Here is a 57,193-nt window from a genome sequence, read left to right as displayed (position 1 = left end):
GGCAGGTTGGCCAGCGTCTGCAGCAGGCCGGCCCGCTGCGTGCGCGTTTCGCCCATGCCGACGATGCCGCCGCAGCAGGTTTTCAGGCCGGCTTCGCGGATGTGCTCGAGCGTGTCCAGGCGATCCTGGTATTGCCGGGTATGGATGATTTCGCCATAGAACTCGGGCGCGGTATCCAGGTTGTGGTTGTAGTAATCCAGCCCCGCCTGCTTGAGCGTATGCGCCTGGGTGTCGGTGAGCATGCCGAGCGTGGCGCAGGTTTCCAGGCCCAGCGCTTTTACCGCCGAGACGATTTCGGCAACCTGGGTGACGTCGCGATCCTTCGGACTGCGCCATGCCGCACCCATGCAGAAACGGCTGGCGCCGGCCTGCTTGGCAGCCTGGGCACGAGCGACCACGGCATCCACCGACATCAACTTTTCCGCCTTGACGCCGGTGTGATAGCGCGCGGCCTGCGGGCAATAGCCGCAATCCTCGGGGCAGCCGCCGGTCTTGATCGAAAGCAGGGTGGAAACCTGGACCGCGTTCGGATCGTGATGGGCGCGATGCACGCCATGGGCCTGATGCAGCAACTCGTTGAATGGCAGGGCAAACAGTGCGGCGACTTGATCGCGCGTCCAGTCGTGGCGGATAGCGGCTGCGGACATGGGCTAATGCTCCAGAAAACCGGGGCACAGTGTGGAAGCCGTCTGAAACAGTGTCAACTCGATCTGGGTACAAGTGGTTGACGCGATGAAAGGCGACGGACCCGCTACCATCGCCGCACATCCATCGAAGGAGTCGATCCATGAGTGCAGGTCAGGGCAGTGCCGGCAACGTCATCGCCGCGGTGTGCAGTCTGTTCGTTCCCGGCCTGGGCCAACTGGTGCAGGGACGCCTGCTGAAAGCGGTAGTGATGTTCGTGCTGGCGGTCATTCTCTGGTTCTTCTGGCTGGGCTGGATCATCCATCTGTGGTCGATCCTCGACGCGGCCCTGTTCAAACCCCGCGCCTGAGCGACTTCTTTGCGCATGGATGCGCCCCGGCGATGGCTGTCCGCATGGCATGGCTGGCTGCTGCCATGGCGATGCCTGCTGTGCGGAGACGCCGGTGCAGCAGGGATGGATCTTTGCCGCGACTGCGCCGCCGAGCTTCCTCGCAACACCTCATGTTGCGCCCACTGTGCGTTGCCGCTGGCGATCGCCGCGCCGCAGTGCGGCGGCTGCCTGCGCAAGCCGCCGCCATGGGATGCCGCCTGGGCGCCCTTTCGCTATGCCTGGCCACTGGACCGGTTGGAAACCCGCTTCAAGTTCAACCGCGATCTCGCCGCCGGACGTGTACTGGCAACGCTCTGGCAGCGCGAACGATGTCCAGCTTCGCTGCCGCCATTGATCGTGCCGGTACCCTTGCACCGGCGCCGTTTGCGAGAGCGCGGCTACAACCAGGCACTCGAGCTGGCGCGACCATTGGCACGCGCATTGGGCATTCCGTACCGGCACGATCTCTTGCGGCGTATTCGGCATACCGAGGCCCAGACCGGACTCGATGCGGTACAGCGACGACGCAATCTGCGCACGGCCTTCGCGCTAAACCATGCTGCCTCGCTTCCTGCGCATATCGTGTTACTGGACGACGTATGCACGACCGGCGCCACGCTGGAAGCCTGCACTCACGTACTGAAACGAGCGGGGGTGATGCGTGTCGACGTGTGGACGCTGGCGCGGGCGCCGATGCCAGGTCGTTGAGCACGCGCCCTGGATGTCTCGGCATCAGCGCACGGCGAGCGCCAGGGCGATGCCGATCCACAGCGTCAGGCCAAGCCAGTTGTTGTGCCGGAATGCCGCCAGGCAGGCGTCGCGTTCGCGATTGCGGATCAGCCATTGCTGCCACCCGAACAGCCCGGCGGCGGCAGCCAGCGCCAGCCAGTAAGGCCAGCCGAGGTGAGCGCGGTTGCCGATCATCAGCATGGCGACCAGGAAAGTGCCCATCAACACGCCGATGATGGCGAGGTCCGCATCGCCGAACAGGATGGCGGTGGAACGCGCGCCGGCCTTCAGATCATCGTCGCGATCGACCATCGCGTATTCGGTGTCGTAGATCACCGACCACAGGATGTTGGCGATAAACAGCAGCCAGCCGAGCGGCGGCACGCTGCCCTGGATGGCGGCGAAGGCCATCGGGATCGACCAGCCGAACGCCGCGCCGAGCACCACCTGCGGCAGATCGGTGTAGCGCTTGGTAAAGGGATAAAGAGCGGCCAGCGCGGCGCCAAGGAAGGAAAGCTTGATGGTCAGCGCGTTGGTCAGCAGTACCAGCAGGAAAGCGAATGCCAGCAGCGCGGCAAAGACCATCAATGCTTCGCGCGGTGTCACCCGTCCGGAAGCAATGGGCCGTCCGGCCGTGCGCGCCACTTGCGGATCGAGCTTGCGGTCGGCGTAGTCGTTGATCGCGCAGCCGGCGGCGCGCATCGCGAACACGCCAAGCGTAAAAATCGCCAACGGCTTCCAGGGCGGAAAATCCCCGGCCGCCAGCCACAACGCCCACCAGGTCGGCCACAACAGCAGCAGCGCGCCGATCGGACGATCCATGCGAGTCAGGACGAGCAGGTCGTGGGCTTTCTGCCGTTGGCGGTCGGGCAGCTTCTGCAGCATCCAGTCGAGCACGCGCGCGGCGCGCGTCGAGCTGTCGGCCGGACGGACTGGCCTGGGTGCGGCCGGGCGCGCACGAGGCGCGACCGGCGCCGGAGAATTGCGCCGCGGGCGCTTGCGGGAAGTGGGAGCCATTCGGCAAGTTTAGCGTTGCGCCGGCCGCCAGGCAGCAGTAGTACATTGTCTTCCGGCAGGGGTCGGTCTAGGATTTCGCACCGCGTCGGGGGTCAGGTCCATCATGGTCACGTCCATCAGTCATATTGCGCTGATCGTGCGCGACCCCACACGTACCGCGGAACTGTTCGCCGGCGTACTCGATGCCCATGTCATGGCCGATCGGACCGACCGTGACGGACACCCGCAACGCTTTGCGAAGTTCGGTGGCGTGTGGTTCGTGTTGCGCCAGGGCGACGGGCCTTCCTGCCGCAATGGCGACCACATCGCGCTCGAGGTTACCCCCGACCAGTTGCGTGCCTGCGCGGGCAAGCTGGCAACCTTCGACGTCGAACATTTCATGGCGTGCCAGGACACCACGCTCTATTTCATGGATTACGACAATCACGTGTTCGCACTGGACGCGGGCGGCTCCATCGAGAAGAAGGCGATCCCCGTGCCCTCTGATGTGCTACGTGCGTAGCAGCAGGCGATAGGCCGGATTGTCGCTTTCGTCCACGTAGGGATAAGCGAGCGTGGCGAGGAATTGCCGCAACAGGGCATGCTCGCTCGGCGGCACCTGGATACCGACCAGGATGCGCCCATAATCGGCGCCGTGATTGCGATAATGGAACAGGCTGATGTTCCAGTCCGGACGCATGCGCTCCAGGAAGCGCGCCAGCGCGCCGGGACGCTCCGGGAAATCGAAGCGATAAAGGCATTCATCGCGCGCCAGCGGCGAACGGCCGCCGATCATGTGGCGAAGATGCAGTTTCGCCAGTTCATCGCCGGTCAAGTCGAGCACGTCGAAACCGTTGGCGCGAAAAGCGGCGGCAAGTGCCTCCCGTTCCTCCCGCTGCGCGGTTTGCACGCCCACGAAAATATGCGCGGCCTGCGCATCGCCGATCCGATAATTGAATTCGGTGATCGAATGCTGGCCGAGCGCGGCGCAAAAACGCCGGAAACTGCCGCGCTGTTCGGGAATGGTCACGGCAAATACCGCTTCGCGCTGTTCGCCGATTTCCGCGCGCTCGGCGACGAAGCGCAGGCGATCGAAATTCATGTTCGCGCCGGAAATCACGGCAACCAGCGCGCCATCGACCGCCCCATGTGCGCTGACGTACTGCTTGAGCCCGGCCAGCGCCAGCGCGCCGGAAGGTTCCGGAATGCTGCGCGTATCCTGGTAGATATCGCGGATCGCGGCACAGATGGCGTCGGTATCCACCCGCAATACGTCATCCAGGTATTGCCGGCATAACGGAAACGTCAGCGCGCCGACCTGCTTGACCGCGGTGCCATCGGCAAACAACCCGACCTCATCCAGCGTGACGCGAACGCCGGCCTCGAAGGCGCGCGCCATTGCATCGGCATCATGCGCCTGCACGCCGATCACGCGCACTTGCGGGCGTCGCGCCTTGACCACGGCGGCGACCCCCGCCGCCAGCCCGCCGCCGCCGATCGGCACGAACACGGCATGCAGCGGCCCGGGATGCTGCGCGAGTATTTCCAGCGCGATGGTGGCCTGGCCGGCGATCACGTCCGCATCGTCGAAAGGATGCACGAAACTGGCGCCGCGCTCGTCGCAAAGCCGCTGCGCTTCGGCTTGCGCGTCGCTATAGGACTCGCCGAACAGCACGATCCGCGTGAAGTCGCCGCCGAAGCGGCGCACGGCATCGACCTTCACCTGCGGCGCCGTCACCGGCATCACGACGGTGGCGAGAATGCCCAGGCGCGAGGCGGCCAGCGCCACGCCTTGCGCGTGGTTGCCGGCCGAGGCGGTCACCACGCCGCGCGTTCGTTCGATCGCGCCGAGTTGCGCCATGCGGTTGTAGGCGCCGCGCAACTTGAAGGAAAAAACCGGTTGCTGGTCTTCGCGCTTCAGCAGCACGGTGGAGCCGAGCCGGGCGGACACCAAGGCGGCAGGTTCCAGTGCCGTCTGTTGCGCGACGTCATAGACCTGTGCCGCCTCCGCGCGGCGCAGCATCGAGGCGGCCGTAAGCACCGTATCGCCAGCGGCCAGCCGCGCGTTCATACCGGCGCCGGATGCTCGACCTGCAACACATCGACCAACTTGCGCGTCTGCTGCAGGATCTGCGTCAGGGCGGCATCGTCGCCGCGCACCGTCAGGGTGAGGCGCGACACCGCCGGATCAGCGGTGGCGGCCACAGTCAGCGTGTCGATGTTGTGGCCGCGCGCGGCAAACAGGCCCGCCACGCGCACCAATGCACCGGCTTCGTTCTGCAAAAGAATGGAAAGCGTGTGTTGCATGGACCTGTTTCCTGTAGTGATGGCTGCCAAGACAGTCGTTCGTATCGGATCAGAAGCTGTCGCAAGCGACGGCCTCGCCGGTATGCAAAGCCGCGCGGGCGGGAATGAAGTCGCCGGTGATCATTTGCGAGTAATTGGCGCCGGGGCCGACCATCGGATACACGCCGGCCTCCGGATCGATCATCACCTCCAGGAACGCGGGCCCCTCGAACGCCAGGAAGGCGGCGATGGTGCCAGCCAGCTCTTCGCGCCGTTCCAGCCGGCGCGCCCAGGCAAAGCCGTCGGCTTCGGCGGCGCGCACGAAATCCTTGCGATGCAGGCTTTTGTCGGATGAAGCGAAGCGGCCCTTGAAGAACAGCTTCTGCCACTGGCGCACCATGCCGTCGCCAATGTTGTTGAGCACCACGATCTTCAGCGGCAGGCCGTAAGTGGTGACGGTTTCCAGCTCGCCCAGATTCATGCGGATGCTGGCATCGCCATCCACATCGATGACCAGCGCGTCGCGTCGCGCGAACTGTGCGCCGATCGCGGCGGGCAATCCGAAACCCATCGTGCCCATGGAACCCGAGGTCAGCCAATGCCGCGGTGCGCGAAAGTCCAGGTATTGCGCCGCCCACATCTGGTGCTGGCCGACACCAGTGCTGATGATGGCCCGGCCCTGCGTATGCCGGTTGATTTCCTCCAGCACCGCGTAAGGCTGGATCAGTGCGCTGTCGCGATCGTAATTCATGGCATGCGTGCGCTTGAGCGAAGCGACGTGCGCATGCCAGTCGGCAAGCATCGCTACGTAGCCATGTGTCTTGCCGTACTGCGCCAGCCGTTGCAGCGCGCGATCCAGCGGACCGACGTGGTGCCAGTGCGCATGCTTGACCTTGTCGATCTCCGCCGGATCGATATCGATATGCGCGATGAACCTGGCTTGCGGTGCAAACTGATCGGGAACGCCGGCCACGCGATCGTCGAAGCGCGCGCCCAGCGCCAGCAGGAAATCGCAATCCTCCACCGCGTAATTGGCGTATGCCGTGCCGTGCATGCCCAGCATGTGCAGTGCCAGCGGAGCGGTGGTGTCGTAGCCGCCGATGCCCATCAGGGTAGTGGCAACTGGCAACCCGAATGCGTTTACGAATGCTTTCAACGCCGGTGCTGCGCCGCCGGCGATGATGCCGCCGCCGGCATAGATCAAGGGTCGTTTCGCTTGCGCCAAGGCATCGAAGAACGCGGCGCATTCGGTATCGCTCAAGGTCGCCTGTTCGATCGCGCGCAGCCGTGTGCGATAGCCGGCAAGCGGCAGTTCGCCATGGCCCTGGAAGCGGATAGTGGCGTTCTGGATATCCTTGGGGATATCCACCACCACCGGGCCCGGCCGTCCGCTGCGCGCAATGGTGAAAGCAGTACGCAAGGTGGCTTCCAGTTGCGCGGCTTCGGTCACCAGGAATACATGCTTGGCGCAGCAACCCATGATGTTGCTGATCGGCGCCTCCTGGAAGGCGTCGCTGCCGATCGCCTGCGTGGCGACCTGGCCGCAGAGGACGACAATGGGAATCGAATCGGCGGCCGAATCGCGCACTGGCGTCACCATGTTGGTGGCGCCTGGGCCGGAGGTGACCACCGCTACGCCGACCTTGCCCGAAGCGCGCGCATAGCCCGATGCCATGAAGCCGGCGCCCTGCTCGTTGGCCGGTACGATCAGCGGCATCGGTTCATTGCCGTGCGCATCGGGATGTTCGGCGTTATAGCGGAAAATGGCATCGTAGACCGGCAGGATCGCGCCGCCGGAATAACCGAACAGGACATCGACACCTTGTTCCGCCAACACCTGCACCACGACTTCCGCACCGTCCAGGTCCTTGCCTGCGAGCGGATGGAGCACGCTGCCGCTGTCGGCATCGGCGGCGGTGGGGTCGGGCAATGGCATGTTCACCTGGATCCTTTGCTGATGCGCTTGAACGTGGCTCGCTTTGTCATGGGCATGATCGTCGTGACCTTATTAAGGTCCATGCGGCGCTGCCCTGCCGGAGGATGGGGAAGCCGGGGCAGCGCCGCATGGGTTTTCAACCCACCTTCTTCAGCGGCGGCTGGCCTGCTTTCGCGCTGCTTTGCAGCCATGGCATGCGCGCGCGCAGGCTGGCGCCGACCTGCTCGATCGGATGATCGAGATCGGCTTGCTTGAGCTTCTTGTAGTTGGGCAGGCCGGCGTTGTATTCGGCGATCCAGTTGCGCGCGAAGGTGCCATCCTGGATGTCCTTCAAGATTCCCTTCATGCGTTCCTTGGTGGCACCATCCACCACGCGCGGGCCGCTGACGTAATCGCCGTATTGCGCAGTTTCGGAAACGAATTCCAGCATGCGCGTGATGCCACCCTCGTAGAACAGGTCCACGATCAGTTTCAGCTCGTGCAACACTTCGTAATAGGCGATCTCGGGTTGGTAGCCGGCTTCGACCAGCGTTTCGAAACCCTTGATCACCAGCTCGCTGGCGCCGCCGCACAGCACCGCCTGCTCGCCGAACAGATCGGTCTCGGTTTCTTCCTTGAAGTCAGTCTTGATCAGCATGGCGCGCGCGCCGCCGATGCCGGCCGCATAAGCCTTGGCCTGTTCCTCGGCATGGCCGGTCGTGTCCTGGTGCACGGCATACACGCACGGCACGCCGCGGCCGCGTTCGTATTCGCTGCGCACCAGCGCGCCCGGGCCCTTGGGTGCAACCAGGATCACATCGATGTCCGTGCGCGGCTCGATCTGCTTGAAGTGCACGTTGAAGCCGTGCGCGAACAACAGCGCCGCGCCGGCCTTGAGGTTCGGCTCGATGGCTTGCCGGTACAGCGCAGGCTGCACCATGTCCGGCGTCAGCACCGCCACCAGGTCGGCGCCACGCACCGCCTCGGCCGGTTCGACCACCTGGAAACCATCGGCCACGGCTTTGTGCCAGGTGGGGCCGTTGGGACGCAGGCCGACGACGACATCCAGGCCCGAATCCTTCAGGTTGAGGGCGTGCGCGCGTCCCTGGCTGCCATAGCCCAGGACGGCGATCCGCGCCTTGGCAAGCGCGTCGGTGGTAGCGGTAGTGCTCATGCGGTAACTCCTGCTTTAGCGGTCGTGGGATAGCGTTGGATGGAAGCGGGCGTGGCTACGGCGGTATGCGGATGCGTGGTGGCGCCGTCGGATGCGGAACCGACCAGGCGCGCGTATTTGGCGAGTGCGCCATGCGTGACTTTCGCCGGCGGTGCCTGCCAGCCGGCGCGACGGCTGTCGAGATCGGCGTCGGTGTGCAGTTCGCGCCGATCGCCGTCGATGAAGATGCGATCGCCATCGCGCAGCAGGGCAATCGGGCCGCCGCGCGCCGCCTCGGGCGCGATGTGGCCAACCATGAAACCGTGCGTGGCGCCGGAGAAGCGGCCGTCGGTGATCAGGCCCACATCGTTGCCCAGGCCGCGGCCGACGAGCGCGGCGGTGACGCCTAGCATCTCGCGCATGCCGGGGCCGCCGGCGGGACCTTCATTGCGGATCACGATCACGTCGCCGGGCTTGATCTGGCCGCCTTGCACGGCAGCGAACGCCGCTTCCTCGCTTTCGAACACGCGCGCGACGCCTTCGAAATAGTTGGCGCCCTTGCCGGCCAGCTTGAGGATGCAACCTTCCGGCGCGAGATTGCCGTACAGGATCGAATAACCACCGCGCGGTTTCAGCGGTTTGGCGATCGGATGCACCACGTCCTGGTTTTCCGCGCGCGGCGCGGCAGCGCATTCTTCGTACAGGCTGCGGCCGGTGACGGTGGGGCCATCCTCCAGCATGCCGGCGCCGATCAATTCCTGCGCGACGCGCGCGCTGCCGCCCGCGCCGAACAATTCCACCGCGGTGTAACGGCCGGCGGGCAACAGGTCGGCGATCACCGGGGTGTGCACCGAAGCAGGCTCGAAATCCTCGATCGTCCACGGCACGCCGGCCTCGCGGGCGATCGCCAGCAGATGCAGAACCGCGTTGGTCGAGCCGGCGGTGGCGGCGACCATGCGCGCGGCATTGCGGAACGCGGCAACGCTGAGCATATCCAGCGGCTTGCGCTGCTCGCGCAGGCAGTCCATCACCAGTTCGCCGCAGCGGAACGCTGCATGCGTCTTCGCCGGATGCGTGGCCGGGATATCGTTGAAGCCCATCGGCGAGAGGCCCAGCGCCTGCAGCACCATCGCCATGGTGTTGGCGGTGAACTGCCCGCCGCACGCGCCGGCGCCGGGGCAGGCGTCCTTTTCCACCGATGCGAGTTCGGCATCGCCGATCTTGCCCGCGCCGTGCGCGCCGACCGCTTCGAACACCTGCTGGATGGTGATGGGATGATTGTCGTGCGTACCGTGTGCGATGCTGCCGCCATACAGCGCAACGGCGGGGATATTCAGGCGTGCCATCGCCATGGCCGCGGCGGGAATGGTCTTGTCGCAGCCACACAGCACCACCATCGCGTCGAGGCAATGGCCGTCCACCGCCAGCTCGATCGAATCGGTAATCACCTCGCGGCTGATCAGCGAAGCACGCATGCCGGGTGTGCCCATCGCGATGCCGTCAGTCACGGCGATGGTGTTGAACTCGACTGGCGTGCCGCCCGCGGCGCGAATTCCCGCCGCGGCATGTTCGGCCAGTTCGCGCAGATTGAGGTTGCACGGGCTGACGTTGGACCACGTATGTACCACCGCCACCAGCGGCTTGGCGATATCGCCATCCTGCAGCCCGGTAGCGCGCAACATGGCGCGAGCGGGCGCGCGGTCGGGGCCGGTTTTGATCAAGTCACTACGCATTTTGTTCTCGCTCATGGGATCTGCGCTCAACCGCACGCACGCAGGCCGCACAGAAAGGCTGGCGTGGCAACGTCGTCGAGTGCGGCGATCACCGCATCGCGGATCTCGCTGGTATGAGCCTTGCCGCCGATATCGCGGCTGTGCGGGCCGTTGCTCAATACATGGTTCACGGCGGCTTCGATGGTGGTCGCTTCGATGTCCAGTCCCAGCGAATGACGCAACAGCAATGCCGCCGACAAGATCGCGCCCAGCGGATTGGCGACATTCTGGCCGGCGATATCCGGCGCCGAACCATGGATCGGCTCGTACAGGCCGGCCTTGCCTTCGCCCAGCGATGCGGATGGCAGCAGGCCCAGCGAGCCGGCCAGCGCGGCGGCTTCGTCGGTGAGGATGTCGCCGAACAGGTTTTCCGTGACGATCACGTCGTAGCGTGCCGGCTGGGTCAGCAGCAGCATCGCCATCGAATCGACCAGCTGGTGTTCCAGCTTCACGTCCGGGTAGTCCGCGGCAATGCGCGTCACCGTGCTGCGCCACAGGCGCGAGGTTTCCAGCACGTTGGCCTTGTCCACCGAGGTGACGTGCTGGCGGCGTTCGCGCGCCAGTTCAAAGGCGCGGCGCGCGACGCGCTCGACCTCGGCCACGGTGTATTTGCATTCGTCGGTGGCGGTGTCGACCGTGCGCGTCTTGGCGCCGAAATACGCGCCGCCGGTCAATTCGCGCACGAACAGCACGTCGACGTGCTTGAGCTTCTCGTTCTTCAGCGGCGACAGCGAAGCCAGCGCCGGGTGCACCTGCAACGGGCGCAGGTTGGCGAACACGCCCAAGGCGGCACGCAATGCCAGCAGGCCCTGTTCGGGGCGCACCTTGGCCTGCGGGTCGGACCACTTCGGCCCGCCGACCGCGCCCAGCAGCACCGCGTCGGCGTGCTTGCAGGCCTGCAATGTGGCGGCGGGCAGCGGCTCGCCGGTGGCGTCGATCGCGCAACCGCCAATGGCATGGGTTTCGAATGCGAAGGTGTGGCCGCTGCGTTCGGCAACGGCTTCCAGCACGGCGACCGCCGCGTCGATGACCTCGGGACCTACGCCGTCGCCGGGCAGGGTAACGATGCGCGCTTTCATGCCGCCTTCTCCTGATCGTGTTCGTAATGGGTGATGGCCGCGGCGTGCTGCAGCAGGAAGCCGAGCTGGTCGACGCCGTTGAGCAGGCAATGCCGTGCGAACGGTTCGAGCTGGAAGCGGATGTACCCGCCGTCCGGCAGCCGGATGGTTTGTTCGCGCACGTCGATGGACAGCTCGATGCCGGGGTTTTGCAGCAGCCAGCGATGCTCCGCCTGTTCCAGCACGATCGCGAGCAGGCCGTTTTTCAGTGCGTTGCCGCGGAAGATGTCGGCGATCTCGCTGCACAGTACGGCCTGGATGCCGTAGTCGAGCAACGCCCAGGGCGCATGTTCGCGCGATGAGCCGCAGCCGAAGTTGCGGCCGGCGACGAGGATCGCGCAGCCGCGCGCGGCGGGCTGGTTGAGCGGAAAATCCGGGTTGTCGCCGCCATCGTGGGTGTAGCGCCAATCCTGGAAGCAATGCTTGCCCAGGTCGCTGCGTTCGGTGGTAGTGAGGAAGCGCGCGGGGATGATGCGATCGGTATCGATGTTTTCATCGGACAGCACCGCGGTGCGCGAGTGGATGCGATGGATGGGTTTCATGCGAGGACTCCAGGTGAACGGACTTCCTCTTCCCCATGGAGAGAGGATTGCACGGCGGGGGAGCGCTTCGCTGGCAGCGCCGGGCAAGCTTGGCCGCTCGCCTTGACCCTCGCTTCGAAGGGAAGAGAGAACTGATCGCGCGGTTGGGTGGCGCTCATGCCGCTACCTCCGTCAGGTATTCGCGCGGATCGGCAATCGCGCCGGCGATCGCGGACGCAGCGGCGGTGGCCGGGCTGGCAAGCACGGTGCGTGCGCCCTTGCCCTGGCGGCCCTCGAAATTGCGGTTGGACGTGCTCACCACCAGCTGGCCCGGCTGGGCGATATCGCCGTTCATGCCGATGCACATCGAGCATCCCGGCACCCGCCATTCCGCACCGGCGGCAAGGAATACCTCGTGCAGGCCTTCGTGCTCCGCATCGCGGCGCACCGCTTCGGAGCCGGGTACCACCAGCATGCGCACGCCGTCGGCAACGCGCCTGCCGCGCAACACGTGTGCGGCTTCGCGCAGATCCGACAGGCGCGAGTTGGTGCAGCTGCCGATGAATACAACGTCCACCGCGGTGCCTTGCATCGGCTGGTTCGGCCTGCCTTGCATGTAGTCGAGCGCGCGTTGCTCCTGCGGGTTGCGCGCGGCGGGCACCGGCTGGTCCAGCGCGATCGCCATGCCCGGATGCGTGCCATAGGTGACGGTAGGACGCACCTGGCTGGCGTCGATGCGCACTTCGCGGTCGTAGACGGCGCCTTCGTCGCTGCGCAGGCCGCGCCAACGCTGCACGGCGGCTTCCCACGCGGTGCCTTGCGGTACGCGCGGACGTCCCCGCAGCCAGGCGAACGTGGTTTCGTCCGGTGCGATCAGGCCGGCGCGCGCGCCGGCTTCGATCGACATGTTGCACACCGTCATGCGCTCTTCCATCGACATCGCTTCGATGGCTTGGCCGCGGTACTCGAGGACGTGGCCGGTGCCGCCGTCCACGCCGATCTCGCCGATGATGTGCAGGATCAAGTCTTTTGCACCCACCCCGCGCGGCAGCTTGCCGTCGACATGGATCGCAAACGTCTTCGGCTTGCGTTGCAGCAGGCACTGCGTTGCCATCACGTGGCCGACTTCGGTGGTGCCGATGCCGAACGCCAGCGCGCCGAACGCGCCATGGGTGGAGGTGTGGCTGTCGCCGCAGACGATGGTCATGCCGGGCTGGGTGGCGCCCAGTTCCGGGCCGATCACGTGCACGATGCCGCGGTCGCGGCTGTCCCAACCGTACAGGTCGACGCCGAATTCGCGACAGTTCGCTTCCAGCTGCGCCACCTGGGCCTTGGCTTCGGCGTTCGCGTAAGGACGCTCGCCGCTGGCTCGCGGTGGCAGGGTCGGGGTGGAGTGATCGAGCGTGGCCAGCGTGCGATCGGCACGGCGCAGCCCCAGGCCGCGCGCGCGCAGTTCGCTGAAAGCCTGCGGCGAGGTGACTTCGTGTACCAGGTGCAGATCGATGTACATCACCGAGGGTGTGTCAGCCGTTTCGGGCGCGACCACATGGGCATTCCAGATTTTCTCGAACAATGTCTGCGGGCTCATGCCGTGATCTCCAGCGCGGGCTGTGGGTGAGGGAAAGCGCGGCCTTGCGCGGCCGCAGCGGGGACATGGGTAAGCCAGCCGTAGCGATCCGGCGTGCGGCCGTCGAACAGGCCGAAGAAGGCATCGCGCAGCGCGCGCGTGATCGGACCGGGCGCGCCGTTGCCGACCTGTTTGCGATCGACCGAACGCACCGGCGTGATTTCCGCGGCGGTGCCGGTCATGAATACTTCGTCGGCGGCGTACAGCGCTTCGCGCGGCAGGTCGCGCTCCTCCACCGCGATACCCAGGTCGTGGGCGAGCGTGACAACCGAATCGCGCGTGATGCCGGCCAGGATGCCGGCGCTCGACGGCGGCGTAAGCAATCGGCCGCGCCTGACCAGAAACAGGTTCTCGCCCGCGCCTTCGCTGAGCAGGCCGTTAGGTCCCAGTGCGATGCCTTCGTCGTAGCCGCCGCGGCGTGCTTCCAGCCCGATCAGCTGGCTGCTGAGGTAATTGCCGCCGGCCTTGGCCCAGCTCGGGATCGTGTTCGGCGCGGGACGATGCCAGGAGGACACGCATACGTCCGCTCCCACTTCGGCGGCATCGCCAAGGTAGGCGCCCCATTGCAAGGCCATGATCGCGACGTCGACGGGCGCGCCGTCCCTGGGGAGAACGCCGAGCCCGCCGGCGCCGCGAAACACGATTGGCCGCACATAGGCCGATGCCAGCCGGTTGGCGCGGATCACCTCCAGGCAAGCTTCATCGATTTCCTGTTCGCTGTAGCCGATCTGGATCTCATACACGCGCGCCGACTCGAACAGGCGTCGCGTATGGTCGGCGAGGCGGAAATACGCCGGCCCCTCCGGCGTGGCGTACACGCGCTCTCCCTCGAACACGGACGAGCCGTAGTGCAGCGCATGCGTGCTGACGTGCACGGTGGCCTCGGCCCACGGCTTGATGTGGCCGTTGTGCCAAAGGAAGGGCGTATTCATGCGGACGTCTCCTGTTGCGCGCATCCCTTCGCGCGTCGCTCGGAAAGCGGCACTCCCTGGCCGTAGGCTGCAAGCGGCGGATCCTGGGAAAGCTGGCGCTCGATGCGATTGACGATGGCCAGCGCGGCGTGTGCGGTGGCTTCGATGATGTCGGTGCTCACGCTGGTGCCGTTCCAGTCGCGCTGGGCGTGGCGCGCGGTGAGCTGCGCATGGCCTTGCGCATCGCCGCCTTCGCTCATCGCGCGAACCTGGAAGCGGGTCAGCACCATGTCGGTACCGGTGGCGCGTTCGATCGCCCGCAATACCGCGTCCACCGGGCCGTCGCCGATCGCCGCTTCGCCGATCTGGCGGCCGTCCTCATGGCTCAGCTTCACGGTCGCCGATGCGCTGCTGCCCAGGTGCGAACTGGTGTTGAGCTGGGTCAGGTGCCACGGACCGGTGGCATCCGGATCCTGGCCCAGGGCCAGGGCTTCGAGGTCTTCGTCGCGAATTTCGCGCTTGCGGTCGGCGAGGATCTTGAAGCGCTTGAAGAGGCTATCCATGGCGTTGTCGTCGAAGCGATGGCCGAGTGCCTCCAGGCGCTGGCGCAATGCGTGGCGGCCGGAATGCTTGCCCAGCACCAGCGTGGTCTCGGCGATGCCGACATCCTGTGGCCGCATGATTTCGTAAGTGCCGCGATGCTTGAGCATGCCGTGCTGGTGGATGCCCGATTCATGCGCGAAGGCGTTTTCGCCGACCACGGCCTTGTTACGCGGCAAGGCCTGGCCGGTCACCTGGGTCAGCAGACGCGAGGTCGGATAGAGCTTGCGTGTGTCGATCCGGGTATGCAGGCCGAAGTGCGGCGCACGCACTTTCAGCGCCATCACGATCTCTTCCAGCGCGGCGTTGCCGGCGCGCTCACCGATGCCGTTGATGGTGCATTCCACCTGGCGCGCGCCGGCGCTCACCGCAGCCAGGCTGTTGGCGACGGCCATGCCCAGATCATCGTGGCAGTGCGCGGAAAACACCGCCTTATGGGCATCGCGCACGTGGCTGCGCAGATACGCGAACAGTTCGACCATTTCGGCTGGCGTGGTGTAGCCCACGGTATCGGGCGCGTTGAGGGTGCTGGCGCCAGCGGCGATGGCGGCGCTGAAGATGTCGGCCAGGAATTCCGGTTCGGTACGCAGCGCATCCTCGGCGGAAAACTCCACGTCGTCGCAGTGCTTGCGCGCATGTTCGATGGAAGCGATGGCCGTTTCCAGCACCTGGTTCTTGCTCATGCCGAGCTTGTGCTCGCGATGCAACGGGCTGGTGGAGAGGAACAGGTGGATGCGCGACCGTCGTGCGTGCTGCAACGCGCGCGCGGCGGTATCGATGTCGCCGCTCTGGCATCGCGCCAATGCGCATACCGTGGTACTGCGCAGCGCGCGCGCGATGTCGTCGACGGCGGCGAAATCATCCGGCGAAGCCTGCGGGAAGCCGGCCTCAAGGATGTCTACCCCGAGCGCCTCCAGCGCTTGTGCCATGCACAATTTGGCGCGCCGATCCATGGAAAAACCGGGCGCCTGCTCGCCGTCGCGCAAGGTGGTATCGAAGATGCGAACGCGATCTTCGGCGCTTTCGCCACCTTCGTCGGTGCCGTTCGATGCTGCTGCTTGGGGGGTCATGCCTGGCTCCGTTTTGGGCGGTGCCGAGGGGCAACAAAAAACCCCGCATCCTGGTCGGGTGCGGGGTTCTTCGGGGTATCAGGTCAGTTTTGCTTTACCTTGACACGCGCCCTCAGCCCGCACCTCCGTTGGTAATGAGGAGTACGAGTACAAGGGAAAGAAGAAGGAGGCCGACAACCGGCAGCATGTCCGCGAGCGTCGGTGGACGAATCGCGCGGGTCACGTAGCGGTGGCTGTTGCGTTGCGGCATGTCGTCGACCCTAAGGCACGCACTTACAAACTGTCAATCTTTTTATTATGAGAATTTTTCCGAATCGACGATTTGGCAAGAAATGGACGGATGGACGTCCATTTATATCGATGTTTTCTAGCTATTGTTTCATTCGAAACCAAAAGCCTCGCGGATTGCCCGAGCACTCCTAGCGTGTCGACGATCACAAATCCAGGAAAAAGGTCCACGAATTGAATCGGCTCGCGGCGCATCACGGTGTAAGCCCACACGCATTCGCATCAATCAGAGACTGACGAATCACTTGCCTGGCTACGAAGATGATCGAGAGCCAACCCTTCTGCCTCATTCATGTCATCGAACGTTTTTAGCGTTATCGAGAAGAGCATTGCCAATCTGCGGCGCATGCACCCCGAACTGCCGGTCGAGTGGATGACGGTTGCCCGCATGGTTGCGCAAGTTCACCTGCGCGGAAGGATCATGGCCGGGGGCATGCTGAAGGTATGGGATATCACTTATCCGGAATACAGCATCCTGGTCGCGCTGTATGGTGCCGACGGCTATATGCTGCCAACTACCAGCCTGTGCGAAATCACCGGGGAGTCGTCCAGCAACACGAAACGACTGGTCCATTTCCTGTGCGACAGGAAACTGGTCATCCGTGGTTACGACAAGGCCGATCGGCGCAAGATCATGGTTGGCCTGAGCGACGCAGGCATGCATCTGCTGCGCCGCGCCTTGCCCACGATGGCGGGACTGCTGGACGAGCAGGTGCGGACATTCGAATCGGGCGAACTGCCGGAACTGGTGCGCCTGCTCAAGAAGTCACTCAAGGGCATCATGGGCGAATCGTAGGCGATGGCTGGCCGATGGCTGCGATCCGGCCGCCTGGGCTGACCCGCTACCATGGCGCCATGAATCCCCGCCGGCCACCGTTGTCCCATCGTCTCGTTCGGCGCTTGCTGTCGCGGGGCCGCTCCTCCCTGATGCAGGCAGAGGGCTTGCCGGCGTTCGCGGTTGCTCCCGATGACGTGCAGGTGCTGGGCGACCCCGCCGCCTTTCGGCAGGCCCTGCTGGCATTGATTGCCCAGGCTACGCAGCGAATCATCCTGGTCGCGCTGTACCTGCAGGACGACGACGCCGGCCGCGAGGTGCTCGATGCACTATACGCCGCGCGCCGGCGGCATCCCGCCATGGAAGTGGAGGTCTATGTCGACTGGCATCGCGCCAGGCGGGGCTTGATCGGCAAGCTGGCGAGCGAGGGCAATGCAGCGTTGTATCGCGACTACGCCCAGCGATTCGGCGATGGCGTGGCGATCTACGGCGTGCCGGTGCAGAACCGCGAACTGTTCGGCGTGCTGCACGTGAAAGGCTTCATCATCGATGACAAGGTGCTGTACAGCGGCGCCAGCCTCAACGATGTGTATCTGGCTCGGCATGGCCGCTACCGGCTCGATCGCTATCATCTGATTCGGCATGCGGGGCTTGCGGACAGCATGGCCGGCTTCGCGCATCGTCATCTTCGCGGTAACGAAGCGGTCAGTCGCCTCGACCAGCGGCCCTTGCTCGCGACGCGCGATCTGCAGAATGCGATCCGCCAGCTGCGCCGCCAGTTACAGGATGCGCGGTACGACGCGCCGCATGAAACCGTGCCGACAGGGCAAGTGGCGATAACGCCGCTGATCGGTTTTGGGCGCAACGCCAACCCGTTGAACGAGACGCTGCTGACGCTGCTGCGAGGTGCGCGCCGCCGCGTGGTGCTTTTCACCCCGTACTTCAACCTGCCCAGGCCCGTTCGTGCGGTGCTGGGCCAGTTGCTGCGCCGCGGCTGTGTGATTGACATCATGGTGGGCGACAAGGCTGCCAACGATTTCTACATCCCGCCACATGAGCCTTTTCGCAAGATCGGCCTGCTGCCGTACCTTTACGAAAGCAATCTGCGACGATTCGCGCGCAATCATCGGGCGCACATCGCGCGCGGCCAGCTCAACCTGTGGCTATGGCGCGACGGCGACAACAGCTATCACGTAAAAGGCTTGCTGGTCGATGACGAGGTCGCCGTCATCACCGGCAATAACTTCAACCCACGCGCCTGGGCACTGGATCTGGAGAACGGGTTGCTGCTGCGTGATCCGGCCTGCCAGCTTACGGCGCGGCATGAAGCGGAATGGCAGATGCTGCGCCGTCATGCCAGGCGACTGGACGACTACCGCGCGCTGGACAATCCCCGGCACTACCCCGGCGAGGTGCGGACCCTATTGCGGCGCCTCAGCCGCGTGCGGCTGGATCGGCTGCTCAACCGCTTGCTTTGAGTAGAGCATAGGCCGCGATGGCGAATGACTGAGGTGCGGCACCGCCTGCCGCGGTGCTCCGATCACTTTTTCTTCGCCAGCCGCGCCAGTCGCATCGCCAGCCAACGCTGCACGTCGGGCCACTCGCCGGCGAGAATGGAATAGCAAACCGTATCGCGCAGCGTGCCGTCCGGCCGGCGCTTGTGTGCGCGCAGCACGCCATCGCGATGCGCGCCGAGGCGCTCGATGGCGCGCTGCGAATCCTGGTTGCGGCCGTCGGTGTGGAACTCCACCGCGACGCAGCCCAGCACCTCGAACGCATGCTTTAGCAGCAGGCGCTTGCAGGCGGTGTTCAGATGGCTCTTCTGCCAGCGCTGCGCGTACCAGGTGTAGCCGATAGCGATGCGCGGCAGTTCCGGCACGAAATCATAGAAGCGCGTGGTGCCGACGATCGCACCGCTGCTTTTCTCCCGTACCGCGAACGGCAGCATGCAGCCGGCGGCGTGTCCTTGCAGCGCCTTCTCGACATAGGCCGCCGCCTGGCCCGGTGCCGGCGCGCTGGTGAACCAAAGTTTCCAGAGCTCGCCATCCGCCGCCGCGGCTTCGAGCCCGGTCGTGTGATGCGGTCCGAGGGGTTCGAGCAGAACGTGATCGTCCTGCAGGGCAACCAGAGCGAGTGTAGGCATCGGAAGTTAAGTGGGCAGTCAGGCGTCGAGATCGGGAATCAGCTTGCTTTCAAGCCGCGCGATGGTGTCCTTCAGCAGCAGCTTGCGCTTTTTCATGCGGGTGATTTGCAGCTCGTCACGGCCCAGCGAGGCGGCCATATGTGCGATCGCCGTGTCCAGGTCGCGGTGCTCCTGGCGAAGCTCAGCCAGGAGATGGGCGATCTGGGTCGGATCCTGGGCCTGCATGGTGACAATCGCAAAGACAGCGGTGAGACGCCAAGTGTAGCGCGCCGGAACATCGGCGGTGAGGCAGGTACACTAGGCGCTTGCCCGTCGTTCGAACGTCTTGCCATGTCCGCTCATCCCGAGGCCGCCAAGCCCGAAATTGCCCGCAAGCAGGCCTACGAGGCCGGCAAGCTGGCCAAGCGCCTGCGCCACCAGATGGGCCAGGCGATCGCCGATTTCAACATGATCGAGGACGGCGACAAGGTGATGGTGTGCCTGTCCGGCGGCAAGGATTCGTACACGATGCTGGATATCCTGCTGTCGCTGCAGGCGAAGGCGCCGGTGCGTTTCGAGCTGGTAGCCGTCAACCTGGACCAGAAGCAACCGGGGTTTCCCGCGCACGTGCTGCCGCATTACCTGGGCGGGCGCGGCGTGCCTTTCCATATCATCGAGCAGGATACCTACAGCACGGTGACCCGGGTCATTCCCGAGGGCAAGACCCTGTGCAGCCTGTGCTCGCGGCTGCGCCGCGGCGCGCTCTATCACTGGGCTGCCGCCAACGGCGTTACCAAGATCGCGCTAGGCCACCATCGTGACGACATCCTGGGCACGTTCTTCCTCAACGTGTTCTACCAGGCCAGCCTCAAGGCGATGCCGCCCAAGCTGCGCTCGGACGATGGGCGCCATGTGGTGATCCGTCCGCTGGCCTATTGCAAGGAAAGCGACATCGCCGACTACGCCGCGCGCAGGCAGTTCCCGATCATTCCCTGTAATCTCTGCGGCTCGCAGGAGAACTTGCAGCGCAAGGCCGTCGGTCGCATGTTGGACGAGTGGGAACGCCAGTATCCCGGGCGCAGCGAAAACATCTTTCGCGCACTGGGCAATGTCGCGCCCTCGCAGCTGGCGGACCGCCGGCTGTTCGATTTCGCTGCGCTGGGCGCGCGCGAGGGCGCCCAGCGCGCGGACGTCCATGGCTGGCTTGCGGGCAACGATGGCGAGCAAACTTAGCAAATCCCGGCGGACGTCTGGACGTCCATACTTCCCCTTCCACCACCGAGTAGCGCCGTGTCCCTTTTTGCATCCGTTGAAATGACCCCGGGCGACCCGATCCTGGGCCTCACCGAAGCCTTCGTGGCCGACAGCCGTCCCGGCAAGGTCAACCTGGGCGTAGGCATCTATTACGATGAAACCGGCCGCATCCCCATGCTGCGTGCGGTGCGTCAGGTGGAAGAAGCGCTGGCGCGCGAATCCTGGCCGCGCGGCTACCTGCCGATCGACGGCCTGCCGGCCTATACGCAGGCGACGCAAAAATTGGTGTTCGGGCCCGATTCGCCGTTGTTGGCGGCCGGGCGTGTGGCGACTTCGCAAACGGTCGGCGGCAGCGGCGCGCTGCGGGTCGGCGCGGACCTGCTGAAGAAGGCGCTGCCCAAGGCCAAGGTGGCGATCAGCCGTCCCAGCTGGGAAAACCACCGCGTGGTGTTCACGGCGGCCGGGTTCGAGGTTGTCGAATATGGCTACTACGATCCGGCCACGCACGGCCTGGATTTCCACGGCATGCTGGCGGACCTGGGCACGCTCGAGCCGGGCACCGTGGTGTTGCTGCATGCGTGCTGCCACAACCCTACCGGGGTCGATCTCACGGTCGAGCAATGGAAGCAGGTCGTGGCATTGGTGAAGGAGCGCAACCTGCTGCCCTTCATCGACATGGCCTACCAGGGCTTCGATAAAGGCACCGACGAAGATGCCGCCGCCGTGCGGCTGTTCGCCGAATCGGGCATCGATTCGTTCGTAGTCGCCAACTCCTATTCGAAATCGTTCTCGCTGTACGGCGAGCGGGTGGGCGCGCTCTCCATCGTCGGCGCCACGCGCGAGGAAACATTGCGGGTACAGTCGCTGGTCAAGCGCACCATCCGCTCCATCTATTCGAGCCCGTCCACGCATGGTGGCGCGCTGGTGGCCGGCGTGCTCAACAGCGCGGAATTGCGCACCTTGTGGGAGCATGAACTGGCCGACATGCGCGAACGCATCCACGCCATGCGCGCCGGCATGGTGGAAAAACTGGCCGCACACGGTGCGCCGCAGTTCGATTTCATCCAGCGGCAGGCCGGCATGTTCTCCTACTCGGGCTTGAGTAAAGAGCAGGTCGATCGCCTGCGCGAGGAGCATGCGATCTATGCCATCGGCACGGGCCGTATCTGCGTGGCGGCGCTCAACCGCAACAATCTCGATACCGTCGTTGCCGCGGTGGCTGCCGTCATTCGCTGAGCTGCGTGATTGCACGATAAGCGCGCGCCGCTCCCCGCTGCCGGAGGGCGCGCGCCAAGGTCGCTGCGGTCAGGGCAAGCTCGAAAACCTTCTGCCAACCTCTTCCTGCGCGCGGGGAGAGGCGTCATTTCACCGGATCCTGCATGTTTTTTCGCAACCTTACGCTGTTCCGTTTTTCTCCCGCCGTTGCCGAAGACCTCAACCGCCTCGAGGAGGTGCTGGGCGAGCATCGCCTGCGCTCCTGCGGTCCGCTGGAAACGGGCACGCGCGGTTTCGTGCCGCCGGTTGGCCGTGGTGACGATGCGGCCATGACCCAAGTGGTCAAGGCCTGCACGTTGCTCACCGTCGGCAGCGAAGAAAAGCTGCTGCCCGCAGCGGTCGTGAACGATGAGCTGCAGCGCAAGGTGCAGAAGATCGCGGAGGAAGAAGGCCGCAAGGTCGGCGGGCGCGAACGCAAGCGCATCAAGGAAGACCTGCTTACCGAATTGCTGCCGCGTGCCTTCGTGCGCAGCTCGCGCATGTCCGCCTATGTCGACCGCAAGCATGGCTGGCTGGTGTTGGATACTTCCAGCCGTAAATCGGCCGAGAATGCGTTGACGCAGGTCCGCGAGGCGCTCGGCAGCTTCCCGGCGGTGCCGCTTGCGCCCGAAGAAGGTCCGCGCGTGCTGATGACCGACTGGCTCGCCGGCGGCAATCTGCCCGGTGGCCTCGCGCTTGGCGACGAATGCGAACTGCGCGACCCGGCGACCGCGACTGGCGCGATCGCGCGTTGCCGCCGCCAGGACCTGGACGCCGAGGAAGTGAAGGAGCATCTGCGCAATGGCAAGCAGGTGTTCCAGCTGGGCTTGGTTTTCGACGATCGCATCAGCTTTGTGCTCGGGGAAGACCTGGTACTGCGCAAGCTGAAATTCCTCGATGCCGTGCTGGATGAGCTGGGCGACAGCCAGCAGGATGCCGCCGCCGAAATGGATGCCCGGTTCGCCTTGCTGACCCTGGAATTGGAGCGGTTGCTGGCCAAGTTGGAGGAATGGTTCGGCCTGCCCCGTCCCAAGGATTCCTGAGACGCGCGCTGCGCCGGGCTTCCGGCGTGGCGGGCAAGAAAGCCCTTGCGCAACGCCCTGCCGCCCCACATCCTGCTTGGGCCCAGGGGCCATTCTGGCTCCGGCAGGCAGTAGCGGAAGGCAGGAACATGGCGTATCTCGACGGCGACTGGCTGGAGCTGGCAACGCCCAGCGGCAACACTATCCGCGTGTTGAAGGCTTCGCATCCGCGTGCGCGGCGGTTGCGCCTTACCGTGTCGACGAAGGGCGCGCGCATCACCTATCCGCAAGGCACGCATTTGTCGCAGGTCAACGCTTTCCTGCGCCACAACGCCGATTGGCTGGAGAAGAAGCTCGGCGAGCTCAATCTGGTCAGCGAGCCATTGCCGCCGCTGCGAGTGGGTACCGCCATCGAATTTCCGCTACGCGGCGAAATGACGGTGCTTGACTGGGACGAGGGCGCCTATCCACGGGTCGTCGCCCACGATGGCGGCCTGACGCTGGAAATCCCGCGTCCGCATAGCCGTGCCTTGCCGGTCGCGCGCGGATTGCTTGCGTCCTATTTCGAAACGCAGATTCGCCGCGATGTATCGCGCTGGCTGGCCGGCTACGTGCCACAGCTGGGCTTGGCGCCAACCGCCTTGCGCATCCGCCCGATGAAAAGCCTTTGGGGCAGCCTGGATACGCGCGATCGCATCAATCTCGATCTTGCCCTGGCGTTGGCGCCGGCCCCGGCGCTGCGCTACGTGCTGGCGCACGAGCTGTGCCATTTGAAAGTGCGCAACCATTCGCCGCGCTTCTGGGCGCACGTGGAATCGATCTTTCCGGATTGGCGTGAACAACGCGATTGGCTGCGCCAGCATGGCGCGATGCTGAAGGCCGAACTGGACAGGCTGATCGCCGATGTCGCTGATTGATGCAACGCGAACGGGGACGCTTTTTTGCGATCCTCTCCAGCGTTCGTGCACGCAAGGACCGGACCGGCGCCGCGCCGGCATGGCCTAACCCGGCAACCCGACGGAGCCGACACCGGTGGCATTGGACACGTTGTTTTTTGGCCTATGGCTGCTCTGGCTGCTCTACTGGGGCATCAGTGCCTTGGGCGTGAAACGGGCCGTGCGCGTGGAGTCGCGTTTTTCGCGCTTCGGCAAATACATGCTGCCCATCATTATCGCGGTGTTGTTGCTGTGGAGTGGCCGTCTGTTCCGAAACAGCTTCCTCGACGAGCGCTTCGTGCCGTTTGCCTTGTGGCTGGTGTGGTTGGGCTTTGCGCTGACCGTTGCCGGCCTTGCTCTTACCTGCTGGGCGCGGGTGATCCTCGGACGCAACTGGAGCGGGGTCGTGCAGCTCAAGCACGATCACGAACTGATCGTGCGCGGTCCTTACAGCATCGTGCGGCATCCGATCTATACCGGGCTCCTGCTGGCGTTCGCCGGCACGGCGCTGGCGATAGGCGAATGGCGCGCGGTTATCGCTACCGCGATCATGGCCATATCCTTCTGGCGCAAGCTGCGGCTGGAAGAGCGTTGGTTGTGCGAATTTTTCGGCGAGCAGTACCGCAACTACATGCGCCAGGTGAAAGCGCTCGTGCCCTGGCTGCTCTAGCGTGCGCTGATCAATGCTACGCAGGGCCGCGTTCACCGCCAGTCCACGGCGTGCACCGTAGGTTCTTCGCTGCTGACCGACGCTGACGTCCGTTCCCGGTGCTCGTCGCTTCATGCGGCGCGCCGCTTTTACGCGAGCCACAGTGATGAATGAACCCTCGACGGCGAATCCACGCATCAAACCCGCAGGAGTGGCATCGGCCGATACGCTGACGCCCGCCGATCGTTACCAGGAGCTGTTCGTCGCGGTACAACTGGGCCGCGTATTTCCCGACAGCAAAACCTTCGTCGACTGCGCGCCCATCGGAGAGCCCGAGCGGATTCTCGCGCTGTATCGCCAGCAGCATGCGCAGCACGGCTTCGATCTGGCCGCGTTCGTGCGTGCCCATTTCGAAGTGCCCGAGATTCACCGCAGCCATTACGTTTCCGTGCCGGGCCAATCGCTGCGCGACCATATCGACGGATTGTGGGATGTGTTGACCCGGCGGCCGCACCACCATCCAGCGCAGTCATCGCTGCTGCCGCTACCGGAAGATTACGTCGTGCCGGGCGGACGCTTCAGTGAGATGTACTACTGGGATTCCTACTTCACCATGCTCGGCCTGGCGCAAAGCGGTCGCCATGATTTGCTCAGCGCGATGGCGAACAACTTCGCCTATCTCATCGACACCTACGGCCACGTGCCCAACGGCAACCGCACTTATTATCTGAGCCGCTCGCAACCGCCGGTGTTCGCCATGATGGTGGAGCTGTTCGAGGAGCATGGCCTGTGCGGCGCGCTCGAATACCTGCCGCAACTGCGCAGGGAATACGACTTCTGGATGGAAGGCGCCCAGACGCTGCGTCCGGGCGATGCGCACCGTCATTGCGTGCGGCTCGAGGATGGGACACTGCTGAACCGCTATTGGGACGATCGCGATACGCCGCGCGAAGAATCGTATCTGGAAGACGTCACCACAGCCCGGCGCAGCTCGCGGCCGCAGGCCGAGGTATATCGCGATCTGCGCGCCGGTGCCGAATCCGGCTGGGATTTCAGCTCGCGCTGGTGCGACGGCGGCAAATTGGAAAGCATCCGCACCACCGCCATTTTGCCGATAGACCTCAATGCGTTCCTGTACAAGCTGGAGCAGCAGATCGCCGAACTCAGCCAGGCGGATGGGCAGCGCGAACAGGCCGACGCCTTCAGGGCGCGCGCCGACGCGCGCGGCGCGGCGATCCAGCGCATTTTTTGGCATGCCGAAGCCGGCAGCTTCCTCGACTACGACTGGCAGCGCCGCGCGCCACGCACCGCACTCAACGCAGCGGCCAGCGTTCCGCTTTACGTGGGCCTGGCCAGCGACAAACAGGCCGCGCAGGTTGCCCTGGCGCTGCGCACCCGGCTGATGGAGCAAGGTGGCCTGGGTACCACCGAGGCGCAGAGCGGCGAACAATGGGACAAGCCCAACGGCTGGGCGCCACTGCAGTGGCTGGCGATATGCGGACTGCGGCGCTACGGCCTGGAGTTGGCCGACGACATTGCCCATCGCTGGCTGGACACCGTAAGCAGCCTCTACGAGCGCGAAAGCAAGCTGGTGGAAAAGTACGTGCTGGTGGTGCCTTCCGGTGGCGCGGTCGGCGGTGGCGGCGGCGAGTATCCCTTGCAGGATGGCTTTGGCTGGACCAATGGTGTCATGCGCCGGCTGCTGCATGAAAAGCCCGGACACCAGGCCAACCAGGCCTGCGCCGCGGCCACTGCATGACGAGCGCTCGTGATCTGGCGTCGCCGCGCCGCTCACATTGCGCCAACGGCACTATCGACACGCTTGTCGTCATGCGAAACATGGAGATGCGAGATGACTACGGCTCCCACGACGACGTCCACCGCGCCACCCGTGGCGATTCCCAAGACCCTGGTCGGCCAGAAAGCGCTGGTCACTGGCGCTAACTCCGGTATCGGCCGCGCCGTGGCAATCGCCCTGGGCGAGGCCGGCGCCGACGTCGTGGTCAACTACGTGGTTGGCGACGATGCGGCCAATGAAGTGGTAGCGGCGATTCGCAGCCACGGCGTCAATGCCGTGGCGTGCAAGGCAGACGTTTCTTCCGAGGAACAGGTCGCCGCCATGTTTCGCGAGGTGGTCGAGCGCTTTGGCACCCTCGACATCCTTGTCAATAACGCGGGCCTGCAACGGGATTCGGCGTTCCAGAGCATGACGCTGGCGCAATGGAACACGGTGCTGGGCGTGAACCTCACCGGCCAGTTCCTCTGCGCGCGCGAAGCCGTCCGTGAATTCATGCGGCGCGGGGTGAACCCGGAGGTGTCCTGCGCGGCGGGAAAAATCATCTGCATGAGTTCGGTGCACCAGGAAATCCCCTGGGCGGGGCATGCGAACTACGCAAGTTCCAAGGGCGGCATCAAGCTGTTGATGGAAAGCCTCGCGCAGGAAATGGCGCCACATCGCATCCGCGTCAACGCGATTGCTCCCGGAGCGATCCGCACGCCGATCAACACCGGCGCGTGGAGTACGCCGGAAGCCTACAAGAGCCTGATGACGCTGGTGCCTTACGGTCGCATCGGTGAGCCGGAAGATATCGCCCGCGCGGCGGTGTGGCTGGCGTCCGACCTTTCCGATTACGTCGTCGGAACCACGCTGTTTGTCGACGGTGGCATGACGCTATATCCGGGATTTGCGACCGGCGGATAATTTCCTTGCGCCAGCAAGCTGGAAGAAGCGGCCCTTCGCCTCCTCCCCAATGGGGAGAGGGAAGGAGTGAGGGGACGACCTCGCGACAGGGACCATCATTGAAACGCCATTCGAATGGCGCTCGCGCGCACCACACGCAGGTATGGAAACTGCCTTTCCGCAGGAACGGCTATGCGTTCAATGCGCCAGCGCAAAACTGGTAAGCACTTGCGAGAACTCCTGCGGCTTTTCCATTTGCGGCATATGGTTGCAGCCGTTGAGCACGCTGGTGCTGATCGCCGGCGCGTGGGTGAGCCCGTTGCGCAAGCTATCCAGGGCGGATACGTCGATGATCTTGTCGTCGTGGCACCACAGGCCGAGCACCGGCATGTTGAGCTGGTCGAGGCGATCCTGCAGCGACAGCGCTTGTGAATGCTCGCGCAGTTCGTTGAAGGTGTTCTCGATGAAGGCGCGATTGCGGAGGTTGTCCTTGACGAACACGTCGATGAAGCGTCCCGGAACGTGCGGCACATGCTCGAACGCCAACGCGCTGGCGCGCAGAAAACCGGCGCGGTCGTCAAAGATAAAGGGATCCTGGCCGGCCAAGGCTTCCTTGGCGAAAGCGTTTTCCTTGAATTTCAAGCCGAACGAATCGACCAGCGCCAGCTCCGCGACATCCTGCGGATGTTCGGCGGCATACACGCCGGCAATAGCGCCGCCCATTGAATGCCCCACGATCAATGCATGCTGCAGATGCAAGGTCTGCACGAAGTCGTTCAAGCGGTCGGCCTGGTTGTCGATGTTGTAGCTGGCGCCGGGAATGCGCGAGGACTCACCCCAGCCGGGCAGGTCCGGAATGACTACGTGGAAGTGCGCGGTAAGCATCGGCGCAACCTTCAACCACACTTCCTTGCGCGCGGCGAAGCCGTGCAGCAGGACAATGGTTGGACCCTGGCCGCCTTCGTAATACACCCAGCGCGTGTCGCCGGCTTGCACCGAGCGCTTCTGCAACTGCGCATTCATCGCCTCGCGCATGCTGTTGGCCTGCAGCAGCCATTGTGGTGCGAACAGATAACTGCCGCCCACCAGGACCAGCAGCAGCGCGACGACGATGCCGATGAATTTCAGGCGGCGGATCAGCAGTCGTTGCCAGAGTGGGCGGGATGTCGTGGAAACAGGTGTGTTCATAGGAAATGCCGGGTTGGTCCGTGAATCCTTCTTCCAGGGGATGAAGGTGTCCAAAAGCAAAGGGCACGATCGAAACGGAATGGCCGACGCGCGCGCGGGATCCGGCAACGCGGGCCGATCGTGCCCTCATATCCCGCCCTCTTCCGAAGAAGAAGGGCGGAAAAAATCATTTCTTTGCCGCTTTCGCCAGCAACGCCTCGACCGCTTGCTGCGTCAGCGGGTGATAGCCGTTCTTTGCCTTGGCATACACCTGCCTGGCGAATGCCAGTCCGTCCGGCGTCTTGCTCAACGCGGCATAGATCGGCATGGTCAGGTACAGGCGGCCGATGCGCGTCATATGCTCCGCGGCGGCCGGCCATGCCGCCTTGTCGCCCGCGGCGATCGCATGCACGTACCAGCGCATGCCGATTTCGGCGTTCGGCGTGCCGGTCAGATGCCACGCGCCATCGAGCTGCTGCATCCTGGCCAGCGGCGGGGCATCCGGCAGGCCATCCAGGAAATACATCCATTCCTGCGTATTCCAGCCTTTCGCATCCAGCTTGCCGGCGGGCAGGGTGCCGGCGAGGAAGGCGGTGCGTTCCTTGTCGATCGCATCGAACTGCGGCGAATCCGGCACCGGGGCATCTTTCGGCACGCCGGTGCCGTAGACCCATTCCTGCACTTCGTTCCAGCTCATCTTGCCTGGGTATTTGTCGATCAGGTTCGGTTTCAGGAAGTCGAGCATTTGCTCGGTAGTGATGCTCTGGAAAGCGAAATGATTGAAGTAGCTTTTCAGGTAATCGTCGAAGGTAGCGCGGCCGAAGCGTTGTTCGAGCGTGCGCAGGAACCACGAGCCCTTGTTGTAGGCCACGTCGGACAGCGAATCGTCGGCGTCGACGTGGCCCGGTTTCGGTGCCAGGCGCTGCGCATTCAGCGGCAGGCTGGGCAGTTCCCTCTGCAGCGTATGGATATCCAGCAAGGCTTCTTCATCGGCCTGCCGCTTGCCATAGAGCGCTTCGGTAATGCGGCCCTGCACATACGTAGTCACGCCTTCATTGAGCCAGATATCGCGCCATGACGCGGCAGTCACCAAGTTGCCGGACCAGGAATGCGCCAGTTCATGCGCAACCAGCGAGATCAGGCTCTTGTCGCCCACCAGCACGGTCGGCGTGGCGAACGTCATGTTGGGATTTTCCATGCCGCCATAGGGGAAGCTCGGCGGCAGCACCAGGATGTCGTAGCGGCCCCAGCGGTACGGACCATACAGCTGCTCCGCGGTCCGGATCATCTTCTCGGTGTCTTCGAACTCGTGCGCGGCTTTGCCGACGACCGACGGCTCGGCATACACCGCCGAGCGCGGACCGGTTTCCCTTACCGCCAGGTCGCCCGCGGCGATCGCCAGCAGATAGGAAGGAATCGGATGCGTCTGGGCGAAGCTGAACTCGCCATCCAAAGGATGCCTGGGATCGTTCGGCGCGCTCATCACCACGCGCGCATCCCTGGGTGCGCTGACGTGTGCGTCGTAGGTAAAGCGGATGGCCGGCGAATCCTGCAAGGGCACCCAGGAGCGCGCATGGATGGATTCGGATTGCGAGAACATGAACGGCTGCCGCTTGCCGGCCGTCTGCGCCGGCGGCAGCCACTGCAAGCCGGATGCGGCTGGCGAGGTGGTGTAGACGATGCGCACTTCGTGCGGGCGCTGCGGTGCCTGGATGGTGAGCTTGCTGCCAAGCTGCTTGTCGCGCGGAGCCAGCGTATAAGGCAGCGGCGAGGCCGTGCCGCCGGCATCCACCGACGCGACACTGGCGATAGTCAGGTCGCGCGTATCCAGTACCAGCGTGCCGGCCTTGGGATCTTTCCAGTCCAGGGTCAGCGTAGCCTGCCCGTCCAGTTGCCGGTGCGGAAAATCGAGCTTCAGCTGCAGGTCCAGATGCGTGACGCGCACTTCATCGGGCTGGGCATAGGAATAAGGATCGTTGGCATGGGCAGCCAGCGGCAGCAGCAAGGCGCCAAGGGCCAGGGTGCGGAGCGGGGACATCGTGCGGCTTCCAGGGAACGGAGAGCGGCGAGTATGCCACCGCCGCCCCATGCCTGGCCCGTGGCAAGCGTTGGCTAGGGCAGTTCGGCAGCGCTGTGCGGGTCGTCCGAATAAGGATGCATCGTGGCCAGAAAGCCCGGCTGCGCCTGCACGCGACCGATCCATGCACGAACATGCGGATACGGCAACAGCGAACATCCCGCTTCCTCGGCGCGGCTGCCATAGGCGTACACGGCGATGTCGGCAATGCTGTAGCCGTGCTCGGTAAGGAAAGGCCTTTGCGCCAGTTCGCGATCGAGGGTCTGCAGCGCGCGCAGCGCGGCATGGCGCTTCATCTCCACCAATGCGGAAGGACGACGCTCCAGCTTGCCGGTCAGCGTCCAGTAGCGCAGCGAACCGATCACCGATTCGATTCGTTCCTGTTCGAAGCCCAGCCATTGCTGCACCTTCGCGCGGCCAAAGGCGTCGGCGGGCAGATACGGCGTATCCGTGGCGAGGAAGCACAGGATGGCGTTCGATTCCGCCAGCGTGCGGCCGTCCTCCAATTGGATGGCCGGCACGGTCCCGGCAGGGCTGATGCGGAGATAGGACGCGGTGCGCCCTTCGCGCTCGAAGATACTGACGTGTGCCGTGCGATAAGGCCGCTGCAAATGGTGCAGCAGTTGGCGGATCTTCCAGGCGTTCTGGGAGGCAGGGTAGTCGAACAAGGTGAGCATGGGGCTGTCCACATCGTGAGATGCGCCCACTCTGGCGATTCCGGTGCTGGCCGGCTATCCGGTTCTTGTGCAGCCAATGCCGCAAGTATTGATCAGAGCATCCCTAGACATAACGATCGGCCATCCGGTCCGTGGCCTGTACCAACTTGTCGACGATGGCCGGCTCCGATGCGGCATGACCGGCCAGCACGATGTGCAGTTCCGCTTCCGGCCATGCCGCCGCCAGGTCGCAGGCATTCTTGGCCGGGCAGATGATGTCGTAGCGGCCGTGCACGATGACGGCGGGAATGTGGCGCAGCTTTGCGACGTCACGCAGCAACTGGTCCGCCTCGAGAAAGGCGCCGTGGCGAAAGTAATGTGCTTCGATGCGGGCCAGGCTCAATGCCACTTCAGGCGCGGCGAAACTGGCTTCGGTATCCGGGCTTTCTTCAAGCGTGATGCCGCCGCCCTCCCAGGCGCCCCAGGCGGTGGCCGCCTGCAAGCGGACGGCTTCATCGTCGCTGGCGAGGCGCCGCCAGTAGGCATCGAGCAGGTTGCCATGCTCCTCCGGTGGAATCGGCGCGAGGTAACGCTGCCATTTCTCCGGCAGGATCCACGACGCACCGCCTTCCTCGTAGTACCAGCGGACCTCCTGCACGCGGCACAGGAAGATGCCGCGCAAGATCAGCCCAAGCGCGCGTTCGGGATGGGCCTGCGCGTAAGCCAGCGCAAGCGTGGAACCCCATGAACCGCCGAACACCACCCAGCGTTCGATACCAAAGTGTTCGCGCAGGGCTTCGATATCGGCAACCAGGTGCCAGGTGGTGTTGTCGGTGAGATCGGCGAACGGCGTGGAACGTCCGGCGCCGCGCTGATCGAACAATACGATGCGATAGCGCTGCGGATCGAAGAAGCGGCGATGATAGGGCGACAAGCCGGCGCCCGGGCCACCGTGCAGGAAGACCACCGGCAAACCGTGTGGATTGCCGCACTCCTCCACGTAAAGCACATGCCGGCCGTCTACCGCGATCCGGTGCGTGCGATAGGGTTCGAGTTCCGGATACATCGTGCGCATGGCGGGTATTTCCGTTGGAAAGTGCTGCGGCCTGGCGGGCAGCTGACGCAAAGCTTACTGCTTCACCTGATGGCGACAAAAAACGCAGATTCCATTTATCGCGCATTAGCCCAATTGTTACGGCGGCCTAGGCATACTCGAATCGTGTTCGTGTGGCGTGTCAACGCCATGCACGGCATGAACCCCGGGGAACAGGTTTTTCCCAATGACAGATATCGCGAAGGAGTAGCCCAGTGGGCAAGCAACGTTCTCTCAGTGTGGCGATCGCCGCAAGTGTATGCGCAAGCATGCTGGTGCTGGCCGGCTGCAATCAGCAGCAGGGACAGAATCCCCAGGGCAGCGCGCCGTCGTCGTCCGCACCGGCTCCTGCTTCCAGCGCCGCCGGGCAACAGCAGGCGTATACGCCGCCGACCGCGGACGAGCTATACCAGATGGTCGCGCCGATCGCGCTATTCCCGGACAAGCTCGTCGCGCAAGTGCTGGCCGGTTCGACTTATCCGGACCAGATTACCGCCGCGGAAAACCTGCTTGCGCAGAATCCCAATCTCAAGGGCGATTTGCTGCAGGCCGCGGTGCAGCCGCAGGGCTGGGATCCGAGCGTCAAGGGACTGACCCAGTTTCCGCCGGTGCTGAGCCAGATGGCGCAGAACATCCAGTGGACCACCGCGCTCGGCCAGGCGTATGCCAACGATCCCACCGATGTGCTCAACGCGATCCAGGTAATGCGCCAGCGCGCGCAGGCACAGGGCAACCTGCGCAGCTCGGCGCAGCAGCAAGTGATCGTGGGGTCGGCGCAGCAGGTACAGCAAAGCGAGCAGGAAAGCTACGCCGAAAGCGACAATGCGCCGCCGGTTTATTCTGGGCCGGAGGTGGTGCCGCCGCCCACGCAGATCATCCAGATCGAGCCGGCCCAGTCCGATACCGTCTATGTGCCCAGCTACGATCCGCAGACCGTCTACGGCGGGGACATGGCGGTTTATCCGAGTTACGAATATGAGCAGCCGTCCTACACCACCGGCGAAGTGGCCACCGTCGGTGCCGTGGCCTTCGGCACGGCGATCGTGATCGGCGCGCTGCTCGATCGCGGTGGTGGCTGGCATTCCTGGGGTATGAACTGGGGCGGCGGATATCGCGGCGGCAATAATACTGGCGGTGGCTGGCATCGGCCGGCGGTGGTCTACAACAACCAGACTTATGTGTCGCACTCCAACACGGTCGTGAATCGCTACGTCACCAACAATCGCACTATCAATAACAACGTCGCCAACAACCACAACACTTTCAATCGCAGCGATGTCCACAACGCGGTCAGCAACAATCATGCGCCGGCACAGCCCATGAACATGCCCAATTTCAGTCGCGCGGGATATCCAAGCGCGTCGCATGCCGCACCCGCTGCGCGCCCGGAGGCGGCTGCACATCCGGGGCAAACGCCACGTCCGAATGAACTGCCTCGTTCGGGCGCCGTGCATGAGCAAGCGCCGGCGCATGCCGTTCCCGCGCATCCGGGCGGAACGCCACGGACCCAGGAGTTCTCACGGCAACCGGCTTCGGCGGTGCACAGGACGGCACCGGCAACGCCGCACCCGCAGCCAGCCGTTAACCGGCCGGCCACGCACGAGCAGCGCCCGCAACCGGCGGTCCATGCGGCCACGCCAGTGCATCCGCAGGCTGCTCCGCATCCGGCGCCATCGGAAGAAGTGCGCCGGCCCGTGCAGCGCGCCGCACCCGCTCGTTCGCAGCAGGCACGTCCGGCTTCGCATCAGTCGCCGCCCAGGAAAAAGGACGAATCGCACTGACGGGCCGTCCCTCAAGGTAGCTTGCGACGGAGCGCTGCCGGGTACTGACAGCTACAGCAGTTGATGAGCTACACGTATTCGCCATGCCCGCATGCGGGCATGGCGACCAACAGCCGCTGCGATGGATCACCAGCTTCCGTCGTGGAGCCGGTTGACCGCTCAGTCCTGCGAAAGCACGCGCGCGGCCTCCCACATCGCGCGCGTGACCGGCCGATTCGCGTGGGGCGTCTGCAACACGATCAACGTGGTGGTGCTGATGCTGGCGTGCATCTTAAGCAGGCGATCGAGCACAGCCTCCAAGTGCGTAATCGACATCGCGACCACGTGCAGCAAGGCGGAATCCTCACCGGCCAGGCGGCGGCAATCCAATACCTCCGGCACGTCCGCGACGATCTTGCCGATGCGCGCGCAAATACCGCCATCGCAGCGCAGCCGTATCATCGCATCGATGCTGAAACCTACCCGCCTGGGATCGACCGCGGCGCGATAACCGGTGATCACGCCGGCTTCCTCCAGGCGTTTCACGCGCTCGGCCACGGCCGGCGCGGACAGCTGCACCTTGCGGCCAAGCTCGGCGTAGCCGGTGCGCGCATCCTGTTGCAGCGCTTCGAGCAACTGCCAATCCTTGTGGTCCATCTCGGGTTTCGATTCGAAGGTCATGGCGGCGTGCGGATGTTTTGATCGATGGCGAAACGTAGGGGCTGGCTTGAGGTGCATTATTCATCGGCCGCCCAGGCAAGGCTAGGATTCGCACATTCCTTTCCGCTATGGACTCCCCGATGGACACCCCTGAGCGCCTCGACGGGCGCGCCCTTATCTACATCTTGATTGCCTTGCTTACCTGGTCCTCTGCCTATGCGGCGATCGCCTATGCCCTGGCCTCGTTCACGCCGGGCGAAGTGGCGCTGGCGCGATTGGCGATCGGTTCGGTGTGCTTCGCGTTGTTGCTATGGACCAGGCGCGTGCCGCTGCCGCCGCCAAGCGACTGGGCGACGCTTGCCGTGCTGGGGCTGCTCGGCCTCACCGTTTATCACCTGTGCCTCAATGAGGCCGAAACGCGCATTGCAAGCGGCACGGCGGCGATCCTGATTGCTCTGGTGCCGGCGGCGACCACCACCCTGTCGGCCATCTGGATCGGCGAACGCATCGGCGCACGACGAGTGCTGGGGCTGGGCATAGCGTTGCTCGGCGTAGTGCTGGTGGTGCTCGCCAGCGGCAGGCAGGTGAAGCTCCAGCCGATGGCCGGACTGGTATTGGTCAGTGTCATCGTCTGCGCGATTTTCTTCGTGGGCCAGAAGCCGTTGTTCTCCCGCAGCAGCATGCTCGGCGTCACCGCGTTCGCGTTCTTTGCCGGAACGTTGGGTGCGCTGCCATTTGGCCTGCATTTACCGCAGGCGCTGGTCATTGCGCCCTGGTCGCACATCGCCGCCTTGCTATGGCTCGGCATCGCGCCGACCTTCGTGGGCTATCTCGCCTGGAACGCAGCCTTGCGGCGTGCCTCGGCGTCGCAGGTCTCCAGCTTCATCTACTTCTCGCCGCCGATCGCGGTACTGATCGGCTGGTTGTGGCTGGGTGAACAGCCTGGTTGGCTCACCCTGATCGGCGGTGCGGTCACCGTGGGTGGCGTGGTGCTGGCCAATACGCGGCGCCGAGTACCTGCACTCGCCGTAGCGGTGCCGCCGGAAGCTAAGCCGATCTGCGAATAAGCTTAAGCGCGGCCGTCCGGATCGGGCTCACGCTCCGACCCCTGACGATAGGCTGGGTACTGATGGGGTTTTTCACTCGCAAGGGGAACACATGTACACGCTCTACATTGCCAACCGGAATTATTCTTCCTGGTCGCTGCGGCCGTGGGTGCTGTTGACCGAACGCGGCATACCGTTCGAGGAAAAGCTCATGCCGTTCCAGGGCGGCACGTCATCGAGCTTGAGTGCCTTCCGGGCTTTTTCGCCTACCGGCAAGGTGCCGTGCCTGCACGATGGCGATACCGTCGTGTGGGATTCGCTATCCATCGCCGAATACATAGCAGAACGCCACCCGGGCGCATGGCCGGCGGATGCTCGCGCGCGGGCGCGGGCGTGGGCGCGCAGCGCCGCCGCGGAAATGCATTCGGGTTTCGATGCGTTGCGTTCGCATTGCCCGATGAATTGCGGAATCCGTCTGCAACGGCACAGCGTGCCGCCTGCGTTATCGCGCGATCTTGCCCGCGTACAGGAGCTATGGAATGAAGGCCTGCAACGCTTCGGTGGCCCTTATCTTGCGGGCGAAGACTTTACCGCCGTCGATGCGTTCTATGCGCCGGTGGTGTTTCGCATCCAGAGTTATCGCCTTGCCGTGGACGACATTGCGCAAGCGTATGTGCAACGCATGCTGGCGCTGCCTTCGATGCGTCGCTGGTACGACGAGGCGCTGAAGGAAACGTGGCGCGATACCGACCATGAGCAAGAAACCCTATGCCAGGGTGCCTTGCTGGAAGACCTGCGTTCCGCATGAGCATACGCCCGCCGGATCCATGCGCTTTGGTGCATCGATCCGGCGCGTGCGGGCGTCAAAGCTTGTAGGCGCGATGGACCGCCACGATGCCGTTGCTGAGGTTGCGTACCTCCACGCGGCCGAAGCCTGCGCGTTCCATCATGGACTTGAGCGTTTCCTGGTCAGGATGCTTGCGGATCGATTCGGCAAGGTATTGGTAGCTGTCCGCATCGCCCGCAAACAGCTTGCCCAGCTTGGGCAGCACCTGGAACGAATGGAAATCGTAGAGCTTGCCAAGCAGTTCGTTGCGCACCTTCGAGAATTCCAGCACCAGGGCACGGCCGCCGGGCTTGAGCACGCGGCATATATCCGCCAGCGCCTTGTCCTTGTCGGTAACATTGCGCAGGCCGAAAGCCATGGTCACTGCATCGAAGCTGTTGTCGGGAAAGGGCAACGCTTCCGCGTTCAATTGCGCCCAGCGCAAGCCCGAAACCTGGCCGCGGTCGGCCAGCCGGTCGCGGCCGACGTTGAGCATGGCGGCATTGATATCGCCCACGACAACATCGCCTTCCTCGCCGACCAGCGGCTTGAGCAGCGCCGCGATATCGCCGGTGCCGCCGGCCAGGTCCAGCACGCGATCGCCGCGGCGAATCCCGCTGATCGCCACGAAGTGCCGCTTCCACAACCGGTGGATGCCGAATGACATCAGGTCGTTCATCAGGTCGTAATGGCGGGCGACCGAGGTGAACACCTGGCCGACCAGTTTTTGCTTTTCCCCGACCGGAACGTCGCGGAAACCGAAGTGGGTGGTGGGCTGCTCGCTCATGTCGCCATGGTACAGGATGCCGGCTGCGGATAAGACGGCCTTATCTGTCGTATAGGGAACATGAAGTGGCCTGATGGCTTCCGGCGGCGTAGCCTTCTGGCCGACGCAACCGAGCGTTGCCTGGCGAGATAAAAGCATGAAACGTTCGACTCCATGGTTGTGCTGTGTCGTTGGCCTGCTTGCCTGCGGTGTTGCCGCGGCGCAGAACGCGCCGCAAGTGATCACCGCGGCCGGCGCCTATCATCCGTTGCCCAACGCGGCTTACCAGCCGGATCGCCATGCGATCTACAAAGTGGTGTTCGCGCTGACCAAGGCCAGCGACAAGCCCGGACAGGTCAATCCCGGCATCGAGCGTGTGGCGCGCACGGTAAATCTGTATGCGGCGGCCGGCGTTCCGCTCGATCACCTGAAGTTCGTGGCAGTAGCTTCCGGTCCGGCCACCGGGTTGGTGCTGGACGAGGAGCACTACAAGGCCCAGTTCGGCACCGCCAATCCCAACCTCGCCGTGATCAGCCAGTTGCGCAAGGCAGGTGTGGATGTAGCCGTGTGCGGCCAGGCCATGGCAGAACATCACTATCCGGATGAATGGGCATCCAAGGATGTCACGCTGAGCCTGTCCGCGCTCACCACCATCACCGAGCTGGAGCAGAAGGGCTACGCCCTGCTGCCGCTGTAACAATCCGGGGAACGATCATGTCGCCATGTTCGAAGCGCAACGGGTCATGCGTCTTGCTGGCCGGATGGCTGGCCGTCGCGTGCGGAATCGCCGGTGCCAGCCAAGCCGATTACTTGCCACCGTGGAACCCGCCGCCCGCCGGCGGCGTATCGTTCGCGGTGCCGCCGTTCGATGCGATCGCCGATCTGCACGGCGATATCGTCGATCCGCAGCTGACGGTGTTTTTTGCCGGCAACCAGTTCATGGTGGTGCATGATCTGATCGATGCATTCAAGCGGCGCTATCCGCAATACCAGCGCATCTACGTGGAAACGCTGCCGCCAGGCATCCTGGCGAAGCAGATCGAAACGGGGTCGCTGGTGATGGGCAATCTGCGCATTGCGTTGAAACCGGACATCCTCACCAATGGCAAGGGCTCGATCGCCGAACTGCAGAAGCAGCACGGCTGGTTCGCCGACACGGCCGACTATGCGCGCAACCCGCTGGCGATCCTGGTGGCGAAGGGCAATCCCAAGCACATCGAAGGGCTCAAGGACCTGGGACGCGCCGACGTGCGCGTGAGCATGCCCAACCCGCAATGGGAGGGCATCGCCAAGCAGATCGAAGCGGGTTATCGCAAGGCGGGTGGCGATGCGCTGGATCACGCCATCATGGATAGCAAGGTGAAGGATGGCAGTACCTATCTCACGCGCATCCATCATCGCGAATCGCCGTTGCGTGTGCTGCAAGGCACATCGGATGCGGCGCCGGTATGGTCGACCGAAGCTTACTTCCAGCAGCAAGTGCTGCATCGCCCGGTAGCAACGGTAGCGATCCCGGCACAGCAGAACGTCACCGCAACCTATACCGCCGCGCGCATGAACGATGCGCCGCACGTGCAGGCGGCGAAGGATTTCCTGGGCTTCATGACGTCGGCGCAGGCGCAGGCCATCTATCGCAAATACGGCTTCCAGCCGCCGCAGCCGTGATGGTTTTTCGCATCGTGGCGGCCGCGCTTTGCACACTCGTGGCAAGCGCCGCGCTGGCGGATGCGCCCTATGGCGCCACCATCGCGCAGCAAGGCAATGGCCATGGCGTGGCGCCATGCATGGCTTGTCACGGCGCCGATGGCGGCGGCCAGGCGGCGGCCGGCTTTCCGCGTCTGGCCAGCTTGCCGCAGGCCTATTTGCTCAAGCAACTGCAGGATTTCACGAATGGTTCCCGCGCGAACGCCACCATGCAGCCGGTCGCCAGCGGCTTGAGCGATGCCGAACGCGAGGCGGTCGCGGCTTACTACAGCGCGCTTCCGATACCTCCGGCCCCCCCTTTGCTCACGCCGGCTGGCGCGGATGCGCAGCGCGGCCACACGCTGGCCACGCGCGGGCGATGGGAGGAAGGTCTTCCCGCTTGCGAGCAATGCCATGGTCCGGCCGGCATTGGCGTTGGCGAACATTTTCCGCCACTGGCAGGGCAATCGGCCGTCTATCTGTCCAATGAGTTGCGTGCGTGGCAACAGGGCTCGCGCCATAACGATCCGCTGCGATTGATGCAAAGTGTCGCCGGCAAATTGAGCGATGCCGATATCGCGGCGATCAGCGCCTGGTATGCCGCACAGCCAGCGGTCGTGGCCAGGGAGCCCAAATCATGAAGCCGGCACGCCTGCTTTGGTTGGCGCTCTTGCCGCCGCTGGCGGCATGCAACCGTTCCGCATCACAGGTCGCCGCGCCGATAACCAGGACACCGGCGGCTACGGTATCCGCGACGGACGCAGCCAAGCCATTTAGGCCGCCCCCGGAATCCGCCATTCCCGATGACGACTTCGGTAAACAGGTTGCACTCGGCCGCCAGATCTTCATGGAACCGGGCCGCTATGCCAAAGCGTATGTAGGCAATTCGCTGAGCTGCGAAAACTGCCATCTCGATGCGGGCCGCCTGGCGCATTCCGCGCCGCTGTGGGGCGCCTATCCGATGTATCCGGCCTATCGCAGCAAGAACCATCATGTGAATACCTTCGCCGAAAGATTGCAGGGCTGCTTTCGCTACAGCATGAATGGCAACGCCCCGCCGCTTGGCGATCCGGTACTGGTAGCGCTGGAAAGTTATGCGTACTGGATGTCCAAAGGCGAGCCGGTTGGTGCTGCGCCGCCCGGACATGGTTATCTCAAACTACCCAAGCCCAGGCTGGCGCCGGATTACGCCCGCGGCGAAACCATCTTCAAGCGCGATTGCGCGCTATGCCACGGCGGCAACGGCCAGGGCCAGCAGGTCGCCGGACACACCGTATTTCCGCCGCTGTGGGGGCCGCAGTCATTCAATTGGGGCGCCGGCATGGAGCAGATCAACAACGCAGCCGGTTTCATCAAGGCCAACATGCCATTGGGTCAAGGCAATACGCTGACCGACCAGGATGCATGGGACGTGGCGTATTTCATGGATGCGCATGAGCGGCCGCAGGATCCGCGCTTCAATGGCTCCATTTCCACCACTCGCGCGGCGTATCACGACACGTCCGATTCACTTTACGGCAGCACCGTCAACGGACATGTATTGGGCCAGGGGACTACTTGGCCCTGAACCACAATTCGCTGACCGCGCATCGCAAGATCGTGCGTTGATACGACGTGTACTGCGTGCGACACGATGCCCTGCCGGGTGCCATCAATATGGCGTGCCAATTTCCGTGCAAATCACGTAGCATGCGTGCGACAGGGGCTTTGATCGGCGCATTGCGCTGCATCGCAAAGTGGGAACGCGGCACGTTGGGGAACGTGTCGCCAAGATGCCATCCGCCGCATTTCATGATGGTCACCTGTTAGGCAATAAGTGCCTGTAAACCGGAGCCGCTGATGCCACGTGCGTCGGCTTTCACAAGGTATGCCAGGGGATCGAGGGACCGATGAACGCGCTTCCAGGCTCAAGCCATGTGTTCGGCATGCGCATGCGTGCGTGTGTCCATCAATGCCGTGTCCTTTACATGGGCTTTCCATCGCAGCGGATCGTCCGCTGACCTCGCACTTACAATTTTTTACTTGCGGCACGCTTGAGAGATAAGCAGGCGTGCGACATCACTGCATGGAGCTGTATCGATGGATTTATCTGGCCGTAGAAATGTATTGGCTTTCTCCGTAACGCTTGCGTTGACGCTGTCGCTCACGGCTTGTGGTGGCGGCGGCGGCGGCGGTGGCAATGTGCGACCTACAGCAAGCACACCATCACCCACTTCCTCACCAGGATCAGGGTCATCACCATCGCCAGGACCTGCGCCTTCGCCAATGCCCACGCCGGCACCTACTTCGGGACCGGCACCCACCGTGCTGACCGGCAGCCCCACACCACTGCTTCCGACGCCTGTTATTCCGGGATACAACGCGCTTTACGCACAGTTGACGCCAGTCGACGCGACTACCGCCTGGACCTTTGGCGGCAGTCCTACCAGCAATCAAGGGCAGGGCGTAAAGGTCGGTGTCATGGATACTGGCGCGCAGGCGGACAATCCTGCGCTGGTCGGTCGTATCAGCTGGTATAAGGATTACGTCTCGGTCGGCAACACTACGCCGCAAGATGAGGCCGGCCATGGCACGATGATGGCTGAGATCATCGGGGGCACTGGCAATAGCGACGGCTCCGGTGGAGCTCCCTTCATGGGAGGCGTAGCGCCGCAATCGTCGTTGTACATCGCGCGCGTCGGCGATGCCGACGGTAACTTCGACGGTGCCCTGGCACCGCAGGCGTTATCAGATCTCAACGCGCAGGGCGTCAAGTTGATCAATAATTCCTATGGCTCGTCTAAATCGATCACCGCCATCAATTCCAGCGACCCCTTGGTCGCCGGCGCCTACGCTGACTATTCGAGCGCAGTCGCCAACGGCCAGCTGATGGTCTGGGCGGCGGGTAACGAGGCAGTCTCGCAGCCGACCGTTGAGGCAGGCTTGCCCTATTACAAACCCGATCTGCAAAACAATTGGCTCGCTGTCGTCAATGTGGCGCTGAACGCCAATGGACAGGTGACAGGACTGGACAGTACTTCCAATGCGTGCGGTGTCGCCGCTCCCTGGTGTCTTGCCGCGCCTGGCTACACCTACGTATCCCCAGTGACCAATACGCCATTCGCTACGGGCGCCGGTGACGGTACCTCGGGTTCGGCAGCCGTCGTCACCGGTGTTGCCGCACTGCTGTGGCAGCGCTTTCCGTTCTTCACCGTGACCAATATCCAGCAAACCTTGCTGGGTACCGCCACCAATCTTGGAAGCCCGGATTACTACGGTTACGGGCTCGTCAATGCGGACGCGGCGCTCAAAGGTCCGGGGCAACTCAATTGGGGCGCCTTCGACGTAAATATTCCGGACGGCATTTCGGCAACCTTTTATAACGATATGAGCGGCGACGGGTCCATTCAACTGGAAGGTGCCGGCAATCTCACACTTGTCGGACAAAATGTCATCGGTGGCGTTACCGTCAACGGGGGGTTTCTGTTTCTCGAAGGCAGTAACACTTTCTCGGCGGGTGCGACCGTCAATGGAGGGACGCTGGTAGTGGTAACCACCGCCAATACCAATATCACCATCAATCAGAACGGCACGTTGACCGGTGAGTCAGGCAGCATCATCAATGGCAACGTGGTCAACGGCGGCCTCTTCGATACCGTGAATGGGCCGGTGAAGATCAATGGCAATTTCACGGCTGTGGCGGGCCAGCCCGCGCAGGGGCCGCGCATCAATACACAGATCATGTTGGGTAATCCGCTGACTATCTCCGGCACTGCGACGTTAAATAACTCGATGATGGTGGTGGATGTGCCATCCGGTTATACGCCGCAATCGCAAGAGCTCTTGTTGACCGCTGAGGGCGGACTCATCGGCAGATTCGGTTCCCTCGGCGTCAACGGCGGGATCTATCTCAGCGGCACTTTGTCTTACACCGCCACCGACGTGGACGTCAGCCTCAGCCAGTCCTCCGTTTCCTCGGTCGCGGAAACGTCGATGCCGGCCTTGGCGACGACGCAACAGACGGCGCAACATATTCAAACCGCATTGACGCAAGTCAATCAATGGGCGGCAACCTCGTCAGCTTCGCATCAGTCCTTCCTCGATGCGGCCGGCGAATTCATGCATGTTGACTCGATAGCGCGGGCTGCTGCTTCTATCAACAGCCTGTCCGGCCAATTGCTCGCATCTTCGCAAGACCTGACCCTTGAACAAGCCGGCATCGTCAATCGCACCGTGGCCGATCGCCTGGTCGATATCGGTGATGGCAATGCGCAACAGGGCGCATGGTTCCAGGGCACGGGTGCCAGCGGCGATATCGCGCGCAGCGGATACGCTACGGGCAGTTACAGTGGCGGTGGCTCCGTGGCCGGTTACGACGTAAAACTGGCAGAAGATTTCATGCTGGGCATGGGCCTGGATTGGAATCATCTCGGTTCCAGCTATAGCCTGGAAGGTGGCAACAACACTTCGCGCAGCACGGGTGCGATGCTGTACGCCAAATGGGCGATAGGCAATACCTATGTGTCCGGCCGCATTGGCGAGGACTGGATCCACAGTGACACGAGCCGCTGGGGCATGCTCGGTGTCGTGCCGGCGGCAATTACCAGCTCACGCAACGATACGATGACATCTGCCTATCTGGAAACAGGCTACGACGTAAAGACGGATGCGTGGACGACCACGCCGTATGCATCGCTTGGCGATGAACATCTGGATCGCGGTGGGATCGATGAACAAGGGGCCGGCGGGTTTGGTATTGCCGCGGGTAGTCATACCTTCAATCAAAGCTTTGCGCAGCTAGGTGCGCGGCTGGCTTATCGCTGGAATTGGGGCGAAGGACAAATCTCGCTCAAAGGCTTTGCGTTATATCAGCGGATATTGGGCGGCCAAAAGCTGGATTTTACGGCGGCTTATGCTGGGGCGCCGAATGCGACATTCGAACTCGAGGGCGTGAACTCGCCACGCAACAGCGCCTGGGCAGGAGCAGGTTTGAACGCAGCGATGGGCCATAACTGGTCCTGGTTCGCGAACCTTGACGGCCAATTCGCGAGCGGCGGCACGAAAGCCCGGGTCTTCAGCGCCGGAGCACGCTACACATTCTGATAATGGCAGCGCGCTCATCGCCCGTTCGAAGCCGCCTGGTTCTCGAACGGGCGATGCCGCAGCGAAGGTCATCTGAGTAGAACGTCCGTTGCCATGCCTTGAGGCCAGTTCTTACGAGATCAGGCTTCTTTTGCCACGCGCAACAGCAACTTGCCGCGATGGCTGCCCTCGAACAATTTGTTCAATACCAGCGGCGCGTTTTCCAGTCCGTGTTCGATGGTCTCTTCGGCCTTGATGCGGCCGCTCGTCACCCAGCCGATCAAGTCCTGGATCGCCTTCGCGGTGTCCTGGTAGTCGAACGCCAGGAAGCCGCGCACACTGAGGCGCTTGACGATGACGATGCTGTAGTCGTCGCCGGGCCGGTTGGTGCTGGTGTAATTGGCGATCAAGCCACATAGCGCGACACGACCGCCATTTACCATGCGCGAGAGCACCGCGCGCATGACGGGTCCGCCGACGTTTTCGAAATTCACGTGTACGCCGTCGGGCGTGGCCTCGGCCAGCGACTGCTTCCAGTCGTCGGCCTTGTAGTCGACCGCGGCGTCGAAACCGAGATCGTCGACCAGATGACGGCACTTGTCCGCGCCGCCGGCGATGCCCACCACGCGCGCGCCGCGCAACTTGCCGATCTGGCCGGCGATCGATCCGACCGAGCCGGCGGCGGCGGAAACCACCAGCGTCTCGCCCGGTTGTACGGGCGCGATATCCGTAAGGCCATAGTAGGCCGTGATGCCGCTGAAACCGCAGGCGCCAAGCAGGGTCGGCAGCGGTACGGACAAGTTGCTCGGCAGGGTGACGTAGTCCTGGCGACGGCGATCGTCGATCACCGCGTAGTCCTGCCATCCCAGCAAGCCTTGTACCAGGTCGCCTTCGGCGTAGTGCGCAGACTTTGACGCGACCACGCGGCCGAGGCCCAGCGCACGCATCACTTCACCGATCGCCACCGGCGGCATGTACTGCGGGATATCGCTCATCCAGACGCGGTTGGTCGGGTCCATCGACAGATAAAGCACGCGCACCAGGCATTGGCCGTTCTTAAGCTCCGGCACGGCTTGCTCTTGCAGTTCGAAGTCGTCGCGCCTGACCAGTCCTTCGGGGCGCGTTTTCAGGCGTAGCTGGCGATTGATCATGGTCATGAGTGTGGCCTTTGCGTTCGGTTCGTCATACGGCGCAGGCGCCGCCATCGATGACTAGCTCGGCGGCGGTGACATAGCGGCTTTCGTCGGATGCCAGGTACAACACGGCATAGGCGACATCGTCGGGTTCGCCAAGCCGATGCATGGGAATGCCGCGCGTGAGTTTGCGCGTGGCCTCCTCTTCGCCAAGCGCCGCGAAAAACGGTGCAACGATACCGGTGCGGATGAAGGCCGGATGGATCGAATTGCAGCGCACGTCGATGCCTTGCTTCGCGCAATCGACGGCAACCGATTTGGTCAACATCGCCACGGCTGCCTTGGAGGTGTTGTAAGCGGTGTAGGCGGGGTCGACCTTGAAGGCGGCGAGCGAGGAAATATTCACGATCGACGCGGGCTGTTGCTCGCGCAGCAAGGGCAAGGCGTATTTGCAGCCGAACAGGATGCTGTCGAGGTTGATGCTCATCACGCGGCGCCACTCTTTCAGTTCGATCTGCTCGACGCCGCCCAATGAGCCGATGCCTGCGTTATTGACCAGCACGGACAAGCCGCCCATCGCTTCGGCGGCTTCAGCCAGGCGATGCTGCCACAAGGCTTCATCACTGACATCCTGCTGCGCATGCCAGGCGGCGTGCGTGCCGAGTTCGCGATTGATCTGCGCCGCAAGCGCCGAAACACCGAGTTCGTCGACGTCGGTAAGGAATACCTTGGCGCCATGCCGTGCCAGCATGCGTGCGATGGCGGCGCCAAGGCCGCCCGCCGCGCCGGTAATGAAGGCGTGTTTGCCGGTAACACGTTGTGCTGGACCAGTCATGCCAACTCCCTGCTGGTTAAGGCGTACTTGATCTGGGTTGCTTCAGACGCTGAGATAGCCGCCATCGACGTTCAAGATCGCGCCGGTGGTGTAGGAGGCAGCGTCGGAAGCGAGATAGAGCGCGGCGCCGGCCATCTCCGACGGTTGCGCGACGCGGCGCATCGGCACGTGCGCGAGCGCCTGCTTGAGGATGGCCGGCGTGTTGACCAGCACGGAAGCGAACTTGGTATCGGTCAATCCCGGCAGCAGCGCGTTGCAACGCACGCCGGATGCGGCGCATTCCACCGCGAACGCCTTGGTCATCGAGATCACGGCCGCCTTGGTGATGGAATAGATGCCCTGTTGCGCTCCCGGCACCACGCCGTTGACCGAGGCCACATTGACGATCGCGCCACCGCCGTTTTTCGCCATCAGCCGCGCGCCATGCGTGGACATATAGAAATAGCCGCGGATATTCACGTCGACGGTCTTCTGGAATACCGAGGCCTCGGTGTCCAGGATGTGGCCAAAATAGGGATTGGTCGCCGCATTGTTGATCAGCACATCCAGGCGGCCATGTTTCTGCGCGACGTGCGCGAACAGTGCCTCGATCTGTGCCAGTTCGCCGATATGGCAGGCGATGGCTTCGGCGGAGCCGTCAGCGGCGGTGATCTCATCGACCACGGTCTGGCAATCGGCTTGCTTGCGGCTGGACACGATGGCGTGGGCACCGTGGGCCGCGAGCAATTTGGCGATCTCGGCGCCGATGCCGCGGCTGGCGCCGGTGACGAGCGCGATCTTGCCGGTGAGGTCGAAGCTTGGCGTGGCGGTCATGGTGAGTGTCTCGTAGAAAAAAGTTGATCAGCGAAGCGTGACCAGGTGCTGGTCTTCGCAGCGCTCCAGGTGCGGCCATCCGTTATAGCTGACCAGCGAAGGGCCATGCCTGCCCTGCCGTAGCTTGGTCAGGCTGGTATTGACCAGCGGCCAGCTCAACTTGAAGGCGTCGCTGGCGGGCGCATCGAGCAGGGCGTTGGCGATCACCGCGATAGGTCCGCCGGAGGTAAATGCCCAAAGCGTCGGTGCCTCGTGCGCTGCCAGGGTGCGCAATGTTTGCAGCGCCTGCTCGCGAAAGGCTGCCCACGTTTGCGTATAGTCGGCGTCATGGCTGCCTTCTACCCAGCGCGCGACAGCGGCGGCGAACAGTTGCTGGAACGCGCGAAAGGGTTCGGGTGCGCGCTTGAGTTCGGCGTGCAATGCATCCGCGCCGTCCAGGTCCGGGCGCAAACGTGCGAGCAGTTGCTGATGGTCGACTTCATCCAGGCCCGGTAGCGATAACAGCGGGCGATCGATGCCGGCGGCAGCGAGGCAAAGCTCGGCTGTGCGCCGATGCCGCTGGCGCGGTCCGACCACAACCAGTTCCGGCATCGCGCCGCAAGCGGCCAGCCATGCACCAAGGCGGCGCGATTGTTCTTCGCCGATCGGCGATAACCGATCGTAATCGGCGGCCCGGAAGCTGGCCTGCCCGTGACGGATGAGCAGCAGGCTGCGCACGATTACAAGGCCGAACGGGCAATGACACCGCGGCAGCGCGCGCCGATATAGCGGGCGGCGTCGCCGAAACCGGCGAATTGCGCGCGAGTGGTCTGGCCCAGCACAAAGCGGCGATAGATCTGCTGGATGATCACCATCAGCCGGAACAACCCAAAAACTTCGTAGAAATCGAAATTGTCCACGCTCCAGCCGGTACGTGCGCCGTAATAATCGATCACTTCACAGCGAGTCAGCATGCCGGGCGCATTGGAGGGCTGGCGGCGGAACGACTGGAACACCGCGTCATCGTCGGCCTGCACCCAATAGGCCAGCGCCCCGCCCAGGTCCATCAGCGGATCACCCAGCGTCGCCATCTCCCAGTCCAGTACGCCGATAATGTGCAACGGCTCGTGCGGATCGAGCACGACGTTGTCGAAGCGGTAGTCGTTATGGATCACGCAAGTGGCGTTGTCGTGCGCGGGTCGTGTTTCGGCCAGCCAGGCCAGCACGTCCTCGCAAGGATCGGTGCCTTCGGTGGCCGCCTGGCGCCAGCGCTCGCTCCAGCCGACGACCTGGCGCGCGATGTAGCCTTCGCCTTTGCCAAGGTGCTGCAGTGCCGGGCTCGCGGTATCGACCTGATGCAGTTCGACCAGGCGATCAATGAAGGCAGTGCAGAGCTGGCGCGTGCGCTCGGCATCGAGCCCGAGTTCCGGCGGTACGTCGCGGCGCAGGATGCTGCCGCGCAGGCGTTCCATGACGTAGAAGTGTTGACCGATGACCGCCGCGTCATCGCAGATGGCAAGAATGCCAGGCACATACGGATAGTGCGGTTTGAGCGCCGCCATCACCTGCGCTTCGCGCAACATGTCGTGCGCCGATTTCGCCTTGGCGCCGGCCGGCGGGCGGCGCAGTACCAGTTCCCGTCCGGGATAGTTCAGCAGGTAAGTAAGGTTGGAAGCGCCGCCGGAAAATTGGGCAACTGTCGGCACGCCATGCAAGCCTTCGAGATGTTGTTTCAGGAAGGCATCGACGCCGGCGATATCGAACGCATCTTCCTCGCGCAACGTGCGTGCCTGGTCCAGCGTGTCGCTCATGGCGAGGATTCCATGTGGTGTTGCTGCGCCTTGATTTCATGCCTGGCTACTACATTGCGATGCACTTCGTCCGGGCCGTCGGCCAGCCGCAGCACGCGCGCATAGGCAAACAGTTGCGTCAACGGAAAATCGTCGGAAAGGCCGGCGCCGCCGTGGATCTGGATGGCGGCATCGGCCGCCTGCTGCGCCACCGCGGGCACTACGACCTTGATCTGGGAAATCAAGCTCAACGCCGCTTTCGTGCCATGCGTGTCCAGTGTCCAGGCCGTCTTCAGCGTCAGCAAGCGTGCCTGTTCGATCGCGATGCGCAAGTTCGCCACGATATCGGCATTGCCGCCGAGTTCGGCGAGTGGCTTGCCGAAGGCGACGCGCGACACGGCGCGCTTGCACAACAAGGACAATGCGCGCTCTGCCGCGCCGATCGCACGCATGCAGTGGTGAATGCGGCCCGGACCGAGACGTCCCTGCGCGATCTCGAAGCCGCGTCCCGCGCCGAGGATCACGTGTTCGAGCGGCAGGCGCACTTGCGTAAAGCTGATTTCGGCATGGCCGGACGGTTCGTCGTAGCCATGGAACACCGGCAACATGCGCTCGATCTTTACGCCGGTCGCATCGAGCGGACAGATCACCATGGTATGCCGCCTGTGCGGTGCTGCCTGCGCATCGCTCAGGCCCATGAAGATCACGAAACGGCAATGCGGATGCCCCGCGCCGGTGGTCCACCATTTGCGGCCATCGAGCACGACATGTTGGCCATCGATGCGTGCGGTCGCACGCATGTTGGTGGCATCCGATGAAGCGACCTCCGGTTCGGTCATGCCGAAGCCCGAGCGTATCTCGCCTGCGAGCAGCGGCTTCAGCCAGCGCTCGCGCTGCCCAGGCGTGCCATAGCGATGCAGCACTTCCATGTTGCCGGTATCCGGCGCGCTGCAGTTGAACACTTCCGGAGCCATGAAGGAATGCCCCATGATCTCTGCCAATGGCGCGTAGTCGACATTGGCCAACCCGGCGCCTTGTTCGGTAGCGGGCAGGAACAAGTTCCATAAGCCCGCCGCACGCGCCTTTTGCTTCAGCGTTTCCATGATTGCGGGCTGTTGCCAGGCGCGGTGATCGGCGCTGCCGGTCATCGCGGCGGCATAGCTGGTCTCGGCAGGCGCGATCTCCTCGCGCATGAAGCGGGCAAGGCGCGCGGCTAATGCCTGGGTACGTTCGGACGGGGCGAAATCCACGGCGGTATTCCTCTTTGCCCCAGCCTACGCCCCCTGAGAGCAATTATTGAAATGAATATGTCTTATGAGTGCCCATTAGTTACATGCATGGGTTGGCGTATCCTGCACCGGTAACGTCCAGACCATCCGGCGAGGCTCCATGGAACGCACCGACCAACGCATCGATCTGAATCTCTTCCGCGTATTGGATGCGATCTACACCCAGGGCGGCGTCAGCGCCGCGGCGCGCGTGCTGCACCTGACCCAGCCTGCGGTTACGCATGCCTTGAAGCGCTTGCGCGATCATCTGGGCGATCCGCTGTTCGTGCGCCAGGGGAATCGCCTGCTGCCCACGGAACGGGTGCGCGCGATGATGCCAGCGATACAGGCGCATCTGGAGGGCCTGCATGCCAGCGCGCACGCGCAGCCGCGCTTCGATGCGTTGCGGCTGGAACTCACTTTCAGCGTGGGTTTTCGCGACATTCTCGAATCGATCGCGTTGCCGGCCTTGCTCGCACAGCTTGAGCGCGAGGCACCGCACGTGCGCGTGCTGAGCCGTCGCATCGCAGCCGACGAGGTCGATCGCGAACTGCGCGCGGGGACGCTCGACCTCGTCGTCGATCGACCTTTGCGAGCCGGCCCGCAGATCGTGCGCGAGCATCTTGCAGATGAAACCCTGGTGGTCGTGATGCGCGCGGGGCATGTGCTTTCGAAAGCGCTGAAACGGCATGAATACCTGTCCGCCGCGCATGTCACCGTATCGCCGCTGGGCGAGGCAAGCGCGCTGGATGTATTGCTCGGCCAGAGCGGCACGTTTCGCCAGGTAAGGCTGACCTGCCAGCACTATTTCTCGGCGTGCCAGATGGTCGCCGGTACCGACCTGTTGCTGACCGTGCCGCGCTCCTACGCCATCCATCTGGCGGCACTGCTGCCGATTGCGGTGTTACCGCTGCCGATCAAGCTCAAGACGGTGCCGATCATGGCGTATTGGCATGCCTCGACCCAGGAGGATCCCGCACATACATGGTTTCGACGGCACGTGGCGGAAGCCATCAAGGCCGGCGTGGCGCATTGATGGCGGAGTGATGCTCAGGATGACGCGGTGCCGACCCGGCTATGCCGCGTCATCCGGATCCTGTTTATCATGGCTGGCACGCTCGTGCTCACGGTGTTCGGCAATCACATGCCGCTCATGCAGTTCCTCGCTGGTGTTCAGCGCCGTGCTGGGTGGCTGTGGTGCTTCCACCGGAGCATGGGCAGGCTCCTTTTCTCCGTCGCCGCCGGTGATCTTCAGGATCGAGTGGCGCATTTCGCGCGCCAGGATCACGCGGGCGTCGCGCACCATATCGTCCAGCGCGACGTCATAGTCGAGCTTGCCGTCCGTATCGGTCCATACGACGCGATGTTCGCGCAGCTTCTGGATGAAGCCGCGAAATAACGCCTTGTCGAAAAATTCCGGCGCGGTCGGCTCGCTGAGCAGGCTCAGGCGTTGCGCGGTAAGCGTGCAGATGTTTTCCAGCTCGCTGGCGGTAACCGTATGCGGGCCGTTCTTGGCCAGCGCCGCGATGGCGATGTAGTAGCGTTCGAAGGCCTGGATCAGGCTGCGTGCGATCACCCTGAGCTGGTACGCGGCATCGTCCTGCCCGGGACCGCGTTCCAGCACGCGACCTTCGCCGGTGGCTTCCAGCAGGCCGCGGCGAACGAAGAAATCGATGGTCGCCTGCAACTGCGCGGCAAACCCCTCGCCGTCCCAGGGCAGGAACAGTTCGCCCTGGATGAAGGGATAGATGATGCGGCCGAGCCGCAAAATCGACGCGCGCGACATGCGCCGGTTGTTGAGAAAGCAACACGCGACCCAGGCAGCGGCGGCGGTCAGATGCAGTACGTTGTTGCGGAAGTAGCTCAGCAGTACCGCCGGCTCGCCCTCCACCGTCAGTACGTCGCCCAGCGGGTGGCGCACGCGCGTGATCCAGCCCATTTGCTCGCCGTAGGCGATGATGGCGTCGGGCGCCAGCGGCGTAAGCGTCACGCGGTCGGAATAGGGCAGCTCCTCGAGCAGCGCCTTCACCAGGTCCAGTTGCGCGAGCAGATCGCTTTCGGCCATCGCATGCTTGGGCGTGGCCAGCAGCGCCAACGCCAGCAAGTTGATTGGATTCACGTCGGCGGCACGATTGATGTTGACCTGGATTTTTTCCGCCAACCGATCGACCACCGCATTGAGCCATTCGGGCTTGCTGCCCGGGTCGGCAGTGGTCTCGCGCCACGCGCTGCTGGCGTCGTCGAGCAGCGGCGTCAATTCGATCGGCTCGCCGAAATTCAGCGACACGTGCCCATACCGCTGGCGCAACACGCCAAGGCCACGGAGCAGTCCGAGCAGCGATTCTTTCTCTTTCGGCTTACCGGAGAGTTCGCCGATGTAGCTCTTGCCCTCCATCAGCTTCTCGTAGCCGATGTAGACCGGCTGGAACAGCACGGGACGACGCGGCGCGCGCAGGAAGGCGCGCACCGTCATCGCCAGCATGCCGGCGCGCGGCGCGAGCAGGCGGCCGGTGCGCGAGCGCCCGCCTTCGATGAAATATTCCATCGGCACGCCGCGATCGATCAGCTGGGCGACGTATTCATTGAACACGACCGGATACAGCGCATTGCCCTTGAAGCTGCGGCGCAGGAAGAACGCGCCGCCGCGGCGCAGGATCGGGCCGATCAGCGGCAGGTTGAGATTCACGCCGGCCGCGATGTGCGGCACCACCACGCCCGAGGCATGCAACTGGTACGACATCAGCAAGTAATCGGCATGGCTGCGATGGCTGGGCACATAGACCACTTCATAGCCGGGCGCCGCAGCGCGGGCCTTGTCGAAGTGGTGCATGGTGATGCCGTCGTACAGCTTGTTCCAGAAATTGCGCAGCAGGAACGATGCCGAACGTACCACAGGATGCGAATAGTCGGCGGCGATTTCCACCATCATCTTGTGCGCGCGTTCCCAGGCCTTGGCGTAGCTGATGTTTTCCTTGGCAGCAGTGGAGGCGATCGCGGCACGCACCGGTTCGGCATTGAGCACGGCATCGACCACGGTACGGCGGTGCGACAGGTCGGGGCCGATCACCGCGGCGCGGATACGACGGAAATGCGTGCGCAACACGCGCGCCAGCTTGCGCGCGAAACGTTCCGGACGGATCTCGCCGGCTTCGTTCATCACTGTGCGCAACGAGACCGGTGCGGAGAAATGCACCACGGTATCGCGACCGTTGAGCAGCAATGCGAGCATGCGCCGGAAGCGGCCGACCACCACCCAGTTTTCCGAGAACAGCACGCTGAACCAACCGCTTTCGCGCGTCGGCGCGCGGCCAACGTAGATGGAGACGGGCACGATCTGGATATCGCGTTCTGGAAAACCTTCCAGCGAGCGGATCAATTGTCCGAACGGTTCGTTTGGCGAACGCTGGCGATTGCGGCCGAACAGTTCGCCGTCGCGCCGGGCCAGCGCGAATACCGAGCGGCGGCGGCGGGTATGCGCCAGCGGCCGCATGGGGCTGGGCAAGCCCGCCTCGCGGCAGGCGCGCTCGAGGATCAACGCATCGGAGAAACCGTCGCGCTCGATCACGTAGCAAACGGGCGCGTCGCCGCGCAGCAGGGTGGCCGGCTCGGCTGGGTCGCGGCGGATCCGCAACCAGGGCTCGAGCAGGTGCCCGGCGAGATTGAACCACCAGGGGGCTCGGCTGCGGTATGCGGGGTCCGCGGTCGTCATCATCGGCATGTGCATAGTGTAGCGGGTGCGTCTTACTTCACGGTTTTGTCGCCAGCGCGGTGCGGGAGGAGGCGCTGGCCGCGGGCGCCTGGGCGCTTGTGGCCGGTGCAGGCGGATGCAGCCATTGTTGATGCTGGGCGCGTTCGCTATCGATCAGGTCCTTGCTGTACCAGCGACCATCGACCAATACCAGCTGGGAATCGGCGCTCAGCGGTTTGCCGAGCAGGGTGTAATCGACTTTCACATGTGCTTGCCCGTGATCGATGCCGATGGTGCTGACCTTCACCGAATCGAGCGTGTCATCGATGGACAACCCGTAGATGGCGAGCAGTTGCTTGATGCCGCCGTAGGCGATGGCGTATTCCTTCATCGCCGCGTCGAAATCCATGTTCTGCAGCTGGTCCGCGCTTGTCAGATGAAGCTGGCGGGTCGTGGCTACTGTTATGGCGACCGCCTGTTTGGCCTTGTCCTGGTCGAACCATGGCGTCTGCTGGGCCCAGGGCAGCAATACGTTGAGTGCATCGCGGGCCTGCTGCTTCTCGCTTTCCGTCAGCGTGGTGTTCTGCGCGATGCTGCTGGTGAGAATGGCCTGGCCGATGCCGATCAGCACCGGCAGCTGATCGTGGTACTGCTGGTCCATCTGGATCAGCTTGGGCTTGAGCTGGTCGTACAGCGTCGTTTCGGCATTGGGCGCTGTCAGCTGCTTGACTGCCTGGTCGAAGCGGACGCGGTCTTCCGCGGTGATCGCGTGCTGGCCAGGGCGCGGATGCGTCCAGTCGGCGCGCAGGTTGGCATAGTCGGAGGGAGGCAGGGCATGCTTCCAGAAACCGGCGAAGTCGCCGGCCTTGATCAGCGCCGCGGATTGCTGCACGGCCGCCTCCGGCGTGGCGCCGCCCGACGCGGTAATGCTGTCTTCCTGCTTATGGCAGGCGGCCAGCGCGAACATTGCAAACAGCAGCAAGCTGCGGCCAAGTAACTGAAAACGCATGGAATGTCTCGCATGGAAGAACTATGAGCGGTTGCCCGGACAAGGGACGCGACGGCGCCGTATGGTCGGGGCGCCGTGCATCTTAGAGCCTGTCCGCGATCGGCGCGTAGCCTGCACGGCGGTAACCGATGATGCGTGTCGGAAACGCTCCCAAAAGAAAACCCCGCGGGCGTTGGGCCTCGCAGGGTTATACCGGCAGTGCCGGAAGGGAAATGGCCATGCCTGCGGAAATTGGAGGTCAGCAGGTTCGGCGGTGCCATGATACGAGCGAGCTCATCTTAAAGCAATACATGAGATAGCCTCGCTTAACTCATTGAAATTCAATCAGTCTGTACGCAGGGATTGAATCTTCAGTTGGCGCCGTTGATCGCGTGGCGTGCTCCATGCGTTATGGAACAGGGCCGGCTCCCACGCGCCGTAGGTTGGATTGGGCAGCACGAACCAGCGCTTGCCGATCCAGCCGAGGTAAGGCGTCATCGCTTGGGCGCGGCCGGTGTCGGTGTTGTCCAATACGCTGACGAAATCGCCAAGCTGGTCGCCGAATTGCATCAGCACGCGGTAGCGCTGGCTGACCAGCTGGCGACGGCAATGCTTTTCCGTGCCGATCTGGTCGCAGCCGCGCAGCAGGGTGCCCAGGCCCAGGAACGCATCGGGGCCGGCCACCGGCAGGCCTGCCTTGAGCAGGTTATCGATGGTCGCGCGATCCAGGTCTTGCGAGCGGTTGGAAATATAGATCACGGCGATGCCGTGACGGGCCGCGAATTGCGTGAACGCCACCGCTCCCGGCAGCGCCCGTGCGCGTTCTTCCTTGCACCACCTGGCCCAATCGGCCTCGTTGTATTCGCCGCCATGGCGGATCAGGCGCGCCTGGTAGGGCGAGTTGTCGAGCACGGTTTCGTCGATGTCCAGGATCACCGCGGGCTTCAGGCCCGGGTAGGGTGCAGCGCGGTCGTCCGGGGAAAGCGCATCCCAGTGGTTGTCTTTCAACGCGGCGAGCAACTGTGACTGCGCGCTGCGATAGGTCTCCAGGTAGATCAGGTCGTGCTCGAGCGCCGTCTGCGTCCAGGCCACGGCGTTGAGGTTGTCGTCGGCCGGAGCAGTCGGCATCGCTGCCGGGTTGGGCACCGATCCCGTCGTGGTTGCCGGCGTGGGCGCGAAAGAATGCGGCGCGTGGCTGGCGCAACCGCAAAGCACAAGCGCTCCCACAAGCGCAGGCAGGAACTTGGACATGGATGGAACACCCTGTAGGAAAGACGACGGCCGCAGAGGATGGCGCAAGTTTATGACAGACTTGCCGGAACTCGGGTCTGCCATAGGTCATCAACGTGCCCGCACCGCTTGCATCCGCCCGCGGCATTCGCATCGCCAGTTACGTCCTCGCCGGCTCCGCACTGGTGCTGGTGTTGCTGTTGCATCTGCTGCCTGCGCTGTTTGCGGGGCTGCTGGTGTACGAACTGGTGCATGCGATGACGCCCTTGCTCGGCCGCCGCATCTCCGGCGAACGTGCGCGCCTGGTGGTGGTTACGGTGCTGGGTGTGGTGGTAGTGGGGCTGCTGACCTTGCTGGTGATCGTGTTGATCGGCTTTTTCCGCAACGAGGTCGGCAATCCCGGCATGCTGTGGCAGCAGCAGCTGATGCCGCTGGTGGAAAGGGCGCGCCAGCAATTGCCTGCGGCGCTTACCAGCTGGTTGCCCGACAGCGTCGACGAACTGCGCGTGATGGCGCTGGACCTCACGCGCAAGCATGCAATGGGCCTGCAGAACGCCGGCAAGGAAACGGCGCGGGTACTGGTGCGCATCATCGTTGGATTGGTGCTGGGTGCGCTGGTGGCGCTCAATCGGGAGCGGCCTTCGCACCAGATCGGTCCGCTGGCCGCCGCGCTGGGCGAACGCTGCCAGCACTTGGCCGAGGCATTCCACCATATCGTTTTTGCGCAGATCAAGATTTCGCTGATCAACACGGCTGCCACGGGCGTGTTCCTGCTGGGCGTGTTGCCCGTGATGGATGTCCACGTGCCGCTGGCGAAGACGCTGGTGGTGGTGACCTTCCTGGCGGGCCTGCTGCCGGTGATCGGCAACCTGATTTCCAACACCGCGGTGACGATCGCCGGCTTGTCGGTATCGATGTGGGTAGCGGCGGTGTCGCTTGCGTTCCTGATCGTCATCCACAAACTGGAGTATTTCCTCAATGCGCGCATCGTCGGCACGCAGATCCGCGCACGTGCCTGGGAGCTGCTGGTGGCGATGCTGGCGATGGAGGCGGCTTTCGGCGTGGCGGGTTTGATCGCGGCGCCGATTTACTACGCATACCTCAAGAGCGAGCTTGAAACGGAAGGAATGGTTTGAGCGTCATCGCCGTTTCACAGGCTGATGGTTTCCTCCCTTGTGGGGAGAGGGCCGAGGACAGGCTTGCGCTAGAAGCGGTTCAGAGCGTGTTTTTGCGAGAGCTATCCGATGAAATGCCTTGATGCACAATGCGTTAAAGCGAAAGCGGGCGACTATGCCTTGGTCTCGCCGGAGCTGATCTCGTGGATGGCCGCTATCAAGGCCGCGTCATCGACGTGGCCCTGCCATTGGTTGCCGTGAAGCAGCTGTTCCAGCGGCAAGCGTGAGCGCCAGCCGGCGATTTCCAGTTCCGGTCTGGGCAGGAATTCGCTGACATGCCCGAGGCAAAGATAGGCCACCGGATAGACGTGTTCAGGCAATCCAAGCGTTCGGGCCAGCTGCGTCGGATCGACAATGCTGACCCAGCCCACGCCAATGCCTTCCGCGCGCGCCGCGAGCCACAGGTTTTGCACCGCCAGGCAGGTACTGAAAAGATCGGTGTCCAGCATCGTGTTGCGTCCGAGCACGTGCGGGCCGCCGCGTTGCCGGTCGCAGGTGATGCAAACATTGATCGGGCTGTCGACGATGCCTTCCAGTTTCAACCGCCGGTACAACGCTGCGCGCTCATCCGTGTAATGACTTGCCGCCTCGGTGTTGGCCTGGTCGTAAAGCGCCTTGACAGCGCGTTTCATTTCGATGCTGTCGACGATCACGAAATCCCACGGCTGCATGAAGCCGACCGAAGGCGCGTGATGCGCGGCGTGCAGCAGGCGCGCCAAGATTTCCGGGGCGATCGGATCGGGCAGGAATTGCGAGCGCACGTCGCGGCGTTCATGGATGGCCCGATACAGGCCTTGGCGCTGTTCG

The 57,193-nt window shown here is 63.8% G+C and carries 52 protein-coding genes (2 of these 52 only partly in view); 22 read left to right on the top strand and 30 right to left on the bottom strand.

Annotation, left to right across the window (positions count from 1 at the left end; translation table 11 throughout):
• Positions 1–647 carry the 5' portion of a biotin synthase BioB gene (gene bioB, locus ISP15_RS12665; protein WP_404547872.1) on the bottom strand. 397 nt of this gene lie to the left of the window's left edge, so the window shows 647 of its 1,044 coding nt (coding positions 1–647); its start codon is at positions 645–647; its stop codon lies off the left edge, out of view.
• 140 nt (positions 648–787) lie between these two features.
• Between bioB and ISP15_RS12660 the strand changes: the two genes are divergently transcribed.
• Entirely contained in the window at positions 788–994 is a 207-nt protein-coding gene (locus ISP15_RS12660; RefSeq protein WP_404547870.1) for a hypothetical protein, read from the top strand.
• Between the two features lie 15 nt (positions 995–1,009).
• Positions 1,010–1,723, top strand: coding sequence for a ComF family protein (locus ISP15_RS12655; RefSeq protein ID WP_404547868.1), 714 nt, complete (start codon positions 1,010–1,012; stop codon positions 1,721–1,723).
• Positions 1,724–1,747: 24 nt separating this feature from the next.
• Here the strand turns inward: ISP15_RS12655 and ubiA are convergent, their stop codons facing one another.
• Positions 1,748–2,629, bottom strand: coding sequence for a 4-hydroxybenzoate octaprenyltransferase (ubiA, locus tag ISP15_RS12650; RefSeq protein WP_404547908.1), 882 nt, complete (start codon positions 2,627–2,629; stop codon positions 1,748–1,750).
• A 235-nt stretch (positions 2,630–2,864) separates the two neighbouring features.
• Here ubiA and ISP15_RS12645 point away from each other — a divergent pair, with 235 nt between their 5' ends.
• Positions 2,865–3,263 (top strand): VOC family protein, encoded by a 399-nt coding sequence (locus ISP15_RS12645; protein WP_404547867.1) that lies wholly within the window; start codon positions 2,865–2,867, stop codon positions 3,261–3,263.
• On the opposite strand, the gene ilvA is transcribed toward ISP15_RS12645, so the two are convergent.
• The 10 genes from ilvA to ISP15_RS12595 form a co-directional block, all read right to left on the bottom strand.
• Positions 3,252–4,811, bottom strand: coding sequence for a threonine ammonia-lyase, biosynthetic (gene ilvA, locus ISP15_RS12640; RefSeq protein ID WP_404547866.1), 1,560 nt, complete (start codon positions 4,809–4,811; stop codon positions 3,252–3,254). The genes ISP15_RS12645 and ilvA overlap by 12 nt on opposite strands.
• Entirely contained in the window at positions 4,808–5,047 is a 240-nt protein-coding gene (ilvN, locus tag ISP15_RS12635; protein ID WP_404547865.1) for an acetolactate synthase small subunit, read from the bottom strand. Before ilvN ends, ilvA begins: the two co-directional genes overlap by 4 nt.
• 49 nt (positions 5,048–5,096) lie before the next feature.
• The gene (gene ilvB / locus ISP15_RS12630) at positions 5,097–6,962 is read right to left on the bottom strand and encodes a biosynthetic-type acetolactate synthase large subunit (RefSeq protein ID WP_404547864.1); all 1,866 of its coding nucleotides are present in this window, start codon (positions 6,960–6,962) and stop codon (positions 5,097–5,099) included.
• Between the two features lie 136 nt (positions 6,963–7,098).
• Positions 7,099–8,115: a ketol-acid reductoisomerase gene (gene ilvC / locus ISP15_RS12625; RefSeq protein WP_404547863.1), complete on the bottom strand. Its 1,017-nt coding sequence runs from the start codon at positions 8,113–8,115 to the stop codon at positions 7,099–7,101.
• On the bottom strand, positions 8,112–9,827 hold the full coding sequence (gene ilvD / locus ISP15_RS12620) for a dihydroxy-acid dehydratase (protein WP_404547907.1): 1,716 nt from the start codon (positions 9,825–9,827) through the stop codon (positions 8,112–8,114). The genes ilvC and ilvD overlap by 4 nt, the downstream gene beginning before the upstream one ends.
• 26 nt (positions 9,828–9,853) lie before the next feature.
• On the bottom strand, positions 9,854–10,945 hold the full coding sequence (leuB, locus tag ISP15_RS12615) for a 3-isopropylmalate dehydrogenase (RefSeq protein WP_404547862.1): 1,092 nt from the start codon (positions 10,943–10,945) through the stop codon (positions 9,854–9,856).
• A complete protein-coding gene (gene leuD, locus ISP15_RS12610) occupies positions 10,942–11,526 on the bottom strand; it encodes a 3-isopropylmalate dehydratase small subunit (protein WP_404547861.1) in 585 nt (194 codons plus the stop codon). The genes leuB and leuD overlap by 4 nt, the downstream gene beginning before the upstream one ends.
• A 154-nt stretch (positions 11,527–11,680) precedes the next feature.
• Positions 11,681–13,093: a 3-isopropylmalate dehydratase large subunit gene (leuC, locus tag ISP15_RS12605; protein ID WP_404547860.1), complete on the bottom strand. Its 1,413-nt coding sequence runs from the start codon at positions 13,091–13,093 to the stop codon at positions 11,681–11,683.
• A complete protein-coding gene (locus tag ISP15_RS12600; protein WP_404547859.1) occupies positions 13,090–14,064 on the bottom strand; it encodes a branched-chain amino acid transaminase in 975 nt (324 codons plus the stop codon). Before ISP15_RS12600 ends, leuC begins: the two co-directional genes overlap by 4 nt.
• Positions 14,061–15,713 (bottom strand): 2-isopropylmalate synthase, encoded by a 1,653-nt coding sequence (locus ISP15_RS12595; protein WP_404547858.1) that lies wholly within the window; start codon positions 15,711–15,713, stop codon positions 14,061–14,063. Before ISP15_RS12595 ends, ISP15_RS12600 begins: the two co-directional genes overlap by 4 nt.
• 580 nt (positions 15,714–16,293) lie before the next feature.
• Between ISP15_RS12595 and ISP15_RS12590 the strand changes: the two genes are divergently transcribed.
• Together ISP15_RS12590 and pssA are read left to right on the top strand one after the other, a co-directional pair.
• Complete coding sequence (locus tag ISP15_RS12590) at positions 16,294–16,797, top strand: MarR family winged helix-turn-helix transcriptional regulator (RefSeq protein ID WP_404547857.1); 504 nt, start codon at positions 16,294–16,296, stop codon at positions 16,795–16,797.
• A gap of 59 nt (positions 16,798–16,856) precedes the next feature.
• Positions 16,857–18,254, top strand: coding sequence for a CDP-diacylglycerol--serine O-phosphatidyltransferase (gene pssA / locus ISP15_RS12585; RefSeq protein ID WP_404547905.1), 1,398 nt, complete (start codon positions 16,857–16,859; stop codon positions 18,252–18,254).
• 62 nt (positions 18,255–18,316) lie between these two features.
• Here the strand turns inward: pssA and ISP15_RS12580 are convergent, their stop codons facing one another.
• Both ISP15_RS12580 and ISP15_RS12575 read right to left on the bottom strand, forming a co-directional pair.
• Complete coding sequence (locus tag ISP15_RS12580) at positions 18,317–18,919, bottom strand: GNAT family N-acetyltransferase (protein ID WP_404547855.1); 603 nt, start codon at positions 18,917–18,919, stop codon at positions 18,317–18,319.
• A gap of 18 nt (positions 18,920–18,937) precedes the next feature.
• Positions 18,938–19,144, bottom strand: coding sequence for a YdcH family protein (locus ISP15_RS12575; RefSeq protein ID WP_404547853.1), 207 nt, complete (start codon positions 19,142–19,144; stop codon positions 18,938–18,940).
• 105 nt (positions 19,145–19,249) lie between these two features.
• On the opposite strand from ISP15_RS12575, the gene ttcA reads away from it, so the two are divergent.
• From ttcA to ISP15_RS12540, 7 genes are all read left to right on the top strand, one after another.
• A complete protein-coding gene (gene ttcA / locus ISP15_RS12570; protein ID WP_404547851.1) occupies positions 19,250–20,131 on the top strand; it encodes a tRNA 2-thiocytidine(32) synthetase TtcA in 882 nt (293 codons plus the stop codon).
• Positions 20,132–20,188: 57 nt separating this feature from the next.
• On the top strand, positions 20,189–21,388 hold the full coding sequence (locus tag ISP15_RS12565) for an amino acid aminotransferase (protein WP_404547849.1): 1,200 nt from the start codon (positions 20,189–20,191) through the stop codon (positions 21,386–21,388).
• A 143-nt stretch (positions 21,389–21,531) separates the two neighbouring features.
• Complete coding sequence (locus ISP15_RS12560) at positions 21,532–22,449, top strand: recombination-associated protein RdgC (RefSeq protein WP_404547847.1); 918 nt, start codon at positions 21,532–21,534, stop codon at positions 22,447–22,449.
• Between the two features lie 128 nt (positions 22,450–22,577).
• Entirely contained in the window at positions 22,578–23,345 is a 768-nt protein-coding gene (locus ISP15_RS12555) for a M48 family metallopeptidase (protein ID WP_404547845.1), read from the top strand.
• Between the two features lie 115 nt (positions 23,346–23,460).
• A complete protein-coding gene (locus ISP15_RS12550; RefSeq protein ID WP_404547842.1) occupies positions 23,461–24,033 on the top strand; it encodes a methyltransferase family protein in 573 nt (190 codons plus the stop codon).
• A 145-nt stretch (positions 24,034–24,178) separates the two neighbouring features.
• Positions 24,179–25,771, top strand: a complete 1,593-nt coding sequence (gene treF / locus ISP15_RS12545; RefSeq protein WP_404547839.1) for an alpha,alpha-trehalase TreF — start codon at positions 24,179–24,181, stop codon at positions 25,769–25,771.
• A gap of 93 nt (positions 25,772–25,864) precedes the next feature.
• On the top strand, positions 25,865–26,713 hold the full coding sequence (locus ISP15_RS12540; protein ID WP_404547836.1) for an SDR family oxidoreductase: 849 nt from the start codon (positions 25,865–25,867) through the stop codon (positions 26,711–26,713).
• Positions 26,714–26,890: 177 nt separating this feature from the next.
• On the opposite strand, the gene ISP15_RS12535 is transcribed toward ISP15_RS12540, so the two are convergent.
• The 4 genes from ISP15_RS12535 to pip form a co-directional block, all read right to left on the bottom strand.
• The gene (locus tag ISP15_RS12535) at positions 26,891–27,880 is read right to left on the bottom strand and encodes an alpha/beta fold hydrolase (RefSeq protein ID WP_404547834.1); all 990 of its coding nucleotides are present in this window, start codon (positions 27,878–27,880) and stop codon (positions 26,891–26,893) included.
• Between the two features lie 166 nt (positions 27,881–28,046).
• Positions 28,047–29,897, bottom strand: coding sequence for a M1 family metallopeptidase (locus tag ISP15_RS12530; protein WP_404547832.1), 1,851 nt, complete (start codon positions 29,895–29,897; stop codon positions 28,047–28,049).
• Between the two features lie 74 nt (positions 29,898–29,971).
• Positions 29,972–30,613: a glutathione S-transferase family protein gene (locus ISP15_RS12525; protein WP_404547829.1), complete on the bottom strand. Its 642-nt coding sequence runs from the start codon at positions 30,611–30,613 to the stop codon at positions 29,972–29,974.
• A gap of 103 nt (positions 30,614–30,716) precedes the next feature.
• Positions 30,717–31,667 (bottom strand): prolyl aminopeptidase, encoded by a 951-nt coding sequence (gene pip, locus ISP15_RS12520; RefSeq protein ID WP_404547827.1) that lies wholly within the window; start codon positions 31,665–31,667, stop codon positions 30,717–30,719.
• Positions 31,668–31,900: 233 nt separating this feature from the next.
• Here pip and ISP15_RS12515 point away from each other — a divergent pair, with 233 nt between their 5' ends.
• Positions 31,901–33,466 carry a DUF3300 domain-containing protein gene (locus ISP15_RS12515; RefSeq protein ID WP_404547825.1) on the top strand — a complete coding sequence of 522 codons (1,566 nt, stop codon included), beginning with the start codon at positions 31,901–31,903 and terminating at the stop codon, positions 33,464–33,466.
• Positions 33,467–33,625: 159 nt separating this feature from the next.
• Here ISP15_RS12515 and ISP15_RS12510 read toward each other — a convergent pair whose 3' ends face one another.
• Positions 33,626–34,126: an Lrp/AsnC family transcriptional regulator gene (locus ISP15_RS12510; protein ID WP_404547823.1), complete on the bottom strand. Its 501-nt coding sequence runs from the start codon at positions 34,124–34,126 to the stop codon at positions 33,626–33,628.
• 119 nt (positions 34,127–34,245) lie between these two features.
• Between ISP15_RS12510 and ISP15_RS12505 the strand changes: the two genes are divergently transcribed.
• Entirely contained in the window at positions 34,246–35,172 is a 927-nt protein-coding gene (locus ISP15_RS12505) for a DMT family transporter (protein ID WP_404547821.1), read from the top strand.
• A 91-nt stretch (positions 35,173–35,263) separates the two neighbouring features.
• Positions 35,264–35,959, top strand: coding sequence for a glutathione S-transferase family protein (locus tag ISP15_RS12500; protein WP_404547818.1), 696 nt, complete (start codon positions 35,264–35,266; stop codon positions 35,957–35,959).
• Positions 35,960–36,014: 55 nt separating this feature from the next.
• Here the strand turns inward: ISP15_RS12500 and ubiE are convergent, their stop codons facing one another.
• Positions 36,015–36,764 carry a bifunctional demethylmenaquinone methyltransferase/2-methoxy-6-polyprenyl-1,4-benzoquinol methylase UbiE gene (gene ubiE, locus ISP15_RS12495; RefSeq protein ID WP_404547904.1) on the bottom strand — a complete coding sequence of 250 codons (750 nt, stop codon included), beginning with the start codon at positions 36,762–36,764 and terminating at the stop codon, positions 36,015–36,017.
• Between the two features lie 136 nt (positions 36,765–36,900).
• On the opposite strand from ubiE, the gene ISP15_RS12490 reads away from it, so the two are divergent.
• The 5 genes from ISP15_RS12490 (at position 36,901) to ISP15_RS12470 (ending at position 43,508) form a co-directional block, all read left to right on the top strand.
• Positions 36,901–37,440, top strand: a complete 540-nt coding sequence (locus tag ISP15_RS12490) for a DsrE family protein (protein ID WP_404547816.1) — start codon at positions 36,901–36,903, stop codon at positions 37,438–37,440.
• A gap of 17 nt (positions 37,441–37,457) precedes the next feature.
• On the top strand, positions 37,458–38,408 hold the full coding sequence (locus ISP15_RS12485; RefSeq protein ID WP_404547815.1) for a substrate-binding domain-containing protein: 951 nt from the start codon (positions 37,458–37,460) through the stop codon (positions 38,406–38,408).
• Positions 38,408–39,067, top strand: coding sequence for a c-type cytochrome (locus ISP15_RS12480; RefSeq protein WP_404547813.1), 660 nt, complete (start codon positions 38,408–38,410; stop codon positions 39,065–39,067). Before ISP15_RS12485 ends, ISP15_RS12480 begins: the two co-directional genes overlap by 1 nt.
• Positions 39,064–39,993 (top strand): c-type cytochrome, encoded by a 930-nt coding sequence (locus ISP15_RS12475; RefSeq protein ID WP_404547812.1) that lies wholly within the window; start codon positions 39,064–39,066, stop codon positions 39,991–39,993. Before ISP15_RS12480 ends, ISP15_RS12475 begins: the two co-directional genes overlap by 4 nt.
• Positions 39,994–40,730: 737 nt before the next feature.
• Positions 40,731–43,508 carry a S8 family serine peptidase gene (locus ISP15_RS12470; protein ID WP_404547810.1) on the top strand — a complete coding sequence of 926 codons (2,778 nt, stop codon included), beginning with the start codon at positions 40,731–40,733 and terminating at the stop codon, positions 43,506–43,508.
• Positions 43,509–43,627: 119 nt separating this feature from the next.
• Here ISP15_RS12470 and ISP15_RS12465 read toward each other — a convergent pair whose 3' ends face one another.
• Genes ISP15_RS12465 through ISP15_RS12440 form a run of 6 tightly spaced genes read right to left on the bottom strand, consistent with a single transcriptional unit; the run spans position 43,628 to position 49,287 of the window.
• On the bottom strand, positions 43,628–44,644 hold the full coding sequence (locus ISP15_RS12465) for an NADP-dependent oxidoreductase (protein ID WP_404547808.1): 1,017 nt from the start codon (positions 44,642–44,644) through the stop codon (positions 43,628–43,630).
• A 25-nt stretch (positions 44,645–44,669) separates the two neighbouring features.
• Positions 44,670–45,455 (bottom strand): SDR family oxidoreductase, encoded by a 786-nt coding sequence (locus tag ISP15_RS12460; RefSeq protein WP_404547806.1) that lies wholly within the window; start codon positions 45,453–45,455, stop codon positions 44,670–44,672.
• 42 nt (positions 45,456–45,497) lie between these two features.
• A complete protein-coding gene (locus ISP15_RS12455) occupies positions 45,498–46,268 on the bottom strand; it encodes an SDR family oxidoreductase (RefSeq protein ID WP_404547804.1) in 771 nt (256 codons plus the stop codon).
• Positions 46,269–46,295: 27 nt separating this feature from the next.
• On the bottom strand, positions 46,296–46,985 hold the full coding sequence (locus ISP15_RS12450) for a histidine phosphatase family protein (protein ID WP_404547800.1): 690 nt from the start codon (positions 46,983–46,985) through the stop codon (positions 46,296–46,298).
• A gap of 2 nt (positions 46,986–46,987) precedes the next feature.
• Positions 46,988–48,058: a phosphotransferase family protein gene (locus ISP15_RS12445; protein WP_404547795.1), complete on the bottom strand. Its 1,071-nt coding sequence runs from the start codon at positions 48,056–48,058 to the stop codon at positions 46,988–46,990.
• On the bottom strand, positions 48,055–49,287 hold the full coding sequence (locus ISP15_RS12440; RefSeq protein ID WP_404547793.1) for an acyl-CoA dehydrogenase family protein: 1,233 nt from the start codon (positions 49,285–49,287) through the stop codon (positions 48,055–48,057). Before ISP15_RS12440 ends, ISP15_RS12445 begins: the two co-directional genes overlap by 4 nt.
• Positions 49,288–49,426: 139 nt before the next feature.
• Between ISP15_RS12440 and ISP15_RS12435 the strand changes: the two genes are divergently transcribed.
• Entirely contained in the window at positions 49,427–50,341 is a 915-nt protein-coding gene (locus ISP15_RS12435; RefSeq protein ID WP_404547792.1) for a LysR family transcriptional regulator, read from the top strand.
• 39 nt (positions 50,342–50,380) lie between these two features.
• On the opposite strand, the gene plsB is transcribed toward ISP15_RS12435, so the two are convergent.
• The 3 genes from plsB to ISP15_RS12420 form a co-directional block, all read right to left on the bottom strand.
• Positions 50,381–53,017 carry a glycerol-3-phosphate 1-O-acyltransferase PlsB gene (gene plsB / locus ISP15_RS12430; protein WP_404547790.1) on the bottom strand — a complete coding sequence of 879 codons (2,637 nt, stop codon included), beginning with the start codon at positions 53,015–53,017 and terminating at the stop codon, positions 50,381–50,383.
• A 34-nt stretch (positions 53,018–53,051) separates the two neighbouring features.
• Positions 53,052–54,002 (bottom strand): hypothetical protein, encoded by a 951-nt coding sequence (locus ISP15_RS12425; protein WP_404547787.1) that lies wholly within the window; start codon positions 54,000–54,002, stop codon positions 53,052–53,054.
• A gap of 324 nt (positions 54,003–54,326) precedes the next feature.
• A complete protein-coding gene (locus tag ISP15_RS12420) occupies positions 54,327–55,232 on the bottom strand; it encodes a 5'-nucleotidase, lipoprotein e(P4) family (RefSeq protein WP_404547784.1) in 906 nt (301 codons plus the stop codon).
• A gap of 95 nt (positions 55,233–55,327) precedes the next feature.
• On the opposite strand from ISP15_RS12420, the gene ISP15_RS12415 reads away from it, so the two are divergent.
• Positions 55,328–56,347, top strand: a complete 1,020-nt coding sequence (locus ISP15_RS12415) for an AI-2E family transporter (protein ID WP_404547781.1) — start codon at positions 55,328–55,330, stop codon at positions 56,345–56,347.
• 152 nt (positions 56,348–56,499) lie between these two features.
• Here ISP15_RS12415 and bluB read toward each other — a convergent pair whose 3' ends face one another.
• Positions 56,500–57,193, bottom strand: partial view of a 5,6-dimethylbenzimidazole synthase gene (gene bluB / locus ISP15_RS12410; RefSeq protein WP_404547778.1) — the 3' portion only. It continues 23 nt past the right edge of the window; only the last 694 of its 717 coding nucleotides appear in the window; its start codon lies off the right edge, out of view; it ends in the stop codon at positions 56,500–56,502.

The sequence above is a fragment of the Dyella jejuensis genome (assembly GCF_044904675.1).
GTDB classification, from domain to species: Bacteria; Pseudomonadota; Gammaproteobacteria; order Xanthomonadales; family Rhodanobacteraceae; genus Dyella_B; species Dyella_B jejuensis.
This window is presented reverse-complemented; position numbering and strand designations above follow the sequence as displayed.

Coding starts and splice junctions, on each gene's coding strand:
- ISP15_RS12660 (WP_404547870.1), top strand. CDS start 788: ATGAGTGCAGGTCAGGGCAGTGCCGGCAACGTCATCGCCGCGGTGTGC.
- ISP15_RS12655 (WP_404547868.1), top strand. CDS start 1,010: ATGGATGCGCCCCGGCGATGGCTGTCCGCATGGCATGGCTGGCTGCTG.
- ubiA (WP_404547908.1), bottom strand. CDS start 2,629: ATGCTGCAGAAGCTGCCCGACCGCCAACGGCAGAAAGCCCACGACCTG.
- ISP15_RS12645 (WP_404547867.1), top strand. CDS start 2,865: ATGGTCACGTCCATCAGTCATATTGCGCTGATCGTGCGCGACCCCACA.
- ilvA (WP_404547866.1), bottom strand. CDS start 4,811: ATGAACGCGCGGCTGGCCGCTGGCGATACGGTGCTTACGGCCGCCTCG.
- ilvN (WP_404547865.1), bottom strand. CDS start 5,047: ATGCAACACACGCTTTCCATTCTTTTGCAGAACGAAGCCGGTGCATTG.
- ilvB (WP_404547864.1), bottom strand. CDS start 6,962: ATGCCATTGCCCGACCCCACCGCCGCCGATGCCGACAGCGGCAGCGTG.
- ilvC (WP_404547863.1), bottom strand. CDS start 8,115: ATGAGCACTACCGCTACCACCGACGCGCTTGCCAAGGCGCGGATCGCC.
- ilvD (WP_404547907.1), bottom strand. CDS start 9,827: ATGCGTAGTGACTTGATCAAAACCGGCCCCGACCGCGCGCCCGCTCGC.
- leuB (WP_404547862.1), bottom strand. CDS start 10,945: ATGAAAGCGCGCATCGTTACCCTGCCCGGCGACGGCGTAGGTCCCGAG.
- leuD (WP_404547861.1), bottom strand. CDS start 11,526: ATGAAACCCATCCATCGCATCCACTCGCGCACCGCGGTGCTGTCCGAT.
- leuC (WP_404547860.1), bottom strand. CDS start 13,093: ATGAGCCCGCAGACATTGTTCGAGAAAATCTGGAATGCCCATGTGGTC.
- ISP15_RS12600 (WP_404547859.1), bottom strand. CDS start 14,064: ATGAATACGCCCTTCCTTTGGCACAACGGCCACATCAAGCCGTGGGCC.
- ISP15_RS12595 (WP_404547858.1), bottom strand. CDS start 15,713: ATGACCCCCCAAGCAGCAGCATCGAACGGCACCGACGAAGGTGGCGAA.
- ISP15_RS12590 (WP_404547857.1), top strand. CDS start 16,294: ATGTCATCGAACGTTTTTAGCGTTATCGAGAAGAGCATTGCCAATCTG.
- pssA (WP_404547905.1), top strand. CDS start 16,857: ATGAATCCCCGCCGGCCACCGTTGTCCCATCGTCTCGTTCGGCGCTTG.
- ISP15_RS12580 (WP_404547855.1), bottom strand. CDS start 18,919: ATGCCTACACTCGCTCTGGTTGCCCTGCAGGACGATCACGTTCTGCTC.
- ISP15_RS12575 (WP_404547853.1), bottom strand. CDS start 19,144: ATGCAGGCCCAGGATCCGACCCAGATCGCCCATCTCCTGGCTGAGCTT.
- ttcA (WP_404547851.1), top strand. CDS start 19,250: ATGTCCGCTCATCCCGAGGCCGCCAAGCCCGAAATTGCCCGCAAGCAG.
- ISP15_RS12560 (WP_404547847.1), top strand. CDS start 21,532: ATGTTTTTTCGCAACCTTACGCTGTTCCGTTTTTCTCCCGCCGTTGCC.
- ISP15_RS12555 (WP_404547845.1), top strand. CDS start 22,578: ATGGCGTATCTCGACGGCGACTGGCTGGAGCTGGCAACGCCCAGCGGC.
- treF (WP_404547839.1), top strand. CDS start 24,179: ATGAATGAACCCTCGACGGCGAATCCACGCATCAAACCCGCAGGAGTG.
- ISP15_RS12540 (WP_404547836.1), top strand. CDS start 25,865: ATGACTACGGCTCCCACGACGACGTCCACCGCGCCACCCGTGGCGATT.
- ISP15_RS12535 (WP_404547834.1), bottom strand. CDS start 27,880: ATGAACACACCTGTTTCCACGACATCCCGCCCACTCTGGCAACGACTG.
- ISP15_RS12530 (WP_404547832.1), bottom strand. CDS start 29,897: ATGTCCCCGCTCCGCACCCTGGCCCTTGGCGCCTTGCTGCTGCCGCTG.
- ISP15_RS12525 (WP_404547829.1), bottom strand. CDS start 30,613: ATGCTCACCTTGTTCGACTACCCTGCCTCCCAGAACGCCTGGAAGATC.
- pip (WP_404547827.1), bottom strand. CDS start 31,667: ATGCGCACGATGTATCCGGAACTCGAACCCTATCGCACGCACCGGATC.
- ISP15_RS12510 (WP_404547823.1), bottom strand. CDS start 34,126: ATGACCTTCGAATCGAAACCCGAGATGGACCACAAGGATTGGCAGTTG.
- ISP15_RS12505 (WP_404547821.1), top strand. CDS start 34,246: ATGGACACCCCTGAGCGCCTCGACGGGCGCGCCCTTATCTACATCTTG.
- ISP15_RS12500 (WP_404547818.1), top strand. CDS start 35,264: ATGTACACGCTCTACATTGCCAACCGGAATTATTCTTCCTGGTCGCTG.
- ubiE (WP_404547904.1), bottom strand. CDS start 36,764: ATGAGCGAGCAGCCCACCACCCACTTCGGTTTCCGCGACGTTCCGGTC.
- ISP15_RS12490 (WP_404547816.1), top strand. CDS start 36,901: ATGAAACGTTCGACTCCATGGTTGTGCTGTGTCGTTGGCCTGCTTGCC.
- ISP15_RS12485 (WP_404547815.1), top strand. CDS start 37,458: ATGTCGCCATGTTCGAAGCGCAACGGGTCATGCGTCTTGCTGGCCGGA.
- ISP15_RS12480 (WP_404547813.1), top strand. CDS start 38,408: ATGGTTTTTCGCATCGTGGCGGCCGCGCTTTGCACACTCGTGGCAAGC.
- ISP15_RS12475 (WP_404547812.1), top strand. CDS start 39,064: ATGAAGCCGGCACGCCTGCTTTGGTTGGCGCTCTTGCCGCCGCTGGCG.
- ISP15_RS12465 (WP_404547808.1), bottom strand. CDS start 44,644: ATGACCATGATCAATCGCCAGCTACGCCTGAAAACGCGCCCCGAAGGA.
- ISP15_RS12460 (WP_404547806.1), bottom strand. CDS start 45,455: ATGACTGGTCCAGCACAACGTGTTACCGGCAAACACGCCTTCATTACC.
- ISP15_RS12455 (WP_404547804.1), bottom strand. CDS start 46,268: ATGACCGCCACGCCAAGCTTCGACCTCACCGGCAAGATCGCGCTCGTC.
- ISP15_RS12445 (WP_404547795.1), bottom strand. CDS start 48,058: ATGAGCGACACGCTGGACCAGGCACGCACGTTGCGCGAGGAAGATGCG.
- ISP15_RS12435 (WP_404547792.1), top strand. CDS start 49,427: ATGGAACGCACCGACCAACGCATCGATCTGAATCTCTTCCGCGTATTG.
- plsB (WP_404547790.1), bottom strand. CDS start 53,017: ATGATGACGACCGCGGACCCCGCATACCGCAGCCGAGCCCCCTGGTGG.
- ISP15_RS12425 (WP_404547787.1), bottom strand. CDS start 54,002: ATGCGTTTTCAGTTACTTGGCCGCAGCTTGCTGCTGTTTGCAATGTTC.
- ISP15_RS12420 (WP_404547784.1), bottom strand. CDS start 55,232: ATGTCCAAGTTCCTGCCTGCGCTTGTGGGAGCGCTTGTGCTTTGCGGT.